The 43,395-nt window shown below is 30.9% G+C and carries 50 protein-coding genes, 2 tRNA genes and 1 pseudogene; 29 read left to right on the forward strand and 24 right to left on the reverse strand.

Going from position 1 to position 43,395, the window contains the following annotated elements:
• The first annotated feature begins 1 nt into the window (after window position 1).
• The 3 genes from HXZ69_RS09965 (at window position 2) to HXZ69_RS09975 (ending at window position 2,102) form a co-directional block, all read left to right on the forward strand.
• A tRNA-His gene (locus HXZ69_RS09965) sits at window positions 2-77 on the forward strand.
• Between the two features lie 41 nt (window positions 78-118).
• Window positions 119-194 (forward strand) — tRNA-His (locus HXZ69_RS09970).
• 261 nt (window positions 195-455) lie between these two features.
• Complete coding sequence (locus tag HXZ69_RS09975; RefSeq protein WP_125349098.1) at window positions 456-2,102, forward strand: DUF8614 domain-containing protein; 1,647 nt, start codon at window positions 456-458, stop codon at window positions 2,100-2,102.
• 48 nt (window positions 2,103-2,150) lie between these two features.
• Here HXZ69_RS09975 and HXZ69_RS09980 read toward each other — a convergent pair.
• Window positions 2,151-2,785 (reverse strand): annotated as a pseudogene (locus HXZ69_RS09980) (NAD(P)H-dependent oxidoreductase).
• A gap of 76 nt (window positions 2,786-2,861) precedes the next feature.
• Entirely contained in the window at window positions 2,862-3,326 is a 465-nt protein-coding gene (locus HXZ69_RS09985) for a hypothetical protein (RefSeq protein ID WP_147279970.1), read from the reverse strand.
• 105 nt (window positions 3,327-3,431) lie between these two features.
• On the opposite strand from HXZ69_RS09985, the gene HXZ69_RS09990 reads away from it, so the two are divergent.
• From HXZ69_RS09990 to HXZ69_RS10000, 3 genes are read left to right on the forward strand one after another with little or no spacing between them, the layout of a single operon-like run.
• Entirely contained in the window at window positions 3,432-4,448 is a 1,017-nt protein-coding gene (locus tag HXZ69_RS09990; RefSeq protein ID WP_219034690.1) for an aminoglycoside phosphotransferase family protein, read from the forward strand.
• Window positions 4,441-4,863: a RapZ C-terminal domain-containing protein gene (locus HXZ69_RS09995; RefSeq protein ID WP_219034689.1), complete on the forward strand. Its 423-nt coding sequence runs from the start codon at window positions 4,441-4,443 to the stop codon at window positions 4,861-4,863. The genes HXZ69_RS09990 and HXZ69_RS09995 overlap by 8 nt, the downstream gene beginning before the upstream one ends.
• Window position 4,864: 1 nt before the next feature.
• Window positions 4,865-5,578 carry a nucleotidyltransferase family protein gene (locus HXZ69_RS10000; protein ID WP_219034688.1) on the forward strand — a complete coding sequence of 238 codons (714 nt, stop codon included), beginning with the start codon at window positions 4,865-4,867 and terminating at the stop codon, window positions 5,576-5,578.
• Between the two features lie 377 nt (window positions 5,579-5,955).
• On the opposite strand, the gene HXZ69_RS10005 is transcribed toward HXZ69_RS10000, so the two are convergent.
• Window positions 5,956-6,327: a YchJ family protein gene (locus HXZ69_RS10005; RefSeq protein WP_219034687.1), complete on the reverse strand. Its 372-nt coding sequence runs from the start codon at window positions 6,325-6,327 to the stop codon at window positions 5,956-5,958.
• A 30-nt stretch (window positions 6,328-6,357) separates the two neighbouring features.
• Window positions 6,358-7,080, reverse strand: a complete 723-nt coding sequence (locus HXZ69_RS10010; protein WP_219034686.1) for an RDD family protein — start codon at window positions 7,078-7,080, stop codon at window positions 6,358-6,360.
• 29 nt (window positions 7,081-7,109) lie between these two features.
• Here HXZ69_RS10010 and HXZ69_RS10015 point away from each other — a divergent pair, with 29 nt between their 5' ends.
• The 6 genes from HXZ69_RS10015 (at window position 7,110) to HXZ69_RS10040 (ending at window position 13,005) form a co-directional block, all read left to right on the forward strand.
• Window positions 7,110-8,105, forward strand: a complete 996-nt coding sequence (locus HXZ69_RS10015) for a stage II sporulation protein M (protein WP_219034685.1) — start codon at window positions 7,110-7,112, stop codon at window positions 8,103-8,105.
• Window positions 8,092-8,754, forward strand: a complete 663-nt coding sequence (locus HXZ69_RS10020; protein ID WP_280036848.1) for a hypothetical protein — start codon at window positions 8,092-8,094, stop codon at window positions 8,752-8,754. Before HXZ69_RS10015 ends, HXZ69_RS10020 begins: the two co-directional genes overlap by 14 nt.
• Window positions 8,751-9,995: a DUF4350 family protein gene (locus tag HXZ69_RS10025; RefSeq protein WP_286495855.1), complete on the forward strand. Its 1,245-nt coding sequence runs from the start codon at window positions 8,751-8,753 to the stop codon at window positions 9,993-9,995. Before HXZ69_RS10020 ends, HXZ69_RS10025 begins: the two co-directional genes overlap by 4 nt.
• Window positions 9,995-10,981, forward strand: coding sequence for an AAA family ATPase (locus tag HXZ69_RS10030; RefSeq protein ID WP_286495856.1), 987 nt, complete (start codon window positions 9,995-9,997; stop codon window positions 10,979-10,981). Before HXZ69_RS10025 ends, HXZ69_RS10030 begins: the two co-directional genes overlap by 1 nt.
• On the forward strand, window positions 10,981-12,309 hold the full coding sequence (locus HXZ69_RS10035; protein ID WP_219034682.1) for a DUF58 domain-containing protein: 1,329 nt from the start codon (window positions 10,981-10,983) through the stop codon (window positions 12,307-12,309). Before HXZ69_RS10030 ends, HXZ69_RS10035 begins: the two co-directional genes overlap by 1 nt.
• Window positions 12,310-12,387: 78 nt before the next feature.
• Window positions 12,388-13,005, forward strand: coding sequence for an N-acetylmuramoyl-L-alanine amidase (locus HXZ69_RS10040; protein ID WP_125349084.1), 618 nt, complete (start codon window positions 12,388-12,390; stop codon window positions 13,003-13,005).
• Between the two features lie 49 nt (window positions 13,006-13,054).
• Here the strand turns inward: HXZ69_RS10040 and HXZ69_RS10045 are convergent, their stop codons facing one another.
• Both HXZ69_RS10045 and HXZ69_RS10050 read right to left on the reverse strand, forming a co-directional pair.
• Window positions 13,055-13,408: a TonB-dependent receptor domain-containing protein gene (locus tag HXZ69_RS10045; RefSeq protein WP_185144102.1), complete on the reverse strand. Its 354-nt coding sequence runs from the start codon at window positions 13,406-13,408 to the stop codon at window positions 13,055-13,057.
• A gap of 60 nt (window positions 13,409-13,468) precedes the next feature.
• Window positions 13,469-14,158, reverse strand: a complete 690-nt coding sequence (locus tag HXZ69_RS10050; RefSeq protein ID WP_286495857.1) for a DsbA family oxidoreductase — start codon at window positions 14,156-14,158, stop codon at window positions 13,469-13,471.
• 230 nt (window positions 14,159-14,388) lie between these two features.
• Between HXZ69_RS10050 and HXZ69_RS10055 the strand changes: the two genes are divergently transcribed.
• The 5 genes from HXZ69_RS10055 to HXZ69_RS10075 all read left to right on the forward strand — a co-directional run bounded on the left by HXZ69_RS10055 (window position 14,389) and on the right by HXZ69_RS10075 (window position 19,193).
• The gene (locus tag HXZ69_RS10055) at window positions 14,389-15,678 is read left to right on the forward strand and encodes an adenylosuccinate synthase (protein WP_219034680.1); all 1,290 of its coding nucleotides are present in this window, start codon (window positions 14,389-14,391) and stop codon (window positions 15,676-15,678) included.
• A gap of 56 nt (window positions 15,679-15,734) precedes the next feature.
• Window positions 15,735-16,589, forward strand: coding sequence for a fructosamine kinase family protein (locus tag HXZ69_RS10060; RefSeq protein ID WP_286495858.1), 855 nt, complete (start codon window positions 15,735-15,737; stop codon window positions 16,587-16,589).
• A 21-nt stretch (window positions 16,590-16,610) separates the two neighbouring features.
• Window positions 16,611-18,038, forward strand: coding sequence for an adenylosuccinate lyase (gene purB, locus HXZ69_RS10065; RefSeq protein WP_125349080.1), 1,428 nt, complete (start codon window positions 16,611-16,613; stop codon window positions 18,036-18,038).
• 88 nt (window positions 18,039-18,126) lie between these two features.
• Window positions 18,127-18,585 carry an SGNH/GDSL hydrolase N-terminal domain-containing protein gene (locus HXZ69_RS10070; protein WP_286495859.1) on the forward strand — a complete coding sequence of 153 codons (459 nt, stop codon included), beginning with the start codon at window positions 18,127-18,129 and terminating at the stop codon, window positions 18,583-18,585.
• Window positions 18,555-19,193: an SGNH/GDSL hydrolase family protein gene (locus HXZ69_RS10075; protein ID WP_286495860.1), complete on the forward strand. Its 639-nt coding sequence runs from the start codon at window positions 18,555-18,557 to the stop codon at window positions 19,191-19,193. Before HXZ69_RS10070 ends, HXZ69_RS10075 begins: the two co-directional genes overlap by 31 nt.
• Window positions 19,194-19,293: 100 nt before the next feature.
• On the opposite strand, the gene HXZ69_RS10080 is transcribed toward HXZ69_RS10075, so the two are convergent.
• Complete coding sequence (locus HXZ69_RS10080; RefSeq protein ID WP_286495861.1) at window positions 19,294-19,668, reverse strand: Mpo1 family 2-hydroxy fatty acid dioxygenase; 375 nt, start codon at window positions 19,666-19,668, stop codon at window positions 19,294-19,296.
• A gap of 114 nt (window positions 19,669-19,782) precedes the next feature.
• On the opposite strand from HXZ69_RS10080, the gene HXZ69_RS10085 reads away from it, so the two are divergent.
• The 3 genes from HXZ69_RS10085 (at window position 19,783) to HXZ69_RS10095 (ending at window position 20,896) form a co-directional block, all read left to right on the forward strand.
• A complete protein-coding gene (locus HXZ69_RS10085; RefSeq protein ID WP_286495862.1) occupies window positions 19,783-20,271 on the forward strand; it encodes a hypothetical protein in 489 nt (162 codons plus the stop codon).
• 81 nt (window positions 20,272-20,352) lie between these two features.
• Window positions 20,353-20,604: a type II toxin-antitoxin system ParD family antitoxin gene (locus HXZ69_RS10090; protein WP_219034673.1), complete on the forward strand. Its 252-nt coding sequence runs from the start codon at window positions 20,353-20,355 to the stop codon at window positions 20,602-20,604.
• A complete protein-coding gene (locus HXZ69_RS10095) occupies window positions 20,597-20,896 on the forward strand; it encodes a type II toxin-antitoxin system RelE/ParE family toxin (protein ID WP_219034672.1) in 300 nt (99 codons plus the stop codon). Before HXZ69_RS10090 ends, HXZ69_RS10095 begins: the two co-directional genes overlap by 8 nt.
• A gap of 145 nt (window positions 20,897-21,041) precedes the next feature.
• Here the strand turns inward: HXZ69_RS10095 and HXZ69_RS10100 are convergent, their stop codons facing one another.
• The 3 genes from HXZ69_RS10100 to dnaA are packed head-to-tail and all read right to left on the reverse strand — an operon-like array spanning window position 21,042 to window position 23,651.
• A complete protein-coding gene (locus HXZ69_RS10100; RefSeq protein ID WP_286495863.1) occupies window positions 21,042-21,749 on the reverse strand; it encodes an SAM-dependent methyltransferase in 708 nt (235 codons plus the stop codon).
• Between the two features lie 9 nt (window positions 21,750-21,758).
• Window positions 21,759-22,205 carry a low molecular weight protein-tyrosine-phosphatase gene (locus tag HXZ69_RS10105; protein ID WP_219034670.1) on the reverse strand — a complete coding sequence of 149 codons (447 nt, stop codon included), beginning with the start codon at window positions 22,203-22,205 and terminating at the stop codon, window positions 21,759-21,761.
• Window positions 22,206-22,223: 18 nt separating this feature from the next.
• Complete coding sequence (gene dnaA, locus HXZ69_RS10110; RefSeq protein ID WP_286495871.1) at window positions 22,224-23,651, reverse strand: chromosomal replication initiator protein DnaA; 1,428 nt, start codon at window positions 23,649-23,651, stop codon at window positions 22,224-22,226.
• 255 nt (window positions 23,652-23,906) lie between these two features.
• Between dnaA and HXZ69_RS10115 the strand changes: the two genes are divergently transcribed.
• The 3 genes from HXZ69_RS10115 (at window position 23,907) to HXZ69_RS10125 (ending at window position 25,304) form a co-directional block, all read left to right on the forward strand.
• Window positions 23,907-24,167 carry a hypothetical protein gene (locus tag HXZ69_RS10115; RefSeq protein ID WP_038333588.1) on the forward strand — a complete coding sequence of 87 codons (261 nt, stop codon included), beginning with the start codon at window positions 23,907-23,909 and terminating at the stop codon, window positions 24,165-24,167.
• 84 nt (window positions 24,168-24,251) lie between these two features.
• On the forward strand, window positions 24,252-24,680 hold the full coding sequence (locus tag HXZ69_RS10120; protein WP_125349076.1) for an acyl-CoA thioesterase: 429 nt from the start codon (window positions 24,252-24,254) through the stop codon (window positions 24,678-24,680).
• Window positions 24,681-24,773: 93 nt separating this feature from the next.
• Entirely contained in the window at window positions 24,774-25,304 is a 531-nt protein-coding gene (locus HXZ69_RS10125; protein WP_286495864.1) for an adenine phosphoribosyltransferase, read from the forward strand.
• Window positions 25,305-25,342: 38 nt separating this feature from the next.
• On the opposite strand, the gene HXZ69_RS10130 is transcribed toward HXZ69_RS10125, so the two are convergent.
• The gene (locus HXZ69_RS10130; RefSeq protein ID WP_286495865.1) at window positions 25,343-25,990 is read right to left on the reverse strand and encodes a SanA/YdcF family protein; all 648 of its coding nucleotides are present in this window, start codon (window positions 25,988-25,990) and stop codon (window positions 25,343-25,345) included.
• 109 nt (window positions 25,991-26,099) lie between these two features.
• On the opposite strand from HXZ69_RS10130, the gene HXZ69_RS10135 reads away from it, so the two are divergent.
• From HXZ69_RS10135 to HXZ69_RS10145, 3 genes are all read left to right on the forward strand, one after another.
• Complete coding sequence (locus HXZ69_RS10135; protein ID WP_219035197.1) at window positions 26,100-26,891, forward strand: HipA family kinase; 792 nt, start codon at window positions 26,100-26,102, stop codon at window positions 26,889-26,891.
• On the forward strand, window positions 26,869-27,252 hold the full coding sequence (locus tag HXZ69_RS10140) for a DUF3037 domain-containing protein (RefSeq protein ID WP_125349073.1): 384 nt from the start codon (window positions 26,869-26,871) through the stop codon (window positions 27,250-27,252). Before HXZ69_RS10135 ends, HXZ69_RS10140 begins: the two co-directional genes overlap by 23 nt.
• A gap of 80 nt (window positions 27,253-27,332) precedes the next feature.
• Complete coding sequence (locus tag HXZ69_RS10145) at window positions 27,333-27,659, forward strand: single-stranded DNA-binding protein (protein ID WP_125349072.1); 327 nt, start codon at window positions 27,333-27,335, stop codon at window positions 27,657-27,659.
• Between the two features lie 77 nt (window positions 27,660-27,736).
• Here the strand turns inward: HXZ69_RS10145 and HXZ69_RS10150 are convergent, their stop codons facing one another.
• The 9 genes from HXZ69_RS10150 to HXZ69_RS10190 form a co-directional block, all read right to left on the reverse strand.
• Window positions 27,737-28,960 (reverse strand): aminotransferase class V-fold PLP-dependent enzyme, encoded by a 1,224-nt coding sequence (locus HXZ69_RS10150; protein ID WP_257468255.1) that lies wholly within the window; start codon window positions 28,958-28,960, stop codon window positions 27,737-27,739.
• A 136-nt stretch (window positions 28,961-29,096) separates the two neighbouring features.
• Complete coding sequence (gene sufD / locus HXZ69_RS10155; RefSeq protein WP_219035198.1) at window positions 29,097-30,416, reverse strand: Fe-S cluster assembly protein SufD; 1,320 nt, start codon at window positions 30,414-30,416, stop codon at window positions 29,097-29,099.
• Window positions 30,417-30,494: 78 nt separating this feature from the next.
• Window positions 30,495-31,250, reverse strand: a complete 756-nt coding sequence (gene sufC / locus HXZ69_RS10160) for a Fe-S cluster assembly ATPase SufC (RefSeq protein WP_219035199.1) — start codon at window positions 31,248-31,250, stop codon at window positions 30,495-30,497.
• Between the two features lie 39 nt (window positions 31,251-31,289).
• Window positions 31,290-31,634 carry a four helix bundle protein gene (locus HXZ69_RS10165; RefSeq protein WP_219035200.1) on the reverse strand — a complete coding sequence of 115 codons (345 nt, stop codon included), beginning with the start codon at window positions 31,632-31,634 and terminating at the stop codon, window positions 31,290-31,292.
• A 44-nt stretch (window positions 31,635-31,678) separates the two neighbouring features.
• A complete protein-coding gene (gene sufB / locus HXZ69_RS10170) occupies window positions 31,679-33,136 on the reverse strand; it encodes a Fe-S cluster assembly protein SufB (RefSeq protein WP_114999857.1) in 1,458 nt (485 codons plus the stop codon).
• A 4-nt stretch (window positions 33,137-33,140) separates the two neighbouring features.
• Entirely contained in the window at window positions 33,141-33,995 is an 855-nt protein-coding gene (locus HXZ69_RS10175; protein ID WP_221854567.1) for a hypothetical protein, read from the reverse strand.
• Window position 33,996: 1 nt separating this feature from the next.
• Complete coding sequence (locus HXZ69_RS10180) at window positions 33,997-34,326, reverse strand: HesB/IscA family protein (RefSeq protein ID WP_180906272.1); 330 nt, start codon at window positions 34,324-34,326, stop codon at window positions 33,997-33,999.
• A 119-nt stretch (window positions 34,327-34,445) separates the two neighbouring features.
• The gene (gene trpS, locus HXZ69_RS10185) at window positions 34,446-35,417 is read right to left on the reverse strand and encodes a tryptophan--tRNA ligase (RefSeq protein ID WP_286495867.1); all 972 of its coding nucleotides are present in this window, start codon (window positions 35,415-35,417) and stop codon (window positions 34,446-34,448) included.
• A gap of 111 nt (window positions 35,418-35,528) precedes the next feature.
• Window positions 35,529-36,185 (reverse strand): hypothetical protein, encoded by a 657-nt coding sequence (locus tag HXZ69_RS10190; RefSeq protein ID WP_286495869.1) that lies wholly within the window; start codon window positions 36,183-36,185, stop codon window positions 35,529-35,531.
• 121 nt (window positions 36,186-36,306) lie between these two features.
• Here HXZ69_RS10190 and HXZ69_RS10195 point away from each other — a divergent pair, with 121 nt between their 5' ends.
• From HXZ69_RS10195 to HXZ69_RS10205, 3 genes are all read left to right on the forward strand, one after another.
• Window positions 36,307-37,248 (forward strand): energy transducer TonB, encoded by a 942-nt coding sequence (locus HXZ69_RS10195; RefSeq protein WP_219035203.1) that lies wholly within the window; start codon window positions 36,307-36,309, stop codon window positions 37,246-37,248.
• A 177-nt stretch (window positions 37,249-37,425) separates the two neighbouring features.
• On the forward strand, window positions 37,426-37,620 hold the full coding sequence (locus tag HXZ69_RS10200; protein WP_135834486.1) for a C4-dicarboxylate ABC transporter: 195 nt from the start codon (window positions 37,426-37,428) through the stop codon (window positions 37,618-37,620).
• Entirely contained in the window at window positions 37,604-38,545 is a 942-nt protein-coding gene (locus HXZ69_RS10205; RefSeq protein WP_135834485.1) for a PstS family phosphate ABC transporter substrate-binding protein, read from the forward strand. Before HXZ69_RS10200 ends, HXZ69_RS10205 begins: the two co-directional genes overlap by 17 nt.
• Window positions 38,546-38,582: 37 nt before the next feature.
• On the opposite strand, the gene HXZ69_RS10210 is transcribed toward HXZ69_RS10205, so the two are convergent.
• The 4 genes from HXZ69_RS10210 to HXZ69_RS10225 are packed head-to-tail and all read right to left on the reverse strand — an operon-like array spanning window position 38,583 to window position 43,171.
• Window positions 38,583-39,227 (reverse strand): hypothetical protein, encoded by a 645-nt coding sequence (locus HXZ69_RS10210; RefSeq protein ID WP_219035206.1) that lies wholly within the window; start codon window positions 39,225-39,227, stop codon window positions 38,583-38,585.
• An 11-nt stretch (window positions 39,228-39,238) separates the two neighbouring features.
• Window positions 39,239-40,198 (reverse strand): PorP/SprF family type IX secretion system membrane protein, encoded by a 960-nt coding sequence (locus HXZ69_RS10215; protein WP_219035207.1) that lies wholly within the window; start codon window positions 40,196-40,198, stop codon window positions 39,239-39,241.
• Between the two features lie 17 nt (window positions 40,199-40,215).
• A complete protein-coding gene (locus tag HXZ69_RS10220; protein ID WP_219035208.1) occupies window positions 40,216-42,054 on the reverse strand; it encodes a T9SS type B sorting domain-containing protein in 1,839 nt (612 codons plus the stop codon).
• Window positions 42,047-43,171 carry a hypothetical protein gene (locus HXZ69_RS10225; RefSeq protein WP_286495870.1) on the reverse strand — a complete coding sequence of 375 codons (1,125 nt, stop codon included), beginning with the start codon at window positions 43,169-43,171 and terminating at the stop codon, window positions 42,047-42,049. Before HXZ69_RS10225 ends, HXZ69_RS10220 begins: the two co-directional genes overlap by 8 nt.
• Window positions 43,172-43,395: the final 224 nt, after the last annotated feature.

The following is a 43,395-nucleotide window of genomic DNA, read 5'->3' on the forward strand; positions in this document are numbered from 1 at the left end:
TGGTGATTGTAGCTCAGTTGGTTAGAGCGCCGGATTGTGGTTCCGGAGGTCGTGGGTTCGAGACCCATCATTCACCCTAAAACTTTAGAATTAGTTTCAAAAGAAATTCAAACCAAATGGTGATTGTAGCTCAGTTGGTTAGAGCGCCGGATTGTGGTTCCGGAGGTCGTGGGTTCGAGACCCATCATTCACCCATATTAAATCTCAATTTCAATAGAAGTTGAGATTTTTTAATTGAATTAATATCAAAACTTGGGAGCAATGCAAAAATTTGTGATAATCTGAATAAGAAAAAAGCTCTATCTCTAACTTCTTACAATTGCATTCTAAAGCTTTTTAATTTTTGGATTAGGAGTCAGGATTCTTGGTTATTTTAAATTATATTTTTATGGATAAAAAAAATAAGAATGATTTTTAGTTTGATTCTTCGTTGTAAATTTACCAAAACATTCAAAATGAAAAAATCATCAATATTCTTAGGAATGATTGCTTTTGCTGGAGTTTTAAGCTCTTGTTCAACTCAAAAAACAGCAGCAGAATCAACTCAAACCTCAATAGAAATGACAAAAGATTACGCTTTTCAATATTATGCTCAAGTTCCATTAACAACAGATATTTCGCATTTAACAAAAAACGAAAAAGAGATTTTACGTTTGATGTTCAAAACGGCAGATATTATGGACGATTTATTTTGGCAACAAGCTTATGGTGCTAAAATAGATTTGATGGACGAAACGAAAGGTGAAGCCAAAGAATATGCAAAAATAAACTATGGTCCTTGGGATAGATTGAATAACGAAACGCCTTTTATAAACGGTATTGGAGCAAAACCTGCTGGTGCAACTTTCTATCCAATTGATATGACGAAAGAGGAATTTGAACAAGCAAATATCAAAGATGGTAAATCTCCTTACTCAATTATTCGTCGTAATCGTGAAGGAAAATTATATTCGATTCCATACCACGAAAATTTCAAAAATCAATTATCAAAAGCCGCTGAATATTTAACAAAAGCATCAGAATTAGCAGAAGATGCTGGGCTTAAAAAATATTTAAAATTACGTGCTGCAGCTTTGATAAGCGATGATTTTTATGCAAGTGATTTGGCTTGGATGGATATGAAAAATGCAAATATTGATATGGTGGTTGGTCCGATTGAAAATTACGAAGATCAATTGTTTGGATATAAAACTTCATATTCTGCATATATTTTAGTAAAAGATATTGAATGGTCGAAAAAATTGGCAAAATTCGTTCAATATTTACCAGAATTACAGAAGAATTTACCTGTTTCTGCAAATTACAAAAAAGAAATTCCTGGAACTGATTCGGATCTTAATGCGTATGATGTGGTGTATTATGCGGGAGATTGTAACGCTGCTGGAAAAACAATTGCGATTAATTTACCAAATGATGAAAAAGTTCAACTAGAAAAAGGAACGCGCCGTTTGCAATTAAAAAATGCTATGAAAGCGAAATTTGATAAAATTCTTGCCCCAATTGCAACTGCTTTGATTGATGAAAGCCAACAGAAAAACATCAAATTTGATGCATTCTTTTCTAATGTGATGTTTCACGAAGTGGCGCATGGTTTAGGAATCAAAAATACAGTAAATGAAAAAGGTTCTGTCCGCGATGCTTTAAAAGAAGCTAATTCAGCTTTAGAAGAAGGAAAAGCTGATATTCTTGGTTTGTATATGGTGAATCAATTGTTGAAAAAAGGTGAATTGACAGGAACACAAGAAGATTATTTTGTGACTTTCTTGGCTGGAATCTTACGTTCAGTTCGTTTTGGAGCAAGTTCTGCACACGGACAAGCAAACATGATTGCGTTTAACTATTTTGCTGAAAATGGAGCTTTCGAAAAAACTACAAATGGACGTTACAGAGTAAATGTAGCTAAAATGGAAAAAGCAATGAATGGTTTATCAGAATTAATTTTGACACTTCAAGGAAATGGAGATTATGATGGTGTAAAAAAATTATATGCTGATAAAGGAATTATTCACGACGATTTACAAAAAGATTTAGATGTCTTGAAAACAAAAAACATTCCAGTTGATGTTGTTTTTGAACAAGGTCCAAAAATGTTGGGATTGTAAAAATAGATTCAATAAAAAAGCTTTCTCAAAATTGAGAAAGCTTTTTTGTTATTCATATAATTTCGTAGCAAAATCCTTCATCGGATTTCTAACTTTTTTCATTGGCGCTAGCCAATCTTCACTGTCTCTGTATCCCAAAGGAAGCATTAAAACGCTTCGCATTCCTTTTTCTTTCAAATCAAGCAAATCATCCAATTCAGCATTATCAAAACCTTCCATTGGCGTACTATCAATTTTCAATTCTGCTGCTTGAGCAAGAGCAAAACCTAATCCAATGTATGCTTGACGAGCTGTATGTGCAAAATTTTCTTCAGAAGTTTGAGGCAAATAAATTCCTTTCAATTTATCTGTATACGAACCAAAACGACCTCTTGGCAAATCTCTCTCATCCGTTGTATAATCGTAAATTGCATCAATACGATCTTCTGTATAACGATCCCAAGCTACAAAAACCAATAAATGCGAACAATCTACAATCGCTTGCTGACATAGGCAATTGGAACAATTTTTTGTTGCAATTCTTTATTTTTAATAACTAAAATTCTGAACTGTTGCAAACCTGATGAAGTTGGTGCTAAACGAGCTGCTTCAACAATTTTTTTAACGTCTTCTTCTTCAACAATTAAAGACGGATCATATTTTTTTGTAGCGTAACGCCATTTCAAATCATCTATTAAAGACATAATTACTTATTTAAAATCTTTCTAAAAATACATCAAAAAAGTAATCGATCGACCAAAAAATATGCTAAAATTTATGTTATTTATCTTGTTTCCATTCCAAAAAATAACTTCCAGTTGCATTCGTAGAATTCCAACGAACTTGATAATCACCTTTTGCTAAATCAACTGTAAAATTTTCTTCTTTCGAATTTGTAAGTTGACGATTAAACACTACTTCATTATTTTGATCTACAATTTCAAAAATCATTTCGCCTTCTAATTTAATATTCGAATGAAAATTAGCAGTTAAACTTTTCGAAACATTTAGCTTGATATAACTCGTTCCAGAAGCATCTTCAAACTTCGCTTTTGTCCAATTATCACCATTCGAATTCGACCATTTCGAATCCCCCACTCCTTTGTCAAAAAAAGTTCCTTGCGATTTGATATTTGGATTATCCACTTTTCTATAAAAATTATTCGAATCAACATCTGCATTAACTTTTACTGTAATACATGATTGTAACGAAATCATTGCGATAATAAGTGCTATTTTTTTCATATTAGTTTCTCTTTTACTAAATAGATGCAGCATTTTGAAAAAAGTTACAGCAAACAAATATTTTTAAATCATTTTTGATATGCGTAACTTTCGCAAAATATTCTGATGAACGATACTACAGCTCAATTTTTGCAAGAAAACTTTACTCAAAAAGCAATTGAAAGTTTAACTCAACTTTCAGGAGGAGGTTCAGCTCGAGTATATTCGAGATTTTTTGATCAAAATCAGTCGTATATTTTGGCTGAAAGCTCTAATATTGAAGAAAATAAAGTATTTATTCAGTTCTCTTTAGATTTAAAAAAAGTCATCAATAATATTCCAGAAATTGTTTCAGTTTCAGAAGATTTTGCAACCTATGTTCAAACAGATTTAGGAGACGAAACACTGATGAATATTGTCTTGAATGATTTCGAAAAAGCAAAACCTTATTATTTTAAGACATTAGAAAAATTAGCAATTGCTCAAATTCAAGGTGCAACTAAAATCGATTTTAATCATACTTTTTCGTATCCAAAATTAGATAAAACATTAATTTTAAGAGATTTATTTCAGTTTAATTTTTACTTTTTAGATGTCTTAGGAATTGATTACAATGCAGGAAAATTAATCAAAGATTTTGATCGTTTTGCGTCTCAATTTGATAAACTTTCGCCACAAGGTTTTGTGTTCAGAGATTTCCAAACGCGCAACATTATGATTCATCAAAACGAACCTTATTTTATCGATTATCAAGGCGGTTTATATGGACCTGTTGTCTATGATTTGGTTTCGTTAATTTGGCAAGCAAAAGCCAATTTACCATTTGAATTTAAAAAAGAATTATACGAATTTTATTACCAAGAATTAACCAAACAAATTCCAACTTTAGTTCCAATAGATTTTCGTCAATCGTACGAATATTGTGTAGTTGCTCGACTTTTACAAGTTTTAGGAACCTATGGTTTGAGAGGAATTATTGAACGTAAAAAACACTTTTTAGAAAGTATTTCATTTGGGCTTAAAAACTTAGAATCAATAATCGATTATCCTATATTACAAAATTATCCAGAATTAAAACATATTATAAAAATCCTTGTTCTTCCAGAAACGTTAGAACGCATAAATCATAAAATAAATGGCTAAATTAAACATCAACGTTCGTAGTTTTTCGTATAAAAAAGGAATTCCAACCGATCCAACTGGAAATGGTGGTGGTTTCGTTTTTGATTGTCGTGGAATTCTAAATCCAGGTCGAATTCAGGCATATAAAACACAAACAGGGCGCGACGAAGAGGTTAAAAAATACTTGAAAACAGAAACTAAAATTGCAGTTTTTTTAGAAGGTGTTTTTCAAATTATTGACATTTCGATCGAAGATTATTTGCAACGAGGTTTCGAGAATTTAGAAATTAATTTTGGTTGCACAGGCGGACAACATCGATCAGTTTATTCTGCTGATGCGACTGCAAAACATATTCAAGAGAAATTTCCAGAAGCGCAAGTTACGTTACATCATATTGTGCAAGAAGAAAAAAATTGGATAAACGAGGCGTATTAATATGAAAGCAATGATTTTTGCAGCGGGTCTTGGGACTCGTTTAAAACCATTTACTGACAACCATCCCAAAGCTTTAGCAGTTGTAAATGGAAAACCTCTTTTGCAACGAAATATAGAATATTTGAAATCTTTCGGAATTAATGAAATCGTGATTAACGTGCATCATTTTGCAGATCAAATCATTGAGTTTTTAGAAGATAATAATTATTTCGGAATTGAAATTACTATTTCAGATGAAACAGATCAAGTTCTTGAAACTGGTGGTGGTTTGGTTAAAGCAAAAGCTAATTTCGAGGAAGATTTTTTGGTGATGAATGTGGACATTTTAACAGATCTAAATCTTGCTAAATTTATCAAAGCACATCAAGAAAACAAAGCGTTAGTAACGTTAGCAGTTTCTGATCGAAATTCATCTCGTAAACTATTTTTCAATGAACAAAATGAATTAAAAGGTTGGCGAAATCTGAAAACAGAAGAAGAAATAAAAGCTGTAGATTCTTTAGACAATTGCAAAGATTTAGCTTTTAGTGGAATTCATGTTATTTCTCCTACTCTATTTGATAAAATTACAGAGAAAGGTAAATTTTCTATCATGAAAGTTTATATGGACTTGATGAAAACTGAATCTATCATTGGTTTTGATCATTCTGGCGGAATTTTAATCGACGTAGGTCGACCAGAAAGCGTGTTAGAAGCAGAACAATATTTTAAATAGAAAACAAAAAACTCAATTCAATGGATTGAGTTTTTTTATGCAAAAAGTTTACATATCTTAGATAGAATGAAATACATTAATTATTTTATCTATTTAACTATTGTTGTAGTGATAATTCTCGCTTCAATACTTTACTTTTCTTTCAAAAATAAAGTTGGAAAGATTCTGCAAAAATAAATTACAATAAAAGCTTAGTTTTGATTAAGAAAGGATTCAAAGATACTTATCCTTATGACGAACGTTTTTTAGAAATTTATGATACAGAAATTCAGGATAAATTGAAGGAATTGTAAAAGTAATTGCTCAAAAAAAATATCCATTTTTTTTAATTTCTAGACTTCGCTTGAAATAATATTTTCTGAATTTATTTTTAAAAATCAATAAAACTCGCCATCTACATAAAACCATTTGCCATTCTCTTGCACAAACCTAGAAAGTTCATCATGTTCGTAGATTTCACCTTGTTTGTCTTGGTAATAAGCTCTAAATCGAACTTTATTATCTTTAGCAAAAACAATTTCTAACTTTAACCATTTATTCGATTTTGCCCAATCTTCGATATCACTAAAATCATTATCTTTTTGCGTAGAAGAATGTGTTGTATCAACTAAATATTCAGGCAAAACCATTGCAAAAGCAGCGTAACGAGAACGCATCAACTCTTCGGGAGTTTTTGGCAATTCAATATTCAAATGAAAAGGTTCGCAACAAGTTGCATATACTTTTCCAGAACAACAAGGACAATTCATTTTATTCTTTATTTTTTGCAAAGATACTGTTTACTTGTCTTTGTGGTAATGATAATGATCCTGAATCACCACTTGAATAAAATCAATATTTCCTAAACCATCACTTTTCACCTCCATTATTTCCTCCAGTTTTCGCGTTAATTTTAATAAAATATCATAATTATTATTGTTTAATGCAGACGTAAAATTTTCTTTTACAATATTAATATCACGATCAGACAGGCGATAAACTTCGGGAAAACGAATTTTATAGGTTTCAGAAACTTCAGCGAAAATAGTTTGTGATAAAGCTAATTTCGGATTCAAATCAATCAAACATGTATTCGCAACAATATCACCTAAACGTTGACCATTTTTATTTATAATCATCGTTATCAACGCGATAAGTCCAGTAAATAAAAACAATTCGACACTTCCAATTACCCAACGCAAGAAATAATCAAAATTATTGGCACGATTTCCGTCCATTCGTATTACACGAATTTTCATAATCCATTTTCCAATTGTTTGCCCTTTCATTAAAATCTCGAGAACCAACGGATAAAGTAAAAATATAAAACCTATTATACTATAAATTCCCATACGAAACCATTCGTCTCTATTCGGAATAAACTCAGAGAAATAATACATACCGTAGACTAATATGATTCGGATAATCATATCGATGATATACGCAAGCAAACGTTTTCCAAGTGGTGCAATATTATAAGCAATTTGCACGTTTTGAGGTGTATTGACTAAAAGTTTATTCATATATTTGGTTCACTAACAACTACTCTACAATGAGAGAAGCGCATTTTATTGATAAAAATAAGTCTAAATGGTCTGATATTGAACATAATTTGAAAAATAAAATTGATGTTCATCCAGATATTTTAGCAAAAAACTACATCGAAATTACAAATGATTTGGCGTTTGCTCAAACTTATTACCCAAAAAGTAAGACAAAAGATTATTTGAACGAGTTAGCTTTATTTGCGCATCAGTCAATTTACAAAGATCAACGAACTTCTGGGAATCAATTTGTGCAATTTTTCAAAGAAGATGTGCCAAATGTAGTCTACAAAAATCACAAAATGTTGTTGTATTCATTCTTAATTTTTGCCTTAGCGGTTTTAATTGGCGTTTTATCATCGCATTTCGATCCAGATTTTACACGATTAATTTTAGGAAATCAATATGTAGACGAAACGTTAATGAACATCAAAAAAGGTGATCCTGCAGCAATTTACAAATCAGGAAGTCAGACTGGCTCTACATTAGCTATAACCATCAACAATATTCGTGTTGCTTTTTTTGCTTTTACATTAGGATTATTTTTCAGTATTGGATCAGGATATATTCTATTTTCGAACGGAATTATGTTAGGTGCATTTCATTATATGTTTTTCAAAGAAGGCGTTTTGGGAAAGGCAATGTCAGCAATTTGGATGCATGGAACAATCGAAATTTCGGTGATTATTATTGCTGGAGCTTGCGGATTAATGCTTGGAAATGGCTTTATGTTTCCAAAAACTTTATCGCGAAAAAAATCACTCACAATCAAAGCAAAAGAAGCGGTAATGATTTTATTAAGCACTGTTCCAATGTTTATTATAGCTGGATTTATCGAAGGTTTTATTACGCGTTTATATGATGTTAATATTGTATTGAGTTTATTGGTAATAATCCTTTCATTAATCTTAATTATTTGGTATTACATCATTTATCCGATTCAAAAAAATAGACAAAAAACTTTTTCGTTCAATCAAACTTTAGAATCGAATGAAACAATTTAGACTATTTTTTACATTTACATTATTATTAATTCAATTCGTTGTTTTTGCACAAGAAAAAACAGCAGAATTTAAAGCATTCAAAGAAAAATATGCTGGAAAAGAATTTGATTATAATGATGTTCCAAAACCTAAAAAAGAATTCGAACCTGGCTTTTTCTCAAAAATAATCGAAGGTATTTTTAGATTTCTCTCTTATTTACCTTGGGAAATCATTTTCTATTTTGTAATTGGATTATTCTTAATTTTTCTTGCCACACGTATTTACAAAAATGGTGGAATTCTTAAACGAAATTCGAAAAAATTATATGACGAATCTGATTTTGATTTTATCGAAGAAAATTTAGCCGAAGTTAATTTGAATTCATTAATCAATAAAGCAGAAACAGAACAAAATTTTGCTTTAGCAATTCGTTATTTGCATTATCAAAATCTACAAAATTTAGATAAAAAAGGTTGGATTGAATGGGATCCGAAGAAAACAAATCAACAATTTATCAATCAAATAAAAGACGAAAAATCAAAGATTTTATTCAATCAAAATACTAAAATTTTCAATCAAGTTTGGTTTGGAGAATTTAAAATTGATGAAAATAAATACCACGAATTCAAGACAAATTTCAATCAGTTTAACCAATATTTAGCCTCATGAAAAAGAAATTAGGTATTCTATTAGGCGCTATTTTATTGATCGGAATTTTTATATTTTCTTTCTCAAAACTTCGTTATAAGCTTCCTAAATCATGGAATGTAAGCCTTTATCAAAATAGTAAAGATCCGTACGGATTATTTATTATGCACGAAGAACTTGGGAAGTTATCTAATGGGAAAATGAAAGATTTGGAAAAACTTTCTGAATTAAAAATTGATCCTAAAAAAGCAAAAGATTATGCAGTTGTTGTGCTCGGTTCTGAAATTTATTTTGATACAGTTTCTAAAAATTTATTGAGCAAAATTGCCGAAAATGGTGGAATTGTGATGATTGCAGATTATTATGACAATTTTGGTGATGACACAAATGGAAAAGAAGATATTAACGAAGAAACGTATTCTACAGATACGCCAACAACTGATTCTACGGAATCTGAAGAGAATATCTTGTACAATCAGACAATAAATATTAATGATAATTTTGAACTTAGAACAAATAAATTGTTCAAAATAAAGAAGAAAAAAGAAATCGAACATCACTATTTTAGCGATATCACAAATGATTCTGAAATTTTTGGAACAATTACTTATAAAGATAAGGCTTACCCAAATTATTTAAAAATCAAACCAAAAAATTATAAAGGTTATTATTTATATCACGCAGAACCGCTTTATTTTACCAATTATTATTTGTTAAATGAGGACAGTTATTTCTATGCTAAATCAGTTTTAGAACCACTGAAAGGGAAAACTATTTTTTGGTACAATACCTCGAAAACTTATGCAGGAAGTTCATCAATGATGCGTTTCATAATGAGCGAACCAGCTCTAAAAGCTGCTTGGATTACGTTATTGGTTTTACTTTTCTTCTTTTTAATTTTTAGAAGCAAACGCGAACAACGCATCATTCCAATTTATACCAAAGAAGAAAATCATACCGTCGAATTTGCTAAGACAATTTCCTCTTTATACCAAGAAAATGGCGAAGTAAAAGACATTGTTTCAAAGAAAATCGATTATTTTTTATACAAATTGAGAAAAACATTTTTAATCGAAACAGACGATATTACAAACAAACAATTCATTGAAATTGTTGCACAAAAAGCAAATTTGAGCCAAGAAGAATGTCTTGAAAAATTCACGATTCTGAAAAATATTTATCAAAAAAATCAACCAAATGAACACGATTTGAAAATTGTGTATCAAATCATCGAAAACTATAAACAAAAAGCAAATATCTAATGAGCGAAAATACATATCAACCATTCGAAAATAGAGTCGATTTTTCGGATGTACAACATAAAATGCAAACTGTAAAAAATGAATTGAAAAAGGTAATTGTCGGACAAGATGATATTATCGATCAATTAATTTTGGCTTTGCTTTCTAACGGACATTCTCTGATAGAAGGTTTGCCTGGAGTTGCCAAAACAATGATGGCAAAATTGTTGGCAAAAACGATAGATTCTGGTTTTAGTAGAATTCAGTTTACGCCAGATTTAATGCCTTCTGATGTGATTGGAACGTCTATTTTAAATTCTAAAATCAATGAATTTGAGTTCAAAAAAGGACCAATTTTTTCGAATATTATTTTAATTGATGAGATTAACCGTTCGCCTGCAAAAACTCAAGCGGCTTTATTCGAATCGATGTCAGAAAAACAAGTGACGGTTGATGGAACAACTTATCCTTTACAAGCTCCTTTTCTAGTTTTTGCAACTCAAAATCCAATCGAGCAAGAAGGAACGTATCGCTTACCAGAAGCACAATTGGATCGTTTTATGTTTAAGATTTATGTCAAATATCCTTCGTTAGAAAGTGAAATTGAATTATTGAAAGAACAACAAGAACGCAAAAATATTGACAAAGAAACGTTGGTAGAAAAAGTAATTTCAGGAAATGAAATTATTGAGTTCCAAGATCGCATAAAATCAGTTTTCGTACACGAAGCGTTGATTACGTATATTGCGACAATTGTTCATCAAACCAGAATCGATCAAACCTTGTATATGGGTGCATCGCCACGTGCTTCTATCGCGATTTTAGATGCTGCAAAATCAAATGCAGCGGTGAATGGACGCGATTTTGTGATTCCAGAAGATATCAAGCAAATTGCGCATACAATTTTGGGACACCGCGTTGTGATGGTTCCTGAAAAAGAGATGGAAGGTTTTACAACACAACATATTATTCAGCAAATTATTGATCGCGTAGAAATTCCTCGTTAATGAAATTTTTCAGAAGCTTATTTCTTACCAATCGCTTTTTTTATGCGGGATTATTCATTGCATTTTGTTATGTGATTGCATTTTTTCTATCTCCTATTTACATTATTGCAAAGATTTTGACACTTGTCTTTATCGTCAGTGTTATTGTCGAAATATTTTTGGTTTATATTCCTAAAACTTCCATTGAAGTTCTTCGAAATTATCCAGAACGACTTTCAAATGGTGATGAAAATGAATTGGAACTTTTCGTAACAAATCATTATCAATTCCCTCTAAATGTAAGGATTATAGAAGAGTTTCCTGTTCAATTACAATTAAGAGATTTTCAGTTTAGAAAACGATTTAAAAGTAGTCAAAATACTAAATTTGATTTCAAAATTCGACCAACAGAACGAGGTTCATATAAATTTGGATTAACAAATGTATTTATTTCTGTTTTTGGATTGATTGAGAAAAAGATCAAAATAAACGAACCAATTTCGATTGCTTGTTATCCTTCTTATTTGCAATTAAAACAGTTTCAATTATATTCTACCGCTCAGTTACAGAATCAATTTGGAATGAAAAGGATTCGAAAAATTGGAACAAATACAGAATTTGAAAATATAAAAAATTATACGATTGGTGACGAATATCGTTTAATCAATTGGAAAGCAACGGCAAAAGCAAATCGACTGATGGTCAATCAATTTCAGGAAGAAAAATCGCAGCCTGTTTATTCGTTAATTGACTTAGGGAGAACGATGCGAATGCCTTTTGATGGTTTAAAATTGTTGGATTATTCAATCAATTCTAGCTTAGTTGTCGCAAATATTTCACTTCAAAAAAATGAAAAAGCAGGTTTAATAACATTTAATAAAAGAATTCAAGATCACGTTGTTGCGGATAGAAAAAATCATCAAATGCAATTGATTTTGGAGAAATTATACAATGTACAAACTGATTTTTTGGAAAGTGATTTTGGACAATTGTATGCCTATATCAAACGAAAATTAACGCAACGATCGCTTTTATTTATTTATACCAATTTTGAAACAATTGATGGTTTGGAACGTCAATTACCATATCTGAAATTGATTAAAAAATCGCATGTTGTCGTTTTGATTCTATTTAAAAATTCGGAATTGAAAAAACTTAATCATCAGAAAGCAAAGACTACTACTGATATTTACGATCAAACAATTGCCGAAAAGTTTAATTACGACAAAGAATTAATCATAAATCGTTTGCATCAATTCGGGATTTTAACGATTTACTGCGAACCACAAGAATTGTCTATTAACTTAATCAATAAATATTTAGAGATAAAAGCGCGAGGTTTGTTTTAAAAAAAGTTTTTTTAACCATTTTTTTAGAAAAATAAGCACAATTATTGCTTAAAGTTGGTCAATTTAATCTGAACAACCATGAAAAAACTATTACAGATCTTTTGTTTAATTTTAACAACAAGTCTTTTTGCACAAACAAATTTTATCGAAAATAAAACACTTTCTACAAAGCGCGTAATCCTTTTGGACGCTGGACATGGAGGAACAGATACTGGCGTAAAAAAAGATGAATTTCAGGAAAAAGATATTGCGCTGAAAATTGCAGAAATTATTCAAGAAAAAAATCCTTTTACAGATATTGATTTTGTATTATTGAGAAAAGGTGACGAACAAATTATCAATACAAGTCGTGCGAAAATGATTAATGAAATAAAACCTGATTTGGTTTTATCAATTCACGCAAATTATAATGTAAAAGATTCGAAAAAAGGAACAGAAATTCACCTTTCTCCATTGAATCCTACTTTCGAAGAATGTAAAATACTTGGCGAAAAAATTGGAACAAGTATAAGTTCTTTAGGTTTTGAAAACTTAGGAATTGTTGAAACAAATTCGAAAATATTACGAGATTCACAAGTTCCAATTATTATGATTGAAATCGGTTATTTGACAAATGACGATGACCGAAAAATATTAACAAACGAAAGTAATTACCCTAAAATAGCAGATAAAATTTTTGAAGCATTGAAGAATTAGACATAAAAAAATCTCAGAGTATTTTGCTCTGAGATTTTTTGTTTTTTCTCTATTTTCCATCCAATTCTTGTTCTTGATGAAAGGCAATTTGACCAAAATCATCTTGTATATTTTGATAATAAACTTTTGCTTGTAAATAATCTTTGAATCCATAACTTAACTCGAAATTATACACAAAAGCTGGTTGCATAAAAGGATTTCCTTCTGTGTAAGAAATAGGATTACTATACCATTTATTTGGATTTAATTCCCAAAAAGCTGGTCGTTGAATTCTTCGCCCAAAATTAAAATTGAACGAATGATCTTCTGTTGACTGATATTGAATATAAAACTTTGAAAAGCTCTTTTCATAAAAATCAATTAGCAGAAAAAATTGTACAATTTTTAGAAAATTATCAATCAATATAAAACGAAAAAAAGGACTTCAATTAAAGTCCTTTTCTATATTTATTTGCAAATTGTATTAATCACAATTTCCGTCTACATCACAAGAAGCACCATTTTGTGGTTGGTCCAAATGATCTTTTTCGTAAGCTTGTGTCAAAGCAGAAACGAAATACTCGACTGGTTGAGCACCAGAAAGTGCATATTTACGGTCAATTACGAAAAACGGAACGCCAGAAACACCAATATTACGCGCATCTAAAATATCCGAAGCAACTTCAAAAACATTTGCATCAGAATTTAGCATTTCAAGAACTTCGGTTTTGTTCAAACCAATTTCTTCTCCCAATTCAGCCAAAACTTCATAATCAGCTACATTTTTACCTTCTGTAAAATACGCTTTAAAAAGTCTTTCTTCTGCTTCCGAACCTTTTCCATTCGCTTGCGCAAAATGAATCAATCGGTGAGCATCACCCGTATTGACAACTTTAGAATTTTGTTGTTGAAAATCAATTCCAACAACTTTTCCCATTTCAGCCAATTGATTATTCATTGCCGAAACTTGTTCTTCCGAAATTCCTTTTGTTTTGATTAAATAATCATTGACAGAAGTAATTTCAGTTTTTGATAAATCAGGATTTAACTGAAAACTTTTCCATTCAACCTGTATTTTATCTTGATAAGGAATTTGCGTTAAAGCTTGTTCAAAATGTTTTTTTCCGATATAACAGAACGGACACATTACATCCGACCAGATTTCAATTTTCATTATAGAAATTTTTGGTGTAAAAGTTTGTAAAAATACGCTTTTTATTTGAATGGATTCGGTTATTTTTCGGTTAATTTTATCTTGAAAAATTATTAACAAAATCTTGAAAAATAATCGTGCTAAATTGAGTTTTAAATTTGTTTAAGACAAGGTTTAAATTACCTTTGCAGTGAACCAAGAAAAGATGATTAGTTTCATTTTTATTCCAAATCAAATAACGAACAAACAATATGTCAACACACGTAGTAGTCGGTCTTCAATGGGGTGACGAGGGAAAAGGAAAAATTACAGATGTATTAGCCGAAAAATCGGATTATGTTGTACGCTACCAAGGTGGTAACAACGCTGGTCATACGGTATATGTAGGCGATGATAAATTTGTCTTACACTTATTACCTTCTGGAGTTTTACAATGCAAAGGAAAATGTATTATTGCGAATGGTGTCGTAGTAAATCCTGAAGCTTTTTTTGCAGAAACTGAACAATTAGAAGCAAAAGGTTTATCTACAGATCACGTTTTTATCTCGAGAAGAGCGCATATCATCATGCCTTATCACATTTTGTTAGACGAATATCGTGAAGAATTTGCAGGAAAAGATAGTCAAATTGGTACAACAAAACGCGGAATTGGTCCTTGTTATGAGGATAAAGTAGCGCGCGTTGGTATTCGTGCAATTGATTTATTAAATCCTGAAGTTTTAGCAGAAAAAATCAAAGAAAATTTAGTGGTTAAAAATGCTTTATTCGAAAAATTATTCAATAAAGAACCATTAAAATTCGAAGACATTTACGAAAAATATTTAGCTTATGGTGAGCGTTTGAAAGAACGTATCTTAGATTCTGAGTTAGAAATTAACCACGCAATTGACGAAGGTAAAAATGTATTATTCGAAGGTGCTCAAGCATTAATGTTAGACATCGATTTTGGTACATATCCATTCGTTACATCATCTTCTCCAACAACAGGTGGAGTTTGTGTTGGTGCTGGAGTTCCTCCTACAAAATTGAAAAATTTGATTGGAGTTTCGAAAGCATATTGTACACGCGTTGGTAACGGTCCTTTCCCAACAGAATTGGACAACGAATTAGGAGAACAAATTCGTCAAGTTGGTCACGAATTCGGAGCGTCGACAGGTCGTCCACGCCGCACAGGTTGGTTAGATTTAGTTGCATTGAAACACGCTTGTATGATTAATGGAATTACACATTTAGTAATTACTAAATTAGATGTAATGTCGAATATTGATACAGTAAAAGTTTGTACAGGTTACAAAACAGAAGACGGAAAAATCATTGATTATTTCACTTCTTCTACAACTAAATTAGCTGATTACGAAGCGCAATACGACGAATTACCAGGATGGAAAGAAGATATTACAAACGTAAAATCTTTTGATGAGTTACCGCAAACAGCGCAAGATTACATTCACTACATTGAGAAATACTTAGGAATCGAAGTTTATTTAGTTTCGGTTGGACCAGAGCGTTCTCAAAACATTATTAGAACAACTTTATTTTAATAAATTAAATAGTATAGCCTGACTTTTGTTGGGCTATAACTTTATGAGATATTTTTATGAACGAAATTTTAGTACGATTAAAACAATTGAATTTAGGTATAGATTCTATCGTCCCGATGAAAGGTGGTGATATTAACGATGCTTTTCGATTAGAATCGTTTGATAAAAAATATTTTTTAAAGGTAAATTCCGCAAACAACTTTCCTCATCTTTTCAAGAAAGAAGCACGTGCTTTAGAAGCCATCAAAAAGACCAAAACATTTTCGGTTCCGAAAGTGGTAAATGTTGGCGAAGCTGGAAAAGATTTTCAATATTTATTATTAGAATGGATGGAAACCTCTACTCCAACTGTTGTAAATTGGGAAAACTTAGGAAAAAATTTAGCAAAACTTCATCAAAATACAAGTAAACAATTTGGTTGGTCAGAAGATAATTACATTGCAATTGTCGTTCAGCCGAATAGTTTAACAGATTCTTGGAGCGAATTTTATGCAAAAAATCGCATCATGCCAATGATGAAACTATTGCAAAACAAACAATTAATCAATTCAAAACAAATAAAATCTGCAGAGAGTTTATGTAAACAATTGAATTCGATATTTCCAGAAGAAAAACCTGCTTTATTGCATGGAGATTTTTGGAATGGAAATATTTTAGCCAACAAAAAAGGCGAATTCTCGGTTATAGATCCTGCAATTTATTATGGTCATCGCGAAATGGATTTGGCTATTGCAAAGCTTTTTGGAGGATTTGATGATGTATTTTTTGATGCCTATCACGAAAATAATCCTTTAGCACCAAATTTCGAAGAGCGTTTACCAATTGCACAATTATTTCCATTGCTGATACACGCTTACCTTTTCGAAGGTTATTATGTGAAAGATGTGCAAACCATTTTGAAAAAATTTTAAAAAACAAAACAAACAAATACAATGAACAAGTATCAAAATCCTTTAGAATCGAGATATTGTAGCGACGAAATGCTATATATCTTTTCTCCTGAGAAAAAATTTACAACATGGAGACAGCTTTGGATTGCTTTGGCAGAAATTGAAAAGGAACTTGGATTAGATATTACAGACGAACAAATTCAAGAATTAAAAAATAATGCAACTAATATTGATTATGATGTTGCTGCGGCTTACGAAAAGAAATTTCGTCACGATGTAATGGCTCACGTGCATACGTACGGAGATGTTGCACCAAGCGCAAAAGCAATTATTCATTTAGGCGCTACTTCGGCTTTTGTTGGCGATAACACAGATTTGATTCAGATTCGTGATGGATTTCAACATGTAAAAGGACAATTAATCAATGTGATTGATGGTTTAGCAAAATTTGCGCGTCAATACAAAGATTTACCAACTTTAGGATTTACGCATTTCCAACCAGCACAATTAACAACCGTTGGAAAACGTGCAACACTTTGGTTACAATCTGTTTTATTAGATTTAGAAGAATTAGAATTCAGAATAGATACGTTACGTTTTCGCGGTGTAAAAGGAACAACTGGAACAGCGGCTTCTTTCAAAGAATTATTTGATGGAGATTACCAAAAAGTAAAAACATTAGACAAAAAATTATCTGAACGTTTCGGATTCAAAAATGTTTTTGCAGTTTCAGGACAAACTTACGATCGTAAAATTGATGCTCAAGCATTAGAATTATTATCAAACATTGCACAATCTGCACATAAATTTACAAACGACTTGCGTTTATTACAAAATTTAAAAGAGATTGAAGAACCTTTCGAAAAAAATCAAATTGGATCTTCTGCAATGGCATACAAACGCAATCCTATGCGTTCAGAGCGTATCGCCTCTTTAGCGAAATACGTGATGTCCTTAGCAACTTCTCCTGCAATGGTTGCTTCAACTCAATGGTTCGAAAGAACGTTGGACGATTCGGCTAACAAACGCTTAGCAGTACCTCAAGCATTTTTAGCGATTGATGCAATTTTAATCATTTGGAACAATATTTTAGATGGTTTAGTCGTTTATCCTAAAATCATCGAGAAGCATATCGCGGAAGAATTACCATTTATGGCAACCGAATATATCATTATGGAAGGTGTTAAAAATGGTGGAGATCGTCAAGAATTACACGAAATTATCCGTACACATTCTATGGAAGCTGCAAAACAAGTGAAAATGGAAGGAAAATCTAACGATTTAATTGAACGTATCATTGCCGATGAAAATGTAAAAATTGACAAAGAGAAATTAGTCGAATTATTAGATCCGAAAAACTTTACAGGATTTGCTTCTGAACAAACAGAAGAATTCTTAAAAGATTTGGTTGATCCAATTATCGAAGAAAATAAAACACTTTTAGGCGCTCATACAGACCTTAAAGTGTAAACACGCTTAAGACAAACACATGAAACAAAAAAAAGACTTCCAAATTGGAAGTCTTTTTTTAATTTTAACCTTTAATCAATTATAACCAATGAGAAAATTCTTTCTGTTTTTTGCACTTATTTGTTCTTTTCACGTAGTTGGACAAATCAAATATATCACGAACAAAGAATTTACTGTACAAGGAAAAGCCTTTGATAATACACCTTTTTACCATAGAATCGATACCAACAAATACGCAAATCTTCCTGAAAAAGTAAAAGGTTTATTTACTGCTCCCGCTGGATTATATGTTATATTCAAATCGAATACTTCACAAATAAAACTGGATTGGACAACTCGTTCTACTTATTTGGGCGCGAATACAACTGGAATTATGGCGCGTGGGTTTGATTTGTATATCAAAGAAAACGGAAAGTGGATTTTTGCAGGTGCGGCTTTACCAAATCAGCAAAATATCAAAAGTGAATTGATATCGTCAAGAATTTATCAAAGACAGAAAAGGAATTCATACTTTATTTGCCACTTTGGAACGAAATTACAGATTTAAAAATAGGAATTGATGCTTCCGCTAATTTTATCAATCAACCGATTGCGTATAAAAAGAAAATCGTGGTTTATGGTTCAAGCATTGTGCAAGGTGCTTCGGCAAGTCGTCCTGGAATGAATTATCCTTCTATTTTAACACGAAAAACAGGCTATGAATTCATTAATCTTGATTTGAGTGGAAGTGCAAAAATTGAAATTGAATTGGCTGAAATGATCAAAGATATTCAAGGGGTTGATTTGTTTATCTTGGATTGTGTTCCAAATAGTTCACCCGAAGAGATCAAAAGTAGAACAATTCCGTTCGTCAAATTACTCCGAAAATATCATCCAAAAACACCAATCTTGATGGTAGAAAGCTTGATTCGACCAATGAGTAAATTTGATTTAATCGCTCACGAAGATATGACAAGACAAAATCAAACCTATCGAGCCCAATACGATGCGTTGATAAAAGAAGGCATAAAAGATTTGTATTTATTGAAAGGTGATAATTTAATTGGTTCGGATAACGAAGGTTCTACAGACGGAATTCATCCAAATGATTTAGGTTTTAGCAGATTATCAGAGGCCATTGAGAAAAAAGTAAATGAAATTTTGAGTAAGAAATAGATTAATACTTTATACCAACTTTTCTCAAAATAAAACCTAACAACCAAATAGGACCAACCAACAAAAATTGTAAATCTTTGAGAAAACTTGGCTTCTTCCCTTATATTTTGTGTCCAACGAATTGTAAAATCCACGTGATAATAAATACTACCAAATAAACTAACCAAGATTTTGTACCGAATTGCACATTGCACAACGAAATAAAATATTCCATAATCAACATTAGAAAAATCATAATGAAACCAACGACAACCGATAATCTAAAATAAAATATTGAAACAATAACCAATGCAATGATTGAAGCTATACTGATATAACCAAAGTTCTGAACATACAAATGCGGCGCTGGAATGTAGGATATAAAACCAAGAATCGTCCAAAAGATTAAAGGAACACAAATCCAATGAATAGTTTTGTTTGTTCCATTTTGATGACTTTCTCCATATTCACTAAAAAGTTGTTCTATTTTTCTCATATTGGATGATTTTAACTTAAATATAGGTTGAATTTGTTTGATTATTAAACTTTAAAACCAAAATTATAGTTGTAAATTTGAATATAACTTGAAATATCTTACAAAATCCAATTAATGTTTACAAAAATTATAAATGTATTTGCAATACTATTTGGTATCACACTCTTTACCCTACTAACTTATATTTTTTATAATCAAGCTTCTAAAGATTTATCTAAATATTCGCAAGTTGAAGGTATAATAACAAATAAAGGTATTATAAATTCAAACAAAAATTCTAAAATATTCTTTTTAAAACTTTCTAATTATCCTCAAAATCTCGCAGTATACAAAATGACTAAAAATTATTCAGAGCTTGATAATAATATTAGTCACGGTGACAAAGTAAAAGTATATTTTTCACCTTCAAATTCTAATAAAAATAACTTGGATATAGTTCAAATAGAGAAAGAAAATAAAATTTTATTAAGTTATAATACGCACAAAACCACCTACTATTTTTTAACCGGAATAACTACAATCGCTACATTATGTATCATTTTAATGACAGTTTATTATATAAAAAGAAATAAAATTGAGAATCCTATACCACCTATTTTCTAAATAAAACAAATTCAATATTAAAACATTAGCAATAGTTACCAAAATTTGGTAACTTTATTTTATTAAACTAAATAAGACGTTATGGGACGAAATACATCTGTTTCTTTGGGAAATTATTTTGAAGAATTTGTTGATACAAAAGTCTCTCAAGGAAGATACAAAAATGCAAGTGAGGTTATTAGAGCTGGTTTGAGACTTTTGGAAGAAGAAGAAGATAAAATTCAGTTATTGAAAAATTCGATACAAGAAGGTATAGATAGTGGAATTGCAGAGGATTTTGATGCAAAAAAACACCTCGAAACTTTGAAAGCCAAAATAAAAAATAATGGCTAAGTATTTCTTGACAAATAAAGCTGTTGAAGATCTTTCGAAAATATATGAATATACGTTTGAATTGTGGTCACAGAATCAAGCGGATAAATATTATGAAGAACTAATCAATTTTTGTCAGTTATTAGCCGAAAACCCCATGATTGGAAGAAATTATAGTGAGATTAATTCTGAACTTTACGGATTTTTAGCCAATCAACACATTATCTTTTATAGAATTCTAACTAAAGATGAAATTGAAATAACAAGAATTCTCGGTGCGGAAATGGATTTGAAGAATCGTATAAAAGAATAAACTTTTTAATTTTCTCACTTCAACTATTTTCACCGCAAAAAACGATTATACGAGAAAGCCAACTTTTTCAAGTTGGCTATTTTATTTACTTTGGATAAACGACTCGTGAAAAGCAACACGAAGTGTTGATCTATATTATAAAATTTTAAGCTTGCATCACAAAAATAGCAGGACGTTTATGAAAATCATACTTTTCATTTTTCCACTCTTTGATCGATAACGTGCGGATATCTTCGTCCTCTAATGTAATGTGGCACGCGACACAAATCTTGGTTTCGGCACGAAGAATCTTCGTTAAATCGTCTACCATTTGATTGTTACGATAAGGCGTTTCCATAAAAATTTGAGCAATTCCCGTTTTCGCGCTTTCAGCTTCCAAATGCGCTAATTTCTTTTTACGTTCTGTTTTATCGATTGGTAAATAACCGTGAAAAGCAAAGTTTTGACCATTCATTCCAGAAGCCATTAACGCCAACAAAATCGACGATGGACCAACCAAAGGAACTACCTGGATGCGTTTCTGTTGCGCAACTTTTACCAACTGCGCACCCGGATCTGCAACCGCAGGCAAACCAGCTTCGGAAATAATTCCGATCGTTTTGTTTTGATCAAATAATTTGATCAAATCTAACATTTCTTCTGGCTCTGTATCTTTGTTTAGAATGTAAATATCTAAATCGGCTTGAACTTTTTCGGGGCAAACTTGTTTGATAAATTTACGTGCAGATTTTTCGTTTTCTACCACAAACGTATCAATTGCTCGAATAATGTCAAGATTGTATAAAGGCAATACTCTACTGTGTTCGCTTTCACCTAAAAGTGAAGGAATCAAATAAACTTTAGCCGTTTTCATTGTATAATTTTAAAGATTATATTTTTTGATGATTCCGTCTGTGGCTTCATCTAATAATTGATAAACATGCTCGAAAGCATCTTCTCCATCGTAGTAAGGATCAGGAACATTTTGCGTTTGCCCTATTCCATCTTTCAAGATCAATTTGATTTTACTTTGCTCCTCTTCGCTTCGAGCTAATTGTTGCAAATTAATTAAATTTTGTTTATCCATTGCAAAGATTAAATCAAACTCATCGAAAAAAATTGGATTGAAATGCATTGCACGTTGATCAGAAATATCAACACCATATTTTTTAGCAACCGCAACCGAGCGTCTATCTGGTTGTTCACCAACATGCCAATCACCCGTACCAGCAGAATCTACCAAATGATTGTCGCCAACCTTTGATTGTAAAATTCCTTCTGCCAACGGAGAACGACAAATATTACCTAAACAAACCATCAAAATTTTCATTGAAAAAATATTTATAGATTAATCTGAAATTTTACGTGAAATATCTTCAATATAACCACGAAATTGCTTGTCCGTTTCTTGTAAATTTTTCACTGTTTTACAAGCGTGTAAAACTGTTGCGTGATCACGTTTACCGATTTGTGTTCCAATACTTGCCAAAGACGCTTTTGTATATTGTTTTGCAAAATACATTGCTAATTGACGCGCTTGTACGACATCACGTTTACGTGTTTTTGACTGAATATCTTCAATCTTCACTTTAAAGTATTCACAAACTGTTTTCTGAATGTAATCAATCGAGATTTCTTTGCGAGCTGTTTGTACTAATTTAGATAACGTACGTGATGTTAAATCTAAGGTAATTTCACGTTTATTCAACGTTGCTTGCGCAATGATTGAGTTTAATGAACCTTCTAATTCACGCACATTTGTATCAATATTTTGTGCGATATAATCCATTACTTCATCAGGAAATTCGATACCATCGTTTTCTAATTTTTGTTTCAAAATTGAAAGACGTGTATTGTAATCAGGGTTTTGCAAATCGGCTGATAATCCCCATTTGAAACGAGAAATTAATCGATCTTCCATATCTTGAATATCTGCTGGAGATTTATCCGAAGTCAAAATAATCTGATTTCCTCTTTGATGTAAATGGTTAAATATATGGAAAAAAACTTCTTGCGTTTTTGCTTTTCCAGATAAAAACTGAATATCATCCATAATCAAAACATCAATCATTTGATAAAAGTGAATGAAATCATTTTGATTATTATTTTTTACAGCTTCAATAAATTGTTGTGTAAATTTCTCAGTTGAAACATACAAAACAGTTTTCTCTGGGTGTAAATCTTTTACTTCTAAACCTATCGCATGCACCAAATGAGTTTTTCCTAACCCTACTCCACCATAGATGAATAGTGGATTGAACGAAGTTCCTCCTGGGCGTTTGGCAATCGCACGACCAGCCGCACGTGCTAATCGGTTTGATTCTCCTTCGATAAAATTATTGAATGTATAATTATGATTTAATTGCGAATCAATTTTTAATTTTTGCAATCCTGGAATAACGAAAGGATTCATCATTTTACCAGCTTGCAAATTAATTGGCGCTTCTACCTCTTGTGGGCGAGGTTTTTCTTTGTTCGAACTTGGAATACGTACCGTGAATGGCTCACGTCCTTGCGACTTTTGATCCATCAAAATACTGTATACCAATTTTGCATCAGAACCTAATTCTTTTTGTAAGGCACTTTTTAAAATTTTGATATAATGCTCCTCTAACCATTCGTAAAAAAATTTACTTGGTACTTGTATTGTTAAAACATTATTATTTAGTTTGCCCGGACGTATCGGTACAAACCAAGTATTGAAGGCATCTTCTGCAATGTTGTCTTTTATAAAAGACAAGCATTTTTCCCACACAGAATTTGCAGTTATCGTCATAATATTGTCCAAAAGTGCTTAAGTTTTAATGTAAAATACTGAAAGTCAATGTTAAATTTTCATCAACCCTTCTCTACAAAATTGTGAACAAATTTTGAATAAAAAAAATGATTTAGGTATTGATATATTAAAAAATACTTTGTATAATTAAAAATAATCAATAAGTAGTTTTAGATAAAATAAAAATACTGCAAAGATAATCTTTTCGGACATATTTTGGCTTATAAAACTATTAATTCTTATTTTTGTATCACTATGGAAATTACACAAGAAAAAATTGACTTCGCAATTATCAAAGTAGAAAATCATTTAAATGATTTGGGCATCAAAAATAATTTTTCTCTTTTACGAATTGAACAAGGTGAAGAAAAAAATGTAAGGACTTTTTATTATGAAATAGCAAATCCTACTTTCAAAACAATTATTCAAATTCAATATGATTTCTTAAAAGAAGAGCAAAAAGATTCTTCGCAAACTTCTTTTAGTTGGATGGATTACAAAAAAATTACTGAATAGACTTTTTCATTTTTTATATAATTAATGATAAAGTCTTTTTTTTGTTCTCTACTTTTGAAGATTAAAATGATGTTTTAGAAAATTATGGAGAAGATAGAAGAAACCGAACAATTAAATGTTTTTCGCACCAAAACTCGTATTCTATATAAACACACCGATCAAATGAAAGTGGTTTATTATGGAAATTATCCTGAGTTTTATGAAATTGGTCGTGTAGAATTGATGCGCAAACGTGGTTTTCCTTATGCTGAATTGGAAGCAATGGGAATTCAGATGCCAATTATTGAAATGCATACAAAATATATTGGTAGCGCTTTGTACGATGAATTAATCGAAATTGAAACAACAGTTCATGAGCGTGACAAAGGTGTTCGCATTCGATTTGATTACAATATATATAATGAAGTGGGAAAAATAATTAATCAAGGATACACTATTTTATGTTGTATTGATGCCGAAACTCGTCGTCCTGTTCGTATTCCAGAACGTATTTGGACAAGTTTAGGTTTATAATATTATTTAGAATCATTAATTATTCGTTAAAACAAATTCTTGCAAATGATTTCTCATTAAATTTGTTCCTTAACAAAACATGATTAAAAACGAATGTCAACACTTCAAGAAAAAATCAATCAAACGATTGTAGACGTTATCGATTTTCCAATAGAAGGAATTGTCTACAAAGACATTACTCCATTGTTCTTAAATTCTGAACTTTCGAATGAAATTGTAGACGCTTTTGTAGAAAAAGCAAAAGGTAAAGTGGATATTGTTTGTGGAATTGAAAGCCGTGGATTTTTGTACGGAATTCAGATTGCACAAAAATTAAAAGTTCCTTTTGTATTAATTCGTAAAGCTGGTAAATTACCTCCTCCAACAATTAGTCAATCTTATGATTTGGAATATGGACAAGCAACTATCGAAGTAAATTCGAATTACATCAAAGATGGTGCGCGAGTTCTAATTCACGACGATGTTTTAGCAACTGGTGGAACTGCCGAAGCTTGTGCTAAATTGGTAGAAAAATGTGGTGGAAAAACAACACAGTTTTCTTTTATTGTTGATTTAACTTTCCTACATGGTAAAGATAAATTAACATCTTTTACAACTGATATTGTTACTTTAACAGAATATTAAACTAAAAACTCCGCTCAAAATTTTGAGCGGAGTTTTTTTTATTTTTTAGGCGCTATAATCACTTCTGGCGCTCTTTCATTACCAATATCCAACAAAGCTTTTATATTCGCTAAAATTTCTCTAAAACTCTGTTTACCTTCCGTTTTATAAGGTCCGCTATCCGCATTATATCCAATACAATCCAATCCGAAAACTTTTCCTAAGAAAAGCGCTCTTTTGAGATGATAAGATTGAGAAATTAAAATCACTTTATCAAATTGATAAATATTTTTGGTTCTGTAGATTGTGCTATATGTATCCAAACCTGCTCCATCTAGATAAGTATCTTCAATTTTGACACCTCTATCCAACAAGTATTTTTCCATCACATCAATTTCATTAAAATTCTCGTGAAGTTTTTCTCCAGAAAGTAAAATTACATCCACTTGATCCTCTTTGTAAAGTCGAATTGCAGCATCCAAACGATCTTTCAAAAAACGAGTTGGTTGTCCATTAGCTTGCACTTTTGCACCAAAAACAACTGCCACACGATAATCTGACGGAATATTTCCTTGATAATTGTAAATGTAATACGAAGTAAAAACTTGAATAATCAATGCAACGATCAAAGTAAAAACCGCTATTAATCCAGCGATAAACATACTTTTACGCATTACAAATCTTCCTATTTTTACAAGTTTACTCAACTATCTTTTGTTTTAAAAAATTTTAACATTCAACAGTCTATAAGTTTAGTGATATTTAAAAATTATAAATGTGAAAATTATTTTAAATTTTTCATCGTAATTTTAGAGAATGAATGAGATTGAGTTAAGAACAGTTACCGTTGAACGCTATTTGCAACCTTTGCGCGAAGGTGGTTCTTTGCCTGCACTAGCTGATGCAGATGACGGTTTTAAATATGTTTTAAAATTTAAAGGTGCTGGTCATGGTCCTCGCATGCTGATTTCTGAATTATTAGGAGGAGAAATTGCACGTGTTTTAGGATTTAAAGTTCCTGAATTAGTTTTTGCAAATTTGGACGAATATTTTGGTCAATCCGAAGCTGATGAAGAAATTCAGGATTTGTTAAAATTTAGCGAAGGAACTAATTTGGCTTTGCATTATTTATCTGGTGCAATCAATTATGATCCTGCTGTAATGAAAATTGATGATAAATTATCTTCTCAAATTGTTTGGTTAGATGCTTTTTTGACGAATGTTGATCGTACTTTTCGCAATACAAATATGTTAATGTGGCACAAAGAATTGTGGTTGATTGATCATGGTGCTTCCTATTATTTTCATCATTCGTGGGACAATTGGGAAAAAGCAGCTCTTGCACCCTTTACGCCAATTAAAGACCATGTTCTATTGAAAAATGCTACAAAACTTGAAGAAGTTGATACAGAATTTAAAGCGATTTTGAATGATGAAATCATTGATAAAATTGTCGATTTGATTCCTGATGAATGGTTAGAAACAGAAGTTACACATGCTACTCACGAAGAAATGAGAACGGTTTACAAAACATTTATCAAAACACGATTACAACATTCCGAACTTTTTATAAACGAAGCGAATAATGCCAGAAAAAATCTTATATGAGTATGCAATTCTTCGTTTGGTTCCTAAAGTTGAACGCGAAGAGTTTATCAATGTTGGAGTAATTTTATTTTCGAAAAAAGAAGATTATTTGAAAGTAAAATATTTTATTAATGATAGTAGAATCAATGCTTTTTGCCACGAATTAGATCTTGATTTTATTGACAGTAATTTGAATGCTTTGTCTAAAATTGCCGAAGGAATTCATCCCGAATCTGCTGTATCTAATTTCGAAACCCCTGAACGTTTTCGTTGGTTAACAGCTGTCAGAAGTTCGTCTATCCAAAGTTCTCGTCCGCATCCTGGTAAAACAACAAACCTTGATAAAACCTTGGATCAATTATATAAAGAACATGTTTTATAAAAGTTAAACGCTTAAAAACGAATGTTTTAAAAATATTTTCTTAAATTTGGTCATACATTAATTTTAAATTATTTATCGCCATGAGTACATTAAGAAATAAAGTTCAGCTAATTGGGAATGTTGGTAGCAATCCTGATGTTAAAACATTAGAAAACGAAAAGAAGTTTACAAAATTTAGTCTAGCAACGAACGAAAGCTACACAAATAGCAAAGGTGAGAAAGTTCAGCAAACGACGTGGCACAATTTAGTTGCTTACGGACCAATTGTAAATGTGATCGAAAAACATGTAGAAAAAGGGAAGCAACTTGCTATAGAAGGCAAATTGACTTACCGAGATTATCAAGATAAAGATGGTCAACAAAAAACGATTACAGAAATTATAATTGATGAAATTGTACTTCTTTAGCGTTTAAAATAAAAGGGAAACAGTGATGTTTCCCTTTTATTATTTTATAAGATTCCAAAATAAATTTGGAATATGAATTATCCTAACATTCGAATCGCGGTTTTTAGACCTTCAATAAATGTATCTATTTCTTCTTTTGTATTATAAACAGCGAATGAAGCTCGTACCGTTCCCGGAATATTGAAATGCTGCATAATTGGTTGTGCACAATGATGACCAGTACGAACAGCAATTCCTTTTTTATCCAAAATCATTCCGACATCAGATGAATGAACGCCGTCAAATTTTAAGTTGAAAGAAACTGCGCCAGAATGTTCTGCATCTTTTGCATAAATCTCCACTTCATCAAATTCTGATAGACGTTGAATTGTATAATCTACCAATTCTTTTTCGTAATCGTGAATCGTTTGCATTCCAATAGAATTGATAAAATCTACCGCAGCTCCAAGTCCGATAATTCCTGCAATATCTGGTGTACCAGCTTCGAATTTGAAAGGTAAACAAGCGTATGTTGAAACCTCCATTGTTACATCTTTTATCATCTCTCCTCCTCCGTGGAAAGGTGGTAATTCATTCAAAATATCTTCTTTTCCATACAAAATACCGATTCCAGTTGGACCGTACATTTTATGACCAGAAAAAACCAAGAAATCACAATCCATTGCTTGAACATCAATTGCAGTATGTGGAGCAGATTGTGCCGCATCAATCAAAACCCAAGCACCTTTTGCATGCGCTTTTTCGATAATTGTTTTGATCGGATTTACAACACCTAATGCATTTGAAACTTGATTAACACAAACTAATTTGGTTTTATCTGTCAATAAATCATCCAACTTCTCAATATCCAAAATACCTTCTGCAGTTAACGGAATATATTTTAGTTTAGCACCAGTTCGCTGACACAACAATTGCCAAGGAACGATATTAGAATGATGCTCGATTTCGGTAATAATAATTTCATCATCGGCTGATAAAACATTACGAAGTGAATTAGAAACTAAATTAATTCCTTCCGTCGTTCCACGCGTAAAAATAATTTCGTAATCGTGTTTCGCATTGATAAATTTCTGAATCTTACGACGCGATTCTTCCATCAAATCTGTTGCTTCTTGACTTAATGTATGAATTCCACGATGTACATTTGCATTGTACTTTTCGTAATATTCGTCCAAAACATCTAAAACAACTTTCGGTTTTTGAGAAGTTGCACCATTATCTAAATAAACCAATGGTTTTCCGTTGACTTCTCTATTTAAAATTGGAAATTGACTTCTTATTTGTTGAATATCTATTGACATTTTTTTAAGTTTTGAGTAATGAGTTATGAGTGATGTGTAATAAAAAAGTAAGTATTCAAAATAGTTTCAAATACTTACTTTATATTTCAAAATAAGTTCAACTTAAAACTTATTACTTATAACTCAGAACTATATTTTATAATTCGAAATCTAAACTAACTCCTAATTTTTTTGCAATTATAGAGTTAACTCGATTTGAGATTTGTGGAATTTGTACATGTCGCAAAGCGTCTGCAGCAAAGGCATACAATAACATTGCTTTCGCTTCTTTCTTTGGAATACCACGTTGTTGCATATAGAACAAAGATTCTTCTTCTAATTGTCCAACTGTACATCCGTGCGAACATTTTACATCATCAGCAAAAATCTCTAATTGAGGTTTTGTATTAATTGAAGCTCCATCAGATAATAAAACATTATTATTTTGTTGGAATGCATTCAATTTTTGCGCTTCTTTGTGAACATAGATTTTACCATTGAAAACTCCTTGCGCTTTCTCATCATAAATTCCTTTGTACAATTCGTGCGACTCACAATTCGGGAAATTATGCTCCACAAATGTATGATGATCGATATGTTGTTTTCCATCAATCACCGTAATTCCGTCCATTACAGAGTTACAATTTTCTCCATTTTGGAAGAAATTCAAATTGTTACGTACAATTTTTCCTCCAAAAGCAAACGTAAATACATTGGCACGAGAATCTCTTTCTTGATTGATGTATGTATTATCAACTAAAGAAGCATCGTTAGAATCATTTTGGAATTTGTACCAATGAATCTCAGAATTACGTCCAACATTCACCTCCGAAACAACATTTGTTAAGTTTGCTTTTTCGTCTAATGTTTGATGTCTTTCGATAATTTGAACTTGCGCATTATCTCCAACTACAACCAAATTACGTGGTTGATACATCGCTTCTTGAGAAGCTCCTGTTGAGAAATAAACAATCTGAATTGGCTTAGATAAAATTACATTATTTGGAACATAAATGTAAGCTCCATCTTTTGCAAAAGCTGTATTTAAAGCAACTAAACTTTCACCTTTTTTCGCAATTTTTCCGTAATAATTCTCAATTACAGCTTGATGAGTTGTTTTATGCATTGCGCTTGACAAGACACAAATATCAGCTTCATCATGTGTTGTATTTGACAAAAACGAAGAATATTTTCCATTAATGAATACGATTGTGTACGTATCGATATCATTAATCAAATATTTCTTGATGTCTTTGTACTCAATTGCAACTTCGTCTTCTGGGAACAATTTGTAATCCACCTTCAACAAAGGAGCAAGATTTGTATATTTCCATTCTTCGTCTTTACGTGTCGGAAAACCTTTTTGATTAAAGATTTCGATGGCTTCTTGACGTAAACCTTCGATTTCTTTATTCACTTTGTTTTTTTCGTTGAACACTAAATGACGAGAAACTAAATTTTCTTTTAAATCAATCATTTTAGATATTGTATTAATGTATTATGTAAGAAGTAAAAAGTACTTTGGACTTAATACATTTTACATTTTACAAAATGTTTAGATTCCTGCTTCTTCTTTTACCCAGTCGTAACCTTTTGCTTCTAATTCTAAAGCTAATTCTTTACCACCAGATTTAATGATTTTTCCGTCTGCTAAAACGTGTACAAAATCAGGAACGATATAGTCTAATAAACGTTGGTAGTGTGTAATTACTAACACTCCATTGTTTTCATTTTTGAATTCGTTTACACCATCCGCAACAATACGTAAAGCATCAATATCTAAACCAGAATCAGTTTCATCTAAGATGGCTAATTTTGGGTTTAACATTAACATTTGGAAAATTTCGTTACGTTTTTTCTCACCTCCAGAGAAACCTTCGTTAAGCGAACGAGATAAGAAATCTTTTTTGATTCCTAATAATTCAGCTTTTGCACGAATTTCTTTCAACATTTCAGAAGCTCCCATTTCTTCTAAACCTTGCGCTTTACGCGTTTCGTTGATAGAAGTTTTGATGAAGTTTGTTACAGAAACTCCAGGAATTTCGATTGGATATTGGAAAGACATAAAAATTCCTTTTTGTGCTCTTTCTTCTGGTGCTAATTCTAAGATTGATTCATTATCAAACTCGATATCACCATCGGTTACTTCGTAATCTTCTTTACCTGTAATAACGTTAGATAAAGTTGATTTTCCTGCACCATTAGGTCCCATAATCGCGTGAACTTCACCTGGATTAATTTGAAGGTTTAAACCTTTTAAAATTTCGCGCTCTTCGATACGAGCATGTAAGTCTTTTATATTTAATAACATAATCTAATTTGTAAATTAGTTAATGTGATAATTCTTTAATTATCTTGATTTTGATGTACTTATAATTTTATTCACAATTTTAGAAATGTTTACCAATTTATCAGATAAACTTTCTGTATTTGGATAATTTTTAGATAATTGACATAATTCTAACCAATACTTGGTTTCATCAATTTCTTTTGCTGCAATCTTAAACTTGTGAATAAAATCATTCAAGCTTTCAGCGTTTTGAGCTTCTCTAATATTTGCTCCTATTGAAGTTCCTGATTTTAATAATTGATTTGAAATAACAAATTTCTTATCCAATTCAAGTTCTTCACAATATTCTATAATTAATAGTGAAAATTCTAAAGTTAATTTTAAAATGATATTATCTTTTTCCATCATTAACTCATTAACAAATTATCACATCAACTCATTATTAATAACTATCCTACAGAACCTTCTAATGAGATTTCTAATAATTTTTTCGCTTCAACGGCAAACTCCATTGGTAATTTGTCTAATACTTCGCGGCTAAATCCGTTTACGATTAATGCAATCGCTTTTTCAGTATCGATACCACGTTGATTACAATAGAACAATTGATCTTCACCAATTTTAGAAGTTGTTGCTTCGTGTTCTAATTGAGCCGATTTATTTTCGATTTCGATGTAAGGGAAAGTATGCGCACCACACTCGTTACCCATCAACAATGAATCACATTGAGAGAAGTTACGTGCTCCTTCAGCGTTTTTCATCACTTTCACCAAACCACGGTAAGAGTTTTGAGATTTACCAGCAGAAATACCTTTCGAAATAATTGTCGATTTCGTATTCTTACCGATGTGAATCATTTTTGTTCCTGTATCCGCTTGTTGATAATTATTTGTTACCGCAATTGAGTAAAACTCACCTACCGAATTATCTCCTTTTAAGATACAAGATGGATATTTCCATGTTACCGCAGAACCTGTTTCAACTTGCGTCCACGATACTTTTGCATTTTTCTCGCAAACTGCACGTTTTGTTACAAAGTTGAAAACTCCACCTTTTCCTTTATCATCACCAGGATACCAGTTTTGTACAGTAGAATATTTGATCTCAGCATCATCCATAATGATTAACTCAACCACAGCAGCGTGTAATTGGTTTTCATCACGCATTGGCGCTGTACAACCTTCTAAATACGAAACATAAGCACCTTCGTCCGCAATTAATAAAGTACGCTCAAACTGTCCTGTTCCTGCAGAGTTGATACGGAAATACGTTGATAATTCCATTGGACAACGAACACCTTTTGGAATATAACAGAATGATCCGTCCGAGAAAACTGCCGAGTTTAAAGCTGCATAAAAGTTATCTGTTGGCGGAACTACTTTACCAATGTATTTTTTCACCAATTCTGGATGTTCTTTAATTGCTTCCGAAATTGACATAAAAATAATTCCTTTTTCTGCTAATGTTTCGCGGAAAGTTGTTTTTACTGAAACTGAATCAAAAACCACATCAATCGCAACTCCAGACAAACGTTTTTGTTCATCTAAAGAAATTCCTAATTTCTCGAAAGTTTTTAATAATTCAGGATCAACTTCGTCTAAACTTGCTAATTCTTTCTTTGGTTTTGGAGCTGCATAATACTGAATAGCCTGAAAATCTGGCTTTTCGTAAGTTACGTTTGCCCATTCTGGTTCTTCCATTTTAACCCAAGCGCGGTAAGCTTCCAAACGCCATTCCGTCATCCACTCAGGCTCCTCTTTTTTGGCTGAAATAGCACGCACGATATCTTCATTCAATCCAACTGGGAATTCTTCATATTCCATTTCAGTCGTCCAACCAAACTCATATTGCTTTTGGCTAGCAAGATCTTCACGTAGATCGTCTTCTGTATATTTTGTGTTACTCATCTTATTATTTATAAAATGTATAGGTAAAATTAAACTGTAAAGGTTGCTGTTTATCAGCTTTATTTCCTAAAAATTTGAATTCTTTTAATCGTTGATTTTGATCTAAAATCACCTCAAATTGTGGTTGATTATTTTTCGAAATCTGATATTTATTTTGAGCAATTAATTTAATTTCTGACCAAGGTCCTTCTACCAAATTAATTTTTTCTGTTTTTTGCGCAACATCTGGTGTATATTCTTTTATTTTGAATGGCACCTGAAATGTCGAATTGCTATAACAAATCTTATTAATGTCTTGACCTAATGATTTTGTAATTCTACAATCGTGCATTAATCGATCTTCGAAACCAATTTTCTGCTCCATATAGGTTTTCTTCAACATCACATCTCCTTCTAACCAAATGATATCAAAAAGTTTATTTCCGTTTTTGACATACATATTTTCTTGGTCATAAAAGAATTGATTTGTTTTTACTTCACTTCCTTTTCTTGCTATTGTTTCGGCAGAAATTACACCATCTTTGTACGTATAACTTACTTTAGTTGGTGTTGCAACCTCATCTGTCAATTCAAAATCAAGAAGATTTCCTGTCGCATCATAATTTGCTTTGTACGCAACTTTTTTGTTTGATGCATTGGTAATGGTGATTGTTTTGATTTTTGATTCGTCTAAATCCAACGCTTTTATAAAAGGTTTTACATTAAACAAACCGAAAAATAGTTGTTCTGAATAAGCTTTATTCAATTTTTTTGAAGATTCGGTTGGTTGAAAAACCATCAAATCTTTTTCTACAATTGTATTTTGTCCAAAAGCAACAAAACCAATCAAAAACGTAACGAATAAAGCTATTTTTTTCATCTTAAACAGCAAAACTTTCTCCACAACCGCACGTGCGCGATGCATTTGGATTATTGAATACGAAACCTTTTCCATTCAATCCTCCTGAATATTCTAATGTCATTCCAACAAGGTATAAAAATGATTTTTTGTCAACCAAAATTCTTACGCCATTGTCGTCAAACAATTTGTCATCTGCACTTTGTTCTTTCGTAAACTCTAAATTATAGTTTAAACCTGAACATCCTCCACTCGTAACTCCTACACGAACAAAAGATTCTTCGATAGAAGTTCCTTCTTCTTGTAAAAGTGATATTATTTTATTTTTTGCTGATTCTGAAACCTTAATCATTTGATTCTAATTTTATATTGCAAAGATACTTATTTAAAATGACTTCAAATAATGAACGATATAAATATTAACAATCGCTTAAGTTATATTATTTATCGCCAACTTACAATTTGATCAAATTACTTCAATCCCAATTTGTTTCGCGTACGTTTCAATACTTTTTGTGCAACATCTCTTGCTTTCAATGCACCATTTTCTAAAAATGCATCCAAAGTCACTTTATCATTCATCAACTCATCAAATTTAGTACGCGCATCAGCATATTTCTCTAAAATTAATTCGTATAAAGTCTGTTTTGCATGACCATATCCGTAACCTCCATTCAAATAATTTTGACGCATTTCCTCTACTTGTTCTGGCGTTGCCAATAATTTGTATAAAGCAAAAACATTGTCTGTATCTGGATTTTTAGGATCTTCTAATGGAGTTGAATCCGTTTCAATCGACATTACTTGCTTGCGCAATTGTTTCTCTGGTAAGAAAATATTGATAAAATTATTTCTTGATTTAGACATTTTGTTTCCATCAGTTCCTGGAATCAACATAATATTTTCATCAATTGCAGCTTGTGGTAAAACAAAAGTTTCTCCCATTTGGTGATTGAATTTTTCGGCAACACTACGTGTAATTTCTAAATGTTGCAATTGATCTTTCCCAACAGGTACAACTTCAGCATCATACAATAAAATATCCGCAGCCATCAAAATTGGATACGTAAATAATCCTGCATTTACATCTGCTAAATAATCTGCTTTATCTTTGAAAGAATGCGCTAAAGTAAGACGTTGAAATGGAAAGAAGTTCAATAAATACCATGTTAATTCTGTTGTTTCAGTCACATCAGATTGACGGTAAAAAACTACTTTCGAAGGATCTAAACCTAATGCCAGCCAAGTTGCAGCCACTTCGTACGTATTTTGTTTTAACACTTCCGCATCTTTAATTTGCGTTAAAGCGTGTAAATCAGCAATAAAAATGAAAGAGTCATTTCCTTCTTTCTCCGTTAATTCGATTGCTGGAGAAATTGCTCCTAAAATATTTCCTAAGTGCGGAGTTCCAGTAGCTTGAACTCCTGTAAGTATTCTTGGCATTTGTTTTAAAATTTAAGAAGCAAAGATAAACTTAATCAACGAAATGCACCAATTGTAACGAGAAGTTTATTTGAATTAATTGACAAGAATGACGAAAAACATATGGATGCACTAAAAAAGCTTTCCAATTTGTCGAAATGGCCAAGAAATTGTGCGACTTAATTTTCTTAAAATAGTTGGAGATTTATAATAACTTACAACTGCAGCACCTAAAACAATATCTCCTGTTTCAGTTTTTATATTCTGACATATAGAAGAATTTGTAAAAGTGAATTCTTTAATTCCATAGCTATCATATTCTAAAGTATAAAAATCTTGATTAATCGGAACCTTTATTTTAAACTCACCATTTTCATTTGTATATACAATATTTTTCGAATTTTTAAGATTTACTGGAATATCATATTCTGGAAAACCATTACCATCATTAATAATTCCTTGCACTACAATCGAATCATTTTCTGTTTGTGCTTTTGTGATAGTTGAAAAGCTTAAAAATCCAACTAAAGAAGAAAGTTGTAACCATCTTTTGGATTGATTAGAAATAGATTTTGAAGCTTCGTATGAATTAAATTGTTCTAAATTTCTGGTTTTAATTTTTACACAAGCGGTAGGATTATCATTCAGAAAAGTTTTTAATTCTTTGAACGAATAATGGTCCAAATTGTGAACACATTTAGAACAAACATCACAAAACTTTTGTTGTGACTCCGCATCCTTCATTTCGTTCCAATTCTGATTGCATTTTTTATCAATTTGTAGCTGCATAAAAATCTACTTTTCAATAAAATTAAACTTTTTTCGAAAATTTTTCAAACCTCAACCAACCTTTTTGCAAAAAGATGAATCTATAAAGAAAAAAGATTCATTAACCTTAAATTATATTGATATGAGTAACAAAGCTTTTTTAGACATTCTTTTCGAAAACCGAAACAAAGAATATGGTGCGTACCAACTAAGACAAGTTGCAAACCACGATTTGATGAAATCTCTTTTTGTTGGGATTGGTATTGTTGCATTAATTACTGGTGGAACTATTTATGCAAATAATAAAACAATGAATAATGAAATAACAAAAAAAGATGATGGTGTAATTGTTATTTTAGATAATGTGACTCCTCCTGATAAAAAAATAGAAGAAGTAACTCCTCCAAAAGAAGATCCACCGATGGAAGAAAAAACAATTCAATTAAAAACAGATCAGGCGAAACATATTATTCCAACTCCAACAGAAAGTCCAAAAGTTGAAGAAACTATAAAATCTGTTGACGAACTAAAAGGAAAAGATTTAGGCGTTTTTAATAGAAATGGTGATAAATCTAATGGACAAGTTGGTGGTGGAGAAGTAAGTGACGAAGGAAATAAAGTAGGTAAACAAAATACGGACATTCCAGAAGGTCCAAAAACTCCAGAACCTAAAAAACCTGATGTTGCAATTTCAGCGAAAAATGCTGCAGTAATGGCAATTTATCCTGGTTGTGAAAGTGAGAGCAAAAAAGGAAATGCAGCTTTAACAAAATGTATGAGTGATAAAATCTCGAAAGAGTTAGGTGGAGAATTAAGTGATTTTGCCGAAACTGCTTCTCGAAATAATATTGGTTCAGCGGTTGCAAAAATGCAATTTATTGTAAACAAAAATGGAGAAATTTCACAAGTAAAACCGTTAAGTGGAAGTAATCAAGATTTAGGCAAAGAAGCTAAATCTGCGTTGGAGCGTATCAATAAACAAATTCTAAGAAAAGGTAAAAAAATAACGCCTGCAAAATTAGAAGATGGTTCGGATGCAAATTTAATCTTTTCAATTCCTGTTAGATTTCAAACAAACGAATAATTAATAATACTTTTCTTTCTGAAACCATTGCATTCATTTTTTTGAGTGTGATGGTTTCTATTGTTTAAGAAATTGAATATCTATTCAGAAAAAGTTCTTTTAAATGTATATTTGTCGCATAAAATTTAAGTTTTAAGTCAATCTTAACACAATAAAATTGTAACTTCGTTGCGAATTATGAATAAGAATATTGTTTACGGATTGATTGGTTTCGGTTATTTTTTGATCGGAATTTTTACTTGGAAATATCAGTTTTTCATCATCAAATTAGATGAAATAAAAGCGATGTTATTGGGTATTTTATTTATTGTTTATGGCGCTTTTCGTGTTTATCGCGGTATAAAATCTTATAAAAATGATCAAAAAAATTAGTTTACTTTCACTTTCGGCCTTTCTTATTTTTTCCACTTTTAGTTGTAAAGACAAAGAAAAACAGACAAAAGCTGAACAAAAAACTGCTGTAAAACGCGCTTTACACGAATACGGAGATTTGGCAATGACGGTAGATCCAAGCTTTAAGAATTTGGCGCAATCGTTAGCAAATATGTATATGGTTGATTATCCAGATGTAAAAATTACGATTAACGAAGAGATTGAAGAAAAAGCTATCAAAGATTTTTATGAAGGGAAGATTCCTATTTTGATGGTAAGTAAGCCTTTAACAAAAGCTCAACAACAACATTTATTCAATAAAACAACAACAAAATATATTTCTTCTGTAATTGCATTAGACGCAACAGTTTTTATTACCTCTGTTGATAATTCAATCAACTCTATCTCGATGAATGATATTAAGGATAATTTGTATAAAAATGATCCGAAAATAACATTTGTTTACGATCATCCAAACTCTGCCAATTACAATACAATAAATGATAAATTAAAATTATCTGTAGAAAATGGCGCAAAAGTAACAGCTATGGGCGATGCAGAAAAAGTGATTGATTTTGTACAAAAAGATAAAACTGCAATCGGAATTATTGGATTGAATATTTTAAGTGATAAAGGAAATCCGAAAGTTGAAGAATATCTTAAAAAGGTAAAAATATTATCAATTGCAGATGATAAAGGAAATTTAGCATTGCCAACTATTCCGAATTTGAAATATGGTGTTTATCCTTTTTATCGTCAAATTTATATTTTGAAAAATGAAGTTGGTTTCGGAATTGGAGCTGGTTTCACAAGGTTTGCAGGTTCGCAACGTGGACAAAAAATTGTAACACGCGAAAGTCTTCAACCTTATTATATTTATAAACGTGAAGTTCAAATTAATAATCTAGAACAACCCTTACAATAAAAACAGAAAACCTTCCGAAATGGAAGGTTTTTTTTGGTTATTTTCTATTATCTATCTCTTTTCTTAATTCTATTATATGTTTGAAATTAGACAGATCTTCTTCATTCAAACTATACCATTCAATCCAATCTATACGCATTGTTGTGTCATATTCTCCTAACAAAGCATCAAGTAAAATATAAATTGTATTTTGCATTTGTCCACTACCATCAAAATTCTTGATGTATAAATCTATTCCATATAAACCTTCATTTATAGACGATTTATAATACAAATCATCATAAGATATTTCATAATCATTGTAACGAATCCCTAAATTATCATTACCAATTCTTTGGCGAAAAGCAATAATATTCCAATTTTTGAATTTCGGAGATTGTTTAACTAGTTTTTCAACTGATACAAAACTCTCTTTTAAACCATCAGCCGAAATCGTAAATTCTCTTTTCCCATTTTCTAATATTGGACTTGAATTAAAAGCTAAATTTGAATCAACCTTTACTAATTCATTTCTAATCTTATCATACAATTCTAATTGTAATTCTTTGCTATCTATATTATCATAAATGTATTTTTCATTTTTTTTAAACCAATTCCAAAAATTAGTTTCTGGACTTGACTTACAAAAACTAAAAGATGAACAACCAACAATAAATAGGACTAAAAGTAAAATTTTATTCATTATTCATAATATTAATCAAATCTTGCTCCCCAAGGGTTTTGCAAATCGAAACCTAAACTAAATAACATTCCGTTCTTGCGACCATCAACTTGATAATCTGATAAACCAATATCGTAGGAAATTCCAGCTTTTAAAGAACCAACTTTAAACTTTAGGATTGGTGAAACAAACAACGGATTGCTATTTTTAGAATCCATTCCTTGCTTGTACCCTACTCCAATATCAACGCCTTGATTATTGTCTCCAAAACCAATATGCGACATCAAGTTTATATCCAAATGACGCTCCGAATTCGAGTTCAAATTATACACCAAAGAAGGTTCTAACGCAATTCCTTCGGAAACGTTCCATTTATATCCAACATTGAAATAATACCACGTTGGCAAAGGCTCTACATTGTTCACATAATACACATTTTGGCTTAACGGAATATCCAAAACCGACACTCCAGCGGAGAAACCAGCATATTTGAAAGATAATCCCAAATTCGCAAAATATGTAGAATATTTATCTTCTTGTAAAGCAGGGTCATTCGGATCTTCTGCGATAATTTTTGAATAATCAAAACGTTGCGAAACATTAGAAGCACCAACACCGAAAGAGAAAACATTGATTTCATCTCCATCATAACTTCTATCATCAATAGGAATGTGATATGCTGCATTAATTCCGAAACCAGTCATTTTAACTGCCCCATTTCTATCGTTGAAAAATTGCATTCCCAACGCCAAACGATCTACAATAATTCCGTGAGCACTTACCGTTTGTGTACTTGGACTTTCAGGTAAATCGTCCCACTGATTGCGATGCGTTCCTGTTATAGAAATCACATTCGGGTCTTGTCCTGCGTACGAAGGATTAATTAACATTTTATCACTCACCAAATAGTGATTATAAAACGGTAACCCTTGTTGTGCTTCTACTTTATAAAGTGAGAATAGAGTTAATATGAATAGTGTTATTTTTTTCATAAATATGTTTCAATCAATTAATTGATTTTTCGTTTAACTAATATACTACCAGAATATAAAACTTGCAAATCATCTGATTGCTTCGAGAATTCTAACAAATACCAATATGTCCCATCTGCAACAGGTTTACCATTTAGCGTTCCGTCCCATTTTATAATATCTGTTCCTTCTTGTGTCAATATCTGTTTTCCGTAACGGTCAAAAATAATCAATTTGTACGAATTTGATGTATCGGTAACTTTACCATCTTTTGTCATTGGTTGCCAAATATCATTAAAACCATCATTATTTGGTGTTACAACATTTGGTAAAGCAAGGTAAATAACATTTTTACGCTCCGAAACTCCACAATTATTCAATCTTACTCTTACTGTAAAATTATTATTTTTGATATTATCTGGAATAATTAATTCATTCTTTGTTTGCCAATCTACAATTACTTTTCCATCAGAATCAAACAACGCATATTCTAACTTTCCATTTCCTTTTGCAGAAACAATTATACTTTTTTCGTTGATTGTAATTTTATCAATTGTAGGCAATACTGAAAGAGAAACAACTAACGTTTTAACAATAGAACAACCCGATAATTTATCTTCAATTGTAATTTTATAATTACCTGCATCAAGCTCAAAAATATATGTTCCTAAAATTCTAGTTCCATCTTCTTTTTCTACCTCATAATAATACTTATCGTAATCTGTTTGAGTTGTAAAATCTAACTTATATTTTTCTCCTGTACACAATGGATCTGGATTTTCAACCTCGATATTAGGTAAAGAATTTTTCTTGTAGTTTAATTTTAAGGTAATCACACCACAATAGTCCAAATTATAAAAATCAACATCTACTGAACCTTGATTAGAATTAAATTGATCAAAAATTTGATCTTTTGTTTTAGAACTTGTTAAAGAATAATTAGTTTGAATGTAATCTAAAATTGCTTGAATTTGAGTTTTCGCATCATCGTTTTCACCTTCACAAAAAACAATTGGATTCGCTTTTGTATAACTTTCTAATGAAGGAACATCAACAATTAAATCTTGTTTTTTATTGACCGTTAATTCTACAGCTGTTAAACAAATCTCTCTTAATGTATTTTTAAATTCAATTGGAATATTCAAAGAAGTATTTCCTCCAAAATTCAATATTCTTTGGATAGAATTTCCTTGAATATATTCTGTTCCATCAATAAATATTTTGTAATCAAAAACATTTAGTCCGAAATTATTTTTTAATAAATCATCATCAATTGTTAATGTTTCTCCTTCGCAAAACACACCTGAAAATGTTGCAGATACAACATTTGGTTGATTAACTGTTTTTACAATTAAATACATATCTTCTGAAAAACAGCTTTCACCAACTTTTTTTATTTTAAAACTTAATGTTTGATTAGAATTTGCATTAACATTAACTGGTAAAAATGGTGTTCCATCTAAATTAAAAATATCAAAATCTGTAATGTTTGAAATTCCAAATTTATCTTTAATATGTTCTTTTATTTCATCTATATCAAAAGTATAATTTTGTGTCACACCTAAACAAACAGGATTGAATAAAACTTCAAAAGGTTTTGTAGGAATAGAAGAATCATTTAACGTAATTTTCAACGGAGCTGTAGATTCACAAAAACCAGCTTTATTTCCTGTAATTGATAAATTAAAACTTGTTTGTGTTCTATTGTTGTAAATCTCATTATACAAATTTTGAAGTTGTGATTCAATATAACTTGTACCATTATAAACCAAATTTATAGTAACTAAATTATCATTCTTTTTTACATTATTGATGATTAATTCAAATTCAGAAAAAGAAAAATCACTTCGGCAAAAAGTTAAAGTCAAATTATCCAAATCTACATTTGTTTTTTTTCTTAACTGTAAACTCTACAATATTACTTGTACAAGATGCATCAGAACGATCTTCAATCTGAACATTAAACTTAGCTTCATTCCCAATAAAATTATAAGGTGTTGTTGGCATATTCACTAAACGATAAATAGTTGAGTCAACTCCTAAAGCAGTTAAAATTTCAGCTTCTGATAAAATTTCAGTATTACAAACTTCTGCAAATTTTCCAGAAGGTAAAATAGGATTTGAGTTAATTAGCTTAAATTCAACTTCTCTTGAAAATAAATCTATAGAACAGAACTCAGCACCAATATATTTTAATTTGATTCTATAATTATTAGAATTATTTAAAGGAATATTTCCATTAACAATTGCGTCATCAACATATACTTCATAATCTGCATATTTAGAGGAATTAATAGATGGAGATATTCTACTAATTAAATCCTCTTTTAAAAAAGTTATTGACGTAGCACAATATTGTTCTGTTTTGTTTTGAACTGTATAAATCAACTCTGGAATAAATTTGAATTTTATAGATTTATAGATATAAACTAATTTATTAGAATTATCATAAACTCTGGCATACAAAATTTGTTCTATTCCGTTAATATAGCTGATATTATCATTTGTAGATGTATTATCTGGTTTATAAAATTCTATATTCCCAACATTTATACTTGGGTCTGAAACTCTAATATCATTTATAATTTTGGTCTTCACATCTGATAATAAATAATCATCTGTATAACAATGGTTATCAAAAACAAGATTATCTACTGTTTTAGCTCCACTAATTGTTAACTCTAAAATTGGATTATCTGTACCATAAATTGCTATTACAATAATTTCTCCTTCTTTTAACTTACTTCCATTTTCAAAAGCACTTACAAAACCATCTGTAGAATTTGATATACAATCATTTAATTTACCACCCTTTAAACCCTTCTCTTTTGTTATGTTACTATAAACAGCTCTAATTGGATTTATAGTTGTATATTCATTAGAACTTGAACCTGTTCTTACAAAAATATCATTAGGATTCGAATTTTTCGAAAGTCTCCATAACATAAAATGGAATTTATCAATATTTCCTTTCAATGTAAATTCAAAATCCATATCATTCGGTGCTACGTAATAATAAAAATTATAATAGCCAGTTGTATGGAACTCACAATTCATTAAACGTGGAACAAAAGAATTTACACTTTCGTTAGGTAATGTTATTCCAGAAGTTACTATATCATTAATTTTATTTATTAAAGGATGTGTAATCTTCCCTAAAAAACGGAACGTTTAAAAATATAGTTTATTAACTTAGGGATAATTATGAAACAAAGCAA

The organism is Empedobacter sp. R132-2, assembly GCF_030324375.1.
GTDB classification, from domain to species: Bacteria; Bacteroidota; Bacteroidia; order Flavobacteriales; family Weeksellaceae; genus Empedobacter; species Empedobacter falsenii_B.

Bases quoted from the DNA above. Each gene is read 5' to 3' on its own strand.
- HXZ69_RS09975 (WP_125349098.1), top strand. From the start codon at position 456: ATGAAAAAATCATCAATATTCTTAGGAATGATTGCTTTTGCTGGAGTT.
- HXZ69_RS09985 (WP_147279970.1), bottom strand. From the start codon at position 3,326: ATGAAAAAAATAGCACTTATTATCGCAATGATTTCGTTACAATCATGT.
- HXZ69_RS09990 (WP_219034690.1), top strand. From the start codon at position 3,432: ATGAACGATACTACAGCTCAATTTTTGCAAGAAAACTTTACTCAAAAA.
- HXZ69_RS09995 (WP_219034689.1), top strand. From the start codon at position 4,441: ATGGCTAAATTAAACATCAACGTTCGTAGTTTTTCGTATAAAAAAGGA.
- HXZ69_RS10000 (WP_219034688.1), top strand. From the start codon at position 4,865: ATGAAAGCAATGATTTTTGCAGCGGGTCTTGGGACTCGTTTAAAACCA.
- HXZ69_RS10005 (WP_219034687.1), bottom strand. From the start codon at position 6,327: ATGAATTGTCCTTGTTGTTCTGGAAAAGTATATGCAACTTGTTGCGAA.
- HXZ69_RS10010 (WP_219034686.1), bottom strand. From the start codon at position 7,080: ATGAATAAACTTTTAGTCAATACACCTCAAAACGTGCAAATTGCTTAT.
- HXZ69_RS10015 (WP_219034685.1), top strand. From the start codon at position 7,110: ATGAGAGAAGCGCATTTTATTGATAAAAATAAGTCTAAATGGTCTGAT.
- HXZ69_RS10020 (WP_280036848.1), top strand. From the start codon at position 8,092: ATGAAACAATTTAGACTATTTTTTACATTTACATTATTATTAATTCAA.
- HXZ69_RS10025 (WP_286495855.1), top strand. From the start codon at position 8,751: ATGAAAAAGAAATTAGGTATTCTATTAGGCGCTATTTTATTGATCGGA.
- HXZ69_RS10030 (WP_286495856.1), top strand. From the start codon at position 9,995: ATGAGCGAAAATACATATCAACCATTCGAAAATAGAGTCGATTTTTCG.
- HXZ69_RS10035 (WP_219034682.1), top strand. From the start codon at position 10,981: ATGAAATTTTTCAGAAGCTTATTTCTTACCAATCGCTTTTTTTATGCG.
- HXZ69_RS10040 (WP_125349084.1), top strand. From the start codon at position 12,388: ATGAAAAAACTATTACAGATCTTTTGTTTAATTTTAACAACAAGTCTT.
- HXZ69_RS10050 (WP_286495857.1), bottom strand. From the start codon at position 14,158: ATGAAAATTGAAATCTGGTCGGATGTAATGTGTCCGTTCTGTTATATC.
- HXZ69_RS10055 (WP_219034680.1), top strand. From the start codon at position 14,389: ATGTCAACACACGTAGTAGTCGGTCTTCAATGGGGTGACGAGGGAAAA.
- HXZ69_RS10060 (WP_286495858.1), top strand. From the start codon at position 15,735: ATGAACGAAATTTTAGTACGATTAAAACAATTGAATTTAGGTATAGAT.
- purB (WP_125349080.1), top strand. From the start codon at position 16,611: ATGAACAAGTATCAAAATCCTTTAGAATCGAGATATTGTAGCGACGAA.
- HXZ69_RS10070 (WP_286495859.1), top strand. From the start codon at position 18,127: ATGAGAAAATTCTTTCTGTTTTTTGCACTTATTTGTTCTTTTCACGTA.
- HXZ69_RS10080 (WP_286495861.1), bottom strand. From the start codon at position 19,668: ATGAGAAAAATAGAACAACTTTTTAGTGAATATGGAGAAAGTCATCAA.
- HXZ69_RS10085 (WP_286495862.1), top strand. From the start codon at position 19,783: ATGTTTACAAAAATTATAAATGTATTTGCAATACTATTTGGTATCACA.
- HXZ69_RS10090 (WP_219034673.1), top strand. From the start codon at position 20,353: ATGGGACGAAATACATCTGTTTCTTTGGGAAATTATTTTGAAGAATTT.
- HXZ69_RS10095 (WP_219034672.1), top strand. From the start codon at position 20,597: ATGGCTAAGTATTTCTTGACAAATAAAGCTGTTGAAGATCTTTCGAAA.
- HXZ69_RS10100 (WP_286495863.1), bottom strand. From the start codon at position 21,749: ATGAAAACGGCTAAAGTTTATTTGATTCCTTCACTTTTAGGTGAAAGC.
- HXZ69_RS10105 (WP_219034670.1), bottom strand. From the start codon at position 22,205: ATGAAAATTTTGATGGTTTGTTTAGGTAATATTTGTCGTTCTCCGTTG.
- dnaA (WP_286495871.1), bottom strand. From the start codon at position 23,651: ATGACGATAACTGCAAATTCTGTGTGGGAAAAATGCTTGTCTTTTATA.
- HXZ69_RS10115 (WP_038333588.1), top strand. From the start codon at position 23,907: ATGGAAATTACACAAGAAAAAATTGACTTCGCAATTATCAAAGTAGAA.
- HXZ69_RS10120 (WP_125349076.1), top strand. From the start codon at position 24,252: ATGGAGAAGATAGAAGAAACCGAACAATTAAATGTTTTTCGCACCAAA.
- HXZ69_RS10125 (WP_286495864.1), top strand. From the start codon at position 24,774: ATGTCAACACTTCAAGAAAAAATCAATCAAACGATTGTAGACGTTATC.
- HXZ69_RS10135 (WP_219035197.1), top strand. From the start codon at position 26,100: ATGAATGAGATTGAGTTAAGAACAGTTACCGTTGAACGCTATTTGCAA.
- HXZ69_RS10140 (WP_125349073.1), top strand. From the start codon at position 26,869: ATGCCAGAAAAAATCTTATATGAGTATGCAATTCTTCGTTTGGTTCCT.
- HXZ69_RS10145 (WP_125349072.1), top strand. From the start codon at position 27,333: ATGAGTACATTAAGAAATAAAGTTCAGCTAATTGGGAATGTTGGTAGC.
- HXZ69_RS10150 (WP_257468255.1), bottom strand. From the start codon at position 28,960: ATGTCAATAGATATTCAACAAATAAGAAGTCAATTTCCAATTTTAAAT.
- sufD (WP_219035198.1), bottom strand. From the start codon at position 30,416: ATGATTGATTTAAAAGAAAATTTAGTTTCTCGTCATTTAGTGTTCAAC.
- sufC (WP_219035199.1), bottom strand. From the start codon at position 31,250: ATGTTATTAAATATAAAAGACTTACATGCTCGTATCGAAGAGCGCGAA.
- HXZ69_RS10165 (WP_219035200.1), bottom strand. From the start codon at position 31,634: ATGGAAAAAGATAATATCATTTTAAAATTAACTTTAGAATTTTCACTA.
- sufB (WP_114999857.1), bottom strand. From the start codon at position 33,136: ATGAGTAACACAAAATATACAGAAGACGATCTACGTGAAGATCTTGCT.
- HXZ69_RS10175 (WP_221854567.1), bottom strand. From the start codon at position 33,995: ATGAAAAAAATAGCTTTATTCGTTACGTTTTTGATTGGTTTTGTTGCT.
- HXZ69_RS10180 (WP_180906272.1), bottom strand. From the start codon at position 34,326: ATGATTAAGGTTTCAGAATCAGCAAAAAATAAAATAATATCACTTTTA.
- trpS (WP_286495867.1), bottom strand. From the start codon at position 35,417: ATGCCAAGAATACTTACAGGAGTTCAAGCTACTGGAACTCCGCACTTA.
- HXZ69_RS10190 (WP_286495869.1), bottom strand. From the start codon at position 36,185: ATGCAGCTACAAATTGATAAAAAATGCAATCAGAATTGGAACGAAATG.
- HXZ69_RS10195 (WP_219035203.1), top strand. From the start codon at position 36,307: ATGAGTAACAAAGCTTTTTTAGACATTCTTTTCGAAAACCGAAACAAA.
- HXZ69_RS10200 (WP_135834486.1), top strand. From the start codon at position 37,426: ATGAATAAGAATATTGTTTACGGATTGATTGGTTTCGGTTATTTTTTG.
- HXZ69_RS10205 (WP_135834485.1), top strand. From the start codon at position 37,604: ATGATCAAAAAAATTAGTTTACTTTCACTTTCGGCCTTTCTTATTTTT.
- HXZ69_RS10210 (WP_219035206.1), bottom strand. From the start codon at position 39,227: ATGAATAAAATTTTACTTTTAGTCCTATTTATTGTTGGTTGTTCATCT.
- HXZ69_RS10215 (WP_219035207.1), bottom strand. From the start codon at position 40,198: ATGAAAAAAATAACACTATTCATATTAACTCTATTCTCACTTTATAAA.
- HXZ69_RS10225 (WP_286495870.1), bottom strand. From the start codon at position 43,171: ATGGATTTTGAATTTACATTGAAAGGAAATATTGATAAATTCCATTTT.